At 64.6% G+C, this 53458-nt stretch carries 58 protein-coding genes, 1 tRNA gene and 4 pseudogenes (2 of these 63 running past the window's edge); 22 read left to right on the forward strand and 41 right to left on the reverse strand.

What is annotated here, in order from left to right:
• From nadE to DBY63_RS09980, 4 genes and pseudogenes are all read right to left on the reverse strand, one after another.
• Nucleotides 1-340, reverse strand: the beginning of a protein-coding gene (gene nadE, locus DBY63_RS09970; RefSeq protein WP_108581811.1) for an ammonia-dependent NAD(+) synthetase. 491 nt of this gene lie to the left of the window's left edge; the window shows 340 of its 831 coding nt (coding positions 1-340); the start codon lies at nt 338-340; the stop codon falls past the left edge of the window.
• Nucleotides 337-846, reverse strand: coding sequence for a CinA family protein (locus tag DBY63_RS25200; RefSeq protein WP_027599226.1), 510 nt, complete (start codon nt 844-846; stop codon nt 337-339). Before DBY63_RS25200 ends, nadE begins: the two co-directional genes overlap by 4 nt.
• A gap of 165 nt (nt 847-1011) precedes the next feature.
• Nucleotides 1012-1494 (reverse strand): annotated as a pseudogene (locus DBY63_RS25205) (nucleotidyltransferase family protein); the annotation flags it as partial.
• 2 nt (nt 1495-1496) lie between these two features.
• Nucleotides 1497-2486: an XdhC family protein gene (locus DBY63_RS09980; protein WP_074583618.1), complete on the reverse strand. Its 990-nt coding sequence runs from the start codon at nt 2484-2486 to the stop codon at nt 1497-1499.
• A 143-nt stretch (nt 2487-2629) separates the two neighbouring features.
• Between DBY63_RS09980 and DBY63_RS09985 the strand changes: the two genes are divergently transcribed.
• The 6 genes from DBY63_RS09985 (at nt 2630) to DBY63_RS10010 (ending at nt 9210) form a co-directional block, all read left to right on the forward strand.
• Nucleotides 2630-3505: a Ku protein gene (locus DBY63_RS09985; protein ID WP_108581812.1), complete on the forward strand. Its 876-nt coding sequence runs from the start codon at nt 2630-2632 to the stop codon at nt 3503-3505.
• 11 nt (nt 3506-3516) lie between these two features.
• Entirely contained in the window at nt 3517-6084 is a 2568-nt protein-coding gene (gene ligD / locus DBY63_RS09990) for a DNA ligase D (protein WP_108581813.1), read from the forward strand.
• Between the two features lie 81 nt (nt 6085-6165).
• Nucleotides 6166-7212, forward strand: a complete 1047-nt coding sequence (locus tag DBY63_RS09995) for an acyl-CoA dehydrogenase family protein (RefSeq protein ID WP_007161833.1) — start codon at nt 6166-6168, stop codon at nt 7210-7212.
• Nucleotides 7200-7961, forward strand: a complete 762-nt coding sequence (locus DBY63_RS10000; RefSeq protein ID WP_256594374.1) for a PIG-L family deacetylase — start codon at nt 7200-7202, stop codon at nt 7959-7961. The genes DBY63_RS09995 and DBY63_RS10000 overlap by 13 nt, the downstream gene beginning before the upstream one ends.
• 8 nt (nt 7962-7969) lie before the next feature.
• Nucleotides 7970-8557: a class I SAM-dependent methyltransferase gene (locus DBY63_RS10005; RefSeq protein WP_108581876.1), complete on the forward strand. Its 588-nt coding sequence runs from the start codon at nt 7970-7972 to the stop codon at nt 8555-8557.
• Complete coding sequence (locus tag DBY63_RS10010) at nt 8554-9210, forward strand: glycosyltransferase (RefSeq protein WP_027599219.1); 657 nt, start codon at nt 8554-8556, stop codon at nt 9208-9210. Before DBY63_RS10005 ends, DBY63_RS10010 begins: the two co-directional genes overlap by 4 nt.
• Here DBY63_RS10010 and DBY63_RS10015 read toward each other — a convergent pair whose 3' ends face one another.
• The gene (locus DBY63_RS10015; protein ID WP_108581815.1) at nt 9211-10005 is read right to left on the reverse strand and encodes a helix-turn-helix transcriptional regulator; all 795 of its coding nucleotides are present in this window, start codon (nt 10003-10005) and stop codon (nt 9211-9213) included.
• Nucleotides 10006-10081: 76 nt separating this feature from the next.
• Here DBY63_RS10015 and DBY63_RS10020 point away from each other — a divergent pair, with 76 nt between their 5' ends.
• Nucleotides 10082-11092 (forward strand): bile acid:sodium symporter family protein, encoded by a 1011-nt coding sequence (locus DBY63_RS10020; RefSeq protein WP_108581816.1) that lies wholly within the window; start codon nt 10082-10084, stop codon nt 11090-11092.
• A gap of 24 nt (nt 11093-11116) precedes the next feature.
• Here DBY63_RS10020 and gorA read toward each other — a convergent pair whose 3' ends face one another.
• Together gorA and galU are read right to left on the reverse strand one after the other, a co-directional pair.
• Complete coding sequence (gorA, locus tag DBY63_RS10025) at nt 11117-12490, reverse strand: glutathione-disulfide reductase (protein ID WP_108581817.1); 1374 nt, start codon at nt 12488-12490, stop codon at nt 11117-11119.
• Between the two features lie 125 nt (nt 12491-12615).
• Nucleotides 12616-13446 (reverse strand): UTP--glucose-1-phosphate uridylyltransferase GalU, encoded by an 831-nt coding sequence (galU, locus tag DBY63_RS10030; protein ID WP_007161840.1) that lies wholly within the window; start codon nt 13444-13446, stop codon nt 12616-12618.
• A 239-nt stretch (nt 13447-13685) separates the two neighbouring features.
• Here galU and DBY63_RS10035 point away from each other — a divergent pair, with 239 nt between their 5' ends.
• Nucleotides 13686-14168 (forward strand): hypothetical protein, encoded by a 483-nt coding sequence (locus DBY63_RS10035; protein WP_231501019.1) that lies wholly within the window; start codon nt 13686-13688, stop codon nt 14166-14168.
• A gap of 150 nt (nt 14169-14318) precedes the next feature.
• Nucleotides 14319-14693 carry a hypothetical protein gene (locus DBY63_RS10040; RefSeq protein ID WP_007161842.1) on the forward strand — a complete coding sequence of 125 codons (375 nt, stop codon included), beginning with the start codon at nt 14319-14321 and terminating at the stop codon, nt 14691-14693.
• On the opposite strand, the gene DBY63_RS10045 is transcribed toward DBY63_RS10040, so the two are convergent.
• The 3 genes from DBY63_RS10045 to DBY63_RS10055 form a co-directional block, all read right to left on the reverse strand.
• Complete coding sequence (locus tag DBY63_RS10045; RefSeq protein ID WP_108581818.1) at nt 14659-15015, reverse strand: antibiotic biosynthesis monooxygenase; 357 nt, start codon at nt 15013-15015, stop codon at nt 14659-14661. The genes DBY63_RS10040 and DBY63_RS10045 overlap by 35 nt on opposite strands.
• Nucleotides 15012-15716, reverse strand: coding sequence for a gamma-glutamyl-gamma-aminobutyrate hydrolase family protein (locus tag DBY63_RS10050; protein WP_074583610.1), 705 nt, complete (start codon nt 15714-15716; stop codon nt 15012-15014). The genes DBY63_RS10045 and DBY63_RS10050 overlap by 4 nt, the downstream gene beginning before the upstream one ends.
• A 177-nt stretch (nt 15717-15893) precedes the next feature.
• Nucleotides 15894-16931, reverse strand: coding sequence for an NADP(H)-dependent aldo-keto reductase (locus DBY63_RS10055; RefSeq protein WP_108581819.1), 1038 nt, complete (start codon nt 16929-16931; stop codon nt 15894-15896).
• A 203-nt stretch (nt 16932-17134) separates the two neighbouring features.
• Here DBY63_RS10055 and DBY63_RS10060 point away from each other — a divergent pair.
• The 6 genes and pseudogenes from DBY63_RS10060 (at nt 17135) to tcyN (ending at nt 22501) form a co-directional block, all read left to right on the forward strand.
• Nucleotides 17135-18276: pseudogene (locus DBY63_RS10060) on the forward strand (glutathione-independent formaldehyde dehydrogenase).
• 167 nt (nt 18277-18443) lie between these two features.
• Nucleotides 18444-19097 (forward strand): 7-cyano-7-deazaguanine/7-aminomethyl-7-deazaguanine transporter, encoded by a 654-nt coding sequence (locus tag DBY63_RS10065; protein ID WP_108581820.1) that lies wholly within the window; start codon nt 18444-18446, stop codon nt 19095-19097.
• 69 nt (nt 19098-19166) lie between these two features.
• Entirely contained in the window at nt 19167-20159 is a 993-nt protein-coding gene (locus tag DBY63_RS10070; protein WP_108581821.1) for a D-cysteine desulfhydrase, read from the forward strand.
• A gap of 112 nt (nt 20160-20271) precedes the next feature.
• Nucleotides 20272-21069: a cystine ABC transporter substrate-binding protein gene (gene tcyJ / locus DBY63_RS10075; RefSeq protein ID WP_074583605.1), complete on the forward strand. Its 798-nt coding sequence runs from the start codon at nt 20272-20274 to the stop codon at nt 21067-21069.
• Complete coding sequence (gene tcyL / locus DBY63_RS10080; protein ID WP_027599207.1) at nt 21066-21740, forward strand: cystine ABC transporter permease; 675 nt, start codon at nt 21066-21068, stop codon at nt 21738-21740. Before tcyJ ends, tcyL begins: the two co-directional genes overlap by 4 nt.
• A complete protein-coding gene (gene tcyN, locus DBY63_RS10085; protein WP_108581822.1) occupies nt 21737-22501 on the forward strand; it encodes an L-cystine ABC transporter ATP-binding protein TcyN in 765 nt (254 codons plus the stop codon). Before tcyL ends, tcyN begins: the two co-directional genes overlap by 4 nt.
• Here the strand turns inward: tcyN and epsC are convergent.
• The gene (gene epsC, locus DBY63_RS10090) at nt 22492-23436 is read right to left on the reverse strand and encodes a serine O-acetyltransferase EpsC (protein WP_007161852.1); all 945 of its coding nucleotides are present in this window, start codon (nt 23434-23436) and stop codon (nt 22492-22494) included. The two genes, tcyN and epsC, sit on opposite strands and share 10 nt — an antisense overlap.
• Nucleotides 23437-23552: 116 nt before the next feature.
• Here epsC and sseA point away from each other — a divergent pair, with 116 nt between their 5' ends.
• From sseA to DBY63_RS10120, 6 genes are all read left to right on the forward strand, one after another.
• Nucleotides 23553-24404 (forward strand): 3-mercaptopyruvate sulfurtransferase, encoded by an 852-nt coding sequence (gene sseA, locus DBY63_RS10095; RefSeq protein ID WP_042134375.1) that lies wholly within the window; start codon nt 23553-23555, stop codon nt 24402-24404.
• Between the two features lie 157 nt (nt 24405-24561).
• Nucleotides 24562-25125 (forward strand): alkyl hydroperoxide reductase subunit C, encoded by a 564-nt coding sequence (ahpC, locus tag DBY63_RS10100; RefSeq protein ID WP_007161854.1) that lies wholly within the window; start codon nt 24562-24564, stop codon nt 25123-25125.
• An 83-nt stretch (nt 25126-25208) separates the two neighbouring features.
• Nucleotides 25209-26768 (forward strand): alkyl hydroperoxide reductase subunit F, encoded by a 1560-nt coding sequence (ahpF, locus tag DBY63_RS10105; protein ID WP_108581823.1) that lies wholly within the window; start codon nt 25209-25211, stop codon nt 26766-26768.
• Nucleotides 26769-26981: 213 nt separating this feature from the next.
• Complete coding sequence (locus DBY63_RS10110; protein WP_042134379.1) at nt 26982-27647, forward strand: gamma-glutamylcyclotransferase; 666 nt, start codon at nt 26982-26984, stop codon at nt 27645-27647.
• Nucleotides 27644-27871: a TIGR02450 family Trp-rich protein gene (locus tag DBY63_RS10115; RefSeq protein ID WP_007161857.1), complete on the forward strand. Its 228-nt coding sequence runs from the start codon at nt 27644-27646 to the stop codon at nt 27869-27871. Before DBY63_RS10110 ends, DBY63_RS10115 begins: the two co-directional genes overlap by 4 nt.
• A gap of 126 nt (nt 27872-27997) precedes the next feature.
• Entirely contained in the window at nt 27998-28258 is a 261-nt protein-coding gene (locus DBY63_RS10120) for a hypothetical protein (protein ID WP_007161858.1), read from the forward strand.
• Nucleotides 28259-28300: 42 nt separating this feature from the next.
• Here the strand turns inward: DBY63_RS10120 and DBY63_RS10125 are convergent.
• The 20 genes and pseudogenes from DBY63_RS10125 to DBY63_RS24730 form a co-directional block, all read right to left on the reverse strand.
• Nucleotides 28301-28387: transfer RNA gene (locus DBY63_RS10125), tRNA-Leu, on the reverse strand.
• 437 nt (nt 28388-28824) lie between these two features.
• Nucleotides 28825-29478 carry a hypothetical protein gene (locus tag DBY63_RS10130; protein ID WP_108581824.1) on the reverse strand — a complete coding sequence of 218 codons (654 nt, stop codon included), beginning with the start codon at nt 29476-29478 and terminating at the stop codon, nt 28825-28827.
• Between the two features lie 346 nt (nt 29479-29824).
• Complete coding sequence (locus DBY63_RS10135; protein WP_108581825.1) at nt 29825-30262, reverse strand: hypothetical protein; 438 nt, start codon at nt 30260-30262, stop codon at nt 29825-29827.
• A gap of 22 nt (nt 30263-30284) precedes the next feature.
• Nucleotides 30285-30500, reverse strand: a pseudogene (locus DBY63_RS25210) (hypothetical protein); the annotation flags it as partial.
• A gap of 584 nt (nt 30501-31084) precedes the next feature.
• On the reverse strand, nt 31085-31627 hold the full coding sequence (locus DBY63_RS10150) for a lysis protein (RefSeq protein ID WP_218565010.1): 543 nt from the start codon (nt 31625-31627) through the stop codon (nt 31085-31087).
• Complete coding sequence (locus DBY63_RS10155; RefSeq protein ID WP_108581828.1) at nt 31627-32100, reverse strand: hypothetical protein; 474 nt, start codon at nt 32098-32100, stop codon at nt 31627-31629. The genes DBY63_RS10150 and DBY63_RS10155 overlap by 1 nt, the downstream gene beginning before the upstream one ends.
• 115 nt (nt 32101-32215) lie before the next feature.
• Nucleotides 32216-32575, reverse strand: coding sequence for a DUF1353 domain-containing protein (locus DBY63_RS10160; protein ID WP_108581829.1), 360 nt, complete (start codon nt 32573-32575; stop codon nt 32216-32218).
• On the reverse strand, nt 32572-33261 hold the full coding sequence (locus DBY63_RS10165; protein ID WP_108581830.1) for a DUF4376 domain-containing protein: 690 nt from the start codon (nt 33259-33261) through the stop codon (nt 32572-32574). The genes DBY63_RS10160 and DBY63_RS10165 overlap by 4 nt, the downstream gene beginning before the upstream one ends.
• A 1-nt stretch (nt 33262) precedes the next feature.
• On the reverse strand, nt 33263-34318 hold the full coding sequence (locus tag DBY63_RS10170) for a hypothetical protein (RefSeq protein ID WP_108581831.1): 1056 nt from the start codon (nt 34316-34318) through the stop codon (nt 33263-33265).
• 3 nt (nt 34319-34321) lie between these two features.
• Entirely contained in the window at nt 34322-34810 is a 489-nt protein-coding gene (locus DBY63_RS10175; RefSeq protein ID WP_256594375.1) for a hypothetical protein, read from the reverse strand.
• A gap of 12 nt (nt 34811-34822) precedes the next feature.
• A complete protein-coding gene (locus tag DBY63_RS10180) occupies nt 34823-35077 on the reverse strand; it encodes a hypothetical protein (RefSeq protein WP_108581833.1) in 255 nt (84 codons plus the stop codon).
• A complete protein-coding gene (locus DBY63_RS10185; protein ID WP_108581834.1) occupies nt 35074-35658 on the reverse strand; it encodes a hypothetical protein in 585 nt (194 codons plus the stop codon). Before DBY63_RS10185 ends, DBY63_RS10180 begins: the two co-directional genes overlap by 4 nt.
• 27 nt (nt 35659-35685) lie before the next feature.
• Nucleotides 35686-36402, reverse strand: coding sequence for a hypothetical protein (locus DBY63_RS10190; RefSeq protein WP_108581835.1), 717 nt, complete (start codon nt 36400-36402; stop codon nt 35686-35688).
• Nucleotides 36403-36411: 9 nt separating this feature from the next.
• The gene (locus tag DBY63_RS10195; RefSeq protein WP_108581836.1) at nt 36412-37938 is read right to left on the reverse strand and encodes a hypothetical protein; all 1527 of its coding nucleotides are present in this window, start codon (nt 37936-37938) and stop codon (nt 36412-36414) included.
• Entirely contained in the window at nt 37935-38414 is a 480-nt protein-coding gene (locus DBY63_RS10200) for a hypothetical protein (protein WP_108581837.1), read from the reverse strand. Before DBY63_RS10200 ends, DBY63_RS10195 begins: the two co-directional genes overlap by 4 nt.
• Before the next feature lies 1 nt (nt 38415).
• A complete protein-coding gene (locus tag DBY63_RS10205) occupies nt 38416-40134 on the reverse strand; it encodes a hypothetical protein (RefSeq protein ID WP_108581838.1) in 1719 nt (572 codons plus the stop codon).
• On the reverse strand, nt 40134-40643 hold the full coding sequence (locus DBY63_RS10210; RefSeq protein ID WP_108581839.1) for a hypothetical protein: 510 nt from the start codon (nt 40641-40643) through the stop codon (nt 40134-40136). The genes DBY63_RS10205 and DBY63_RS10210 overlap by 1 nt, the downstream gene beginning before the upstream one ends.
• Nucleotides 40644-40685: 42 nt before the next feature.
• Nucleotides 40686-43544 carry a tape measure protein gene (locus DBY63_RS10215; protein ID WP_108581840.1) on the reverse strand — a complete coding sequence of 953 codons (2859 nt, stop codon included), beginning with the start codon at nt 43542-43544 and terminating at the stop codon, nt 40686-40688.
• Between the two features lie 101 nt (nt 43545-43645).
• Nucleotides 43646-43948: a hypothetical protein gene (locus tag DBY63_RS10220; RefSeq protein WP_108581841.1), complete on the reverse strand. Its 303-nt coding sequence runs from the start codon at nt 43946-43948 to the stop codon at nt 43646-43648.
• 57 nt (nt 43949-44005) lie between these two features.
• Nucleotides 44006-45130 carry a DUF6575 domain-containing protein gene (locus tag DBY63_RS24730; RefSeq protein WP_146750245.1) on the reverse strand — a complete coding sequence of 375 codons (1125 nt, stop codon included), beginning with the start codon at nt 45128-45130 and terminating at the stop codon, nt 44006-44008.
• Nucleotides 45131-45644: 514 nt separating this feature from the next.
• Here DBY63_RS24730 and DBY63_RS10225 point away from each other — a divergent pair.
• Complete coding sequence (locus DBY63_RS10225) at nt 45645-46145, forward strand: hypothetical protein (protein ID WP_108581842.1); 501 nt, start codon at nt 45645-45647, stop codon at nt 46143-46145.
• Nucleotides 46146-46212: 67 nt separating this feature from the next.
• On the opposite strand, the gene DBY63_RS10230 is transcribed toward DBY63_RS10225, so the two are convergent.
• The 10 genes and pseudogenes from DBY63_RS10230 to DBY63_RS10275 all read right to left on the reverse strand — a co-directional run.
• Nucleotides 46213-46755 (reverse strand): DUF4124 domain-containing protein, encoded by a 543-nt coding sequence (locus tag DBY63_RS10230; protein WP_158541723.1) that lies wholly within the window; start codon nt 46753-46755, stop codon nt 46213-46215.
• Between the two features lie 107 nt (nt 46756-46862).
• Nucleotides 46863-47630, reverse strand: a complete 768-nt coding sequence (locus DBY63_RS10235) for a hypothetical protein (RefSeq protein ID WP_108581844.1) — start codon at nt 47628-47630, stop codon at nt 46863-46865.
• 1 nt (nt 47631) lies between these two features.
• Nucleotides 47632-47832 (reverse strand): hypothetical protein, encoded by a 201-nt coding sequence (locus DBY63_RS10240; RefSeq protein WP_108581845.1) that lies wholly within the window; start codon nt 47830-47832, stop codon nt 47632-47634.
• Nucleotides 47829-48296 carry a hypothetical protein gene (locus DBY63_RS10245; protein ID WP_108581846.1) on the reverse strand — a complete coding sequence of 156 codons (468 nt, stop codon included), beginning with the start codon at nt 48294-48296 and terminating at the stop codon, nt 47829-47831. The genes DBY63_RS10240 and DBY63_RS10245 overlap by 4 nt, the downstream gene beginning before the upstream one ends.
• A gap of 3 nt (nt 48297-48299) precedes the next feature.
• On the reverse strand, nt 48300-48623 hold the full coding sequence (locus tag DBY63_RS10250) for a hypothetical protein (protein WP_108581847.1): 324 nt from the start codon (nt 48621-48623) through the stop codon (nt 48300-48302).
• Nucleotides 48624-48625: 2 nt separating this feature from the next.
• A complete protein-coding gene (locus DBY63_RS10255; RefSeq protein ID WP_108581848.1) occupies nt 48626-49630 on the reverse strand; it encodes a major capsid protein in 1005 nt (334 codons plus the stop codon).
• Nucleotides 49631-49694: 64 nt separating this feature from the next.
• Nucleotides 49695-50039, reverse strand: coding sequence for a head decoration protein (locus DBY63_RS10260; RefSeq protein WP_108581849.1), 345 nt, complete (start codon nt 50037-50039; stop codon nt 49695-49697).
• Nucleotides 50036-51256, reverse strand: coding sequence for a S49 family peptidase (locus DBY63_RS10265; protein ID WP_108581850.1), 1221 nt, complete (start codon nt 51254-51256; stop codon nt 50036-50038). The genes DBY63_RS10260 and DBY63_RS10265 overlap by 4 nt, the downstream gene beginning before the upstream one ends.
• 2 nt (nt 51257-51258) lie before the next feature.
• Nucleotides 51259-52860, reverse strand: a complete 1602-nt coding sequence (locus DBY63_RS10270; RefSeq protein WP_108581851.1) for a phage portal protein — start codon at nt 52858-52860, stop codon at nt 51259-51261.
• A 182-nt stretch (nt 52861-53042) separates the two neighbouring features.
• Nucleotides 53043-53458: pseudogene (locus DBY63_RS10275) on the reverse strand (terminase gpA endonuclease subunit); its annotated part runs 1405 nt beyond the window's last position; the annotation flags it as partial.

Consider the following 53458-nt stretch of genomic DNA (forward strand, 5'->3'; position numbering starts at 1 on the left):
GCTTGATGTTGACGGTGTGGGTCTCGTCGGGCTGGATGAATTGCAGGGCGCGCTGGGCATCCGCCTCGTCACGCTGCACGCCATAGGGCAGGCGCATGGCGATGAACCTCAGGCGCGCATTGCCGCTCTCCTCGCGCGCCCGCTCCACCGCCAGCTGGGCCAGGCGACCGGCCGTGGAGGAATCCACGCCGCCACTGATGCCCAGCACATAGCTTTCCTGGCGGCTGTTCAGCAGATAGTCCTTGAGAAACCGGATGCGACGCTCCGCTTCCTCGGCCGGATCGAAATGCTCGGGTACCTGCAGGGCCTGGATGATGTCGCGCTGAAGGGCTTCGGTCATCGGGCGTTCTCCTCTGATTCGCGTTCGAGACGTTGATGATAGGGCACCACGGCGCCGAGGCTGTGCCGGGCCGCTGCCAGCTGCACGGCCTCACGGTCGCCGGAAAAATGCTGGGTTTCAGAATAGAGCACGATGTCGTCACCGACGCGGTAGCCCCAGGCAAAACAGACGGTCCCCTGGGGAATGCCGTCCGCCCCGCCCGGTCCGGCCAGCCCGGTATTGGCGATGGCCACCTGGGCCGGACTGTCGCGCAGGGCGCCAGCAGCCATCTCCCGCGCCACTTCCTCGCTGGTGAGGTTGTGCCGCTCGATGGTTTCCGGCCTGACGCCCAGCAGGCGCTGCTTGGCCTCGGGCGAATAGACGACGTAACCGGATTCGATGCAGCTGCCGCTGCCGGGTATCTCGGACAACAATCCCACCACCTTGCCGGCCGTGCAGGATTCGGCCGTGGTGAGTTGCAGTTCGCGTGTCTTGAGATAGTCCAGCATGGACTCGATTTTGTTCATGAGTGCGTGTCCCCAAAAGCAGTTCTCCTCCGTTGGAAGAACGGCGAAATGGGGAAGTTCTCGGGTCAGTTGCCGGGTATTTTCCAGGTCGGCGGGCGTGTCGATGTCGCGATGGATACCGGCGTCCGCGATCTCCCGCTCTAGTACCGAACCCTCGCGCAGGAGCCGTTTCGCTCCCTCGTCGCCCGTGAGTTCGCCCAGCGCAGCGGCAAAATTCCGACCAAAGAGCACGGGATGGCCGCGCCGGCCCTGGTAAGTAGGGACGACGATGCGCTCGGGATGATGCAGCTCCAGCAGCTGGCGGGCCGTGGCGGGCTGCACGAAGGGCATGTCGCCCAGGGCGACCAGCCAGCCGGACGCCTCGGGCGTCCTTCGCACGGCCGCGGCCAGGCTGTCGCCCATGCCGGTGGTGGGCAGGCTGAGTACCGCCAGGCCTTCCTGCCGCGCCAGCGCGGCGCGCCAGGGGGCGCTGTCCGAGACCACGGCCAGGCACGGCAGACCCAGGCCTCGCCACAGTCGAAAGGTCGCCTGCAACACCGTCAGCTCGGACGGACCGGGCAAGATGGCCTGCAGCTTGTCGCCTCCGCCGGCGGCGCGGAACCGGCTTCCGGCACCCGCCGCGAGGATCAGCACCTGAACGCCGGGCATCCCTAGGCGACCTGCTCCACCGCCACCAGGGCGCGCTTCTTCTGGGTCAGGGCGATGCCGTTCTTGACCGCCACCACCTCCGCCAGCAGCGACAGGGCGATCTCCGGTGGCGTATGGCTGCCGATGTGCAGGCCGATGGGACCGTGCAGGCGATTGATCGCCGCCACCGGCACCTCCAGCTGCAGCAGCCGCTCCCGCCGGCGGTCGTTGTTGCGCAGCGAACCCAGGGCGCCAACGTAGAAGGCGTCGGATTGCAGCGCCGTCAGCAGCGCCAGGTCATCCAGGCGCGGATCGTGGGTCAGGGCCACCACCGCGGTGCGCTCGTCCGGGCGGATCGCCAGCACGGCATCGTCCGGCATGCCCGGGATGAAACGCGCCTGGCGCGTCTCCCAGCCCTGGCGGAATTCCTCGCGGGGATCACAGACCAGCACCTCGAAATCGAGCATGGCGGCCATGTCGGCGACATAGAGCGACAGTTGACCGGCGCCGATCAGCAGCAGCCGCCAACGCGGTCCGTGTACCAGGCGCAGGCAGTGCTCGTCCAGGACGACCGGCTCGTCGCGGGTGGTGCCGGAGATCCGCACCTCGCCGGTGGCCAGGTCCAGCTCGCGCAGGGCCAGTTCGTGGTCGTCACAGCGTTGCAGCAGTTGCTCGACCCAGCGCCAGTCACCGACCTGCTCCTGGACCAGGCGCAGGGTGCCCCCGCAGGGCAGTCCGAAGCGGGCGGCTTCGTCACCCGAGACGCCATAGGTGATGACCTCCGGACGCTCGCCAGCGAACTGGCCAGCGTATAGCCGGGCGATCAGGTCGTCCTCGATGCAGCCACCCGACACGGAGCCGCATACCTGGCCGTCGTCACGCAGGGCCAGCATGGCGCCCGGCGGCCGCGGCGAGCTGCCCCAGGTCTGGACCACGGTGAACAGGCTGACGCCATGCCCTGCCCGTCGCCAGGCCAGGGTCATGCGCAAAACTTCTTGATCGACACTGTCCACGCCCTGCTCCTCTCTACCTTGCACCTGCGACGGCAAAATCGTCGTTCCGGGGGTAGAACCCAACAGCGGAGCGGGGTTCCCCAGGGCGGAACCCGATGGATCGCCGGCCTATCCATAGGGGACAGCCCAAGAGGAGAACGTCCATGCCCCGCTCGATCTGGAAAGGCGCCGTCAGCTTCGGCCTGGTACACATCCCCGTGTCGGTCGTCTCGGCGACCCGGCAATCGGGCATCGACTTCGACTGGCTGGATGAACGCAGCCTCGACCCGGTGGGTTATAAGCGCATCAACAAGACTACCGGCAAGGAGGTCCCCAGCGAACACATCGTCAAGGGCATCGAGCACGGCAAGGGCAAGTACATGGTGCTCAGCGAAGACGAGATCCACAATGCCCTGCCCGAGGCCACCCGCACCATCGTTATCCTCACCTTCGTCGAGGCGCGGGAGATCTCCATCCTGCACTTCGAGAAGCCCTACTACCTGGCGCCGGACAAGAACGGCGAAAAGGTCTATGCCCTGCTTCGCGACACCTTGAGCGCCGCCGGCAAGGTGGGCGTGGCCAACCTGGTGATGCACTCCAAGCAGCACCTGGCGGTGATCATGCCGCTGGGCGATGCCCTGGTGCTCAACACCCTGCGCTGGGCCGACGAAGTGCGGTCCGCAGAAGACGTCGGGCTCGAGGGGCTGGACGCCAAGGTCAGCAAGAAGGAAGTGGACATGGCCCAGCGCCTGGTGGACGACATGACCGAGCAATGGGACCCGGAGCAGTACCACGACACCTTCAAGGACAACGTCATGGCGCTGGTAGAGCGCAAGCTCAAGGACGGCAAGCTCGAAGCCGTCGCCGAGGAGCCCGAAGCCGAGGACAGCGGCGCCGACGTCATCGACCTCACCGAATTGCTGCGCCGCAGCCTGGGTGGCAAGAAGGACAAGGCCAAGGAGGCGCCCAAGTCCAAGAGCTCCGGCCGTTCGACCACCCGGCGTAGCCCTGCCGCCAGCCGCACCCGCAAGGCCAAGTGAGGAGCGCCGCCATGGCCAGCTCGACCAGCGAATACAACCGCAAGCGCAACTTCGACATCACCGCCGAGCCGCGTGACGAGGGCAGCTCCCGCCGGCGCGAGGCCAAGGGGGCCCTGAGCTTCGTCATCCAGAAGCACGACGCGCGCCGCCTGCACTATGACTTCCGCCTGGAGCTGGATGGCACCCTCAAGAGCTGGGCGGTGCCCAAGGGTCCCAGCCTCGATCCCGGCGAAAAGCGCCTGGCGGTGCAGGTGGAGGATCACCCCCTCGCCTACGGCAGCTTCGAAGGCAGCATTCCCGAAGGCCAGTACGGCGCCGGCGATGTCATCGTCTGGGATCGTGGCGAGTGGGAGGCGGATGGCGATGCCGCCGAAGGCTATGCCGCGGGCAAGCTCAAGTTCGAACTCAGGGGTGAAAAGCTGCGCGGTCACTGGACGCTGGTGCGCACCCGGCTGCAGGGCCACAGCGACAAGCCGCAGTGGCTCTTGATCAAGGAGCGCGACGAGCAGGCCCGCGACACCGCCGACTACGAGGTGACCGCTGCCGAACCCGACAGCGTGCTGAGCGACAAGACCCTGCCTCGGCTGGCGCAGTCCAAGGCCCAGGGCAAAACCTCCGCCAAAGCCAAGGCGACCAAAACGCCGACCCGCCAGCCCACGGCCAAGGCGCGCAAGGCCAAGCTGCCCGAGATCCTGGAAGCCCAGCTGGCCACCCTGGTCGACAGTCCCCCGGCCGGCGACTGGCTGTACGAGGTGAAATACGACGGCTATCGGCTGCTCGCCCATATCGAGGGCGGCGAGGTGCGCCTCTTCACCCGCAGCGGCAACGACTGGACCGAGCGCCTGCCAGAGCAGGCCAGGGCCCTGGCCGCGCTGGGCCTGGAAAACGCCTGGCTGGACGGCGAGATCGTGGTCAACGACGCCCAGGGCGTCTCCAGCTTCCAGGCGCTGCAGAATGCCTTCGAGACTGGCAAGGCGACCCGCATCACCTATTACCTGTTCGACCTGCCCTATCTCAATGGCGCGGACCTGCGCGAGGTGCCGGTCGAGCAACGCCGCGAGTTGCTCGGCAAGCTGCTGGAAGAGAGCAACGACAGCGAGCTGCTGCGCTTCTCCGCCGCCTTCGAGGTGCCGGCCGAGCGCATCCTGGCCAGTGCCTGCGAACTCGGGCTCGAAGGGGTCATCGGCAAGCGCCTGGGTAGCCCCTACCGTTCGCGGCGTAACAAGGACTGGATCAAGCTCAAGTGCGCCCACCGTCAGGAATTCATCATCGTCGGCTATACCCCGCCCAAGGGCGGCCGCCAGCACCTGGGTGCGCTGCTGGTGGCACTGCACGATGACCAGGGCCAGCTGCACTATGCCGGCAAGGTCGGTACCGGCTTCACCGCGGCCGTGCTCAAGCAGCTGCACGCCCGCTTCCAGCCGCTGATCGTCGATCAGCCGCCGGTGGTGGATCCGCCCAAGGGCGCCGCCTATCGCGAAGTGACGTGGCTGCGGCCCGAGCAGCTGTGCGAGATCGCCTATGCCGAGCTGACCCAGGACCGCATCGTCCGCCAGGGTGTCTTCCACGGCCTGCGCGACGACAAGCCGGCCGAGGGCATCGGCCTGGAAGAGGCGACACCAGCCCGCGAGGCCGAGGCGCCGCGCCCGTCCGCAGCACGCCGCCCGTCTGCGGGCAAGCAGCAGGACGCCACCGTCGCCGGGGTGCGCATCAGCCATCCCGAACGGGTCATCGACGAGGCCAGCGGCGCACGCAAGCTCGACATCGCGGGCTATTACGCCGCCGTCGCCGACTGGATCCTGCCGCATCTGGCCGACCGACCCGTGGCCCTGGTCCGGACGCCCGAGGGTATCGCCGGCGAGCAGATCTTCCAGAAGCACAAGCAGACCCTGGCGATCCCCCATATCCGCGAACTCGATCCGACACTGGATCCGGGGCATGCGCCGCTGATGGTCATCGACAGTCGCGAGGCCCTCATCGGCGCGGCCCAGATGGGCACGGTGGAACTCCATACCTGGAACGCCACCGCCGACCGCATCGACCGGCCCGACCGCTTCATTCTCGATCTCGACCCTGATCCCGCCCTGCCCTGGTCGCGCATGCTGGAGGCGACGGGGCTGGTGCTGACCCTGCTCGACGAGCTGGAGCTGCAGGCCTTCGTCAAGACCAGCGGCGGTCGCGGCCTGCACCTGGTGGTGCCGCTGGATCGGCGCCAGGACTGGGACACCGTCAAGGCCTTCGCCCAGGCGGCGGCCCAGCACCTGGCCAACACCCTGCCCAAGCTCTTCGCCGCCAAGATGGGCGCCCAGAATCGCCAGGGGAAGATCTTCGTCGACTACCTGCGCAATCGCCATGGCGCCACCACAGTCAGCGCCTTTTCCCTGCGCGCCCGTCCCCACCTCGGCGTTTCGGTACCCATCGCCCGGGATGAGCTGGCGACCCTGGAGGCCAGCGACCAATGGCGCTTCGACTCCCTACTGGAACGCCTCGAAGGGCTCAAGGACGACCCCTGGGCCGGGTATGCCGAGATACGCCAGAGCCTTACCGCAGCGCGGCGCAAGCGGCTCGGCGTAGCGTAGCGATGCGCCTGCCGTCGGCAAGCGTACCGCCTAAGCGAAACCCCTTATCGCTGCCCGTGGTCTGCACTAACGAGCGCTGTCGTGGACAGCGCCGTCGCCAGCCACGGGATGGAGCCGATGTCGATCGATCTGGATAGCCTCCAGGACACCCTGGACGAGTGGGCCTATGACGAGGTCACTCCCGCACTGCTGCAACACCGACTCCAGATTCTCAACCAGCGCGGTCTCGACCGCCTGCCGTTGCCCGGCCAGGGTCAGACCCTGGACCGTTGGCGCGCCCTGGCCCAGGTCGCCCATCATGACCTGGGCCTGGTCAAGCTGTACGAAGGCCACACCGATGCCCTGGCCATCCTGAGCGAACTGGAGGGCTACGCGCCGCCCGAAAGCCTCTGGGGCGTCTGGGCCGCCGAGCCGCCCGATGCCCGCCTGCTGGTGCGCTACAGCGCCGACGGCGTGGTCACCCTGCACGGCCGGAAGTCCTGGTGCTCCGGCGCCTCCCTGGTCAGTCACGCCCTGGTCACCGCCTGGATGGACGATCATCCGATGCTGGTGGCGGTGGAAATGAAGCAACCCGGCGTCGAAGTCACCCAGGACGGCTGGCGGGCCATCGGCATGCAGCACACGGGTAGCGTCGACGTGCTGTTCGACGGGGCCGCCGGCGTGCTGGTCGGGGCGCCCGGTCGCTACCTGCAGCGTCCCGGCTTCTGGCATGGCGGCGGCGGTATCGCCGCCTGCTGGTATGGTTCCGCCACCGCCCTGGCCGACACCCTGCGCGCTCACTGCAAGCGTCATCGCGAACCCCATGCCCTCGCTCACCTGGGCCATGTGGACGCCGCCCTGCTCGGCGCCGCCACTGCACTGCGCCAGGCCGCCGAGTGGCTGGACCTCAACCCCGAAGCGGACGCCCGTTATCCCGTCTGCCAGCTGCGGGCCCTGGTCGAGCAGTGCGCCGAAATCGTCATCCGCCATACCGGCCGCGCCTTTGGCGCCGCGCCGCTGTGCCGCGACGCCTATTGCGCCCGCCACATGGCGGACCTCCCCGTCTATCTGCGCCAGAGCCACGCCGAACGCGACCTGGCGGTGCTGGGTGACCTCAATCTGCTGGAGGGTGCCCCTTGGCAACTGTAGGCGATCGTCAGATTCAAGGAGCCGGCACCGCGCCCGAGGCGTGGCTGCAGTGGTCCGGCTTCGCCGAGATGCCGGCAATCGAGGCCTCGCAACTGGTCCCGCCCGGCCATCGCGCCGTAGTCGTCGCCCCGCACCCGGACGACGAGATCCTCGGCTGCGGCGGCCTGCTCTGCCAGTTGGGTGAGCTGGGGCGTCGTCTGGCACTGGTGGCGGTCACCGACGGCGATGGCAGCCATCCGCAATCCACCCTCTGGCCGGCCACCCGCCTGCGCAACACCCGTCCACTGGAGACCCGCGAAGCCCTGCGCCGCCTGCATCTGGAGCGCGCCACCGTGACCCGCCTGGCGATACCGGATGGCCAGGTGAGCGAGCAGGAAGCCGCCCTGCAGCAGCAGCTGGTGGAAATCCTTACGCCGGAAGACGTGGTCTTCGCCACCTGGCGGCTGGATGGCCATCCCGATCATGAGGCGACCGGCCGCGCCGCCGTGGAAGCCTGCCGCCTGCGCGGGGCCCGCTGCATCGAGGTGCCGGTCTGGACCTGGCACTGGGCCGCCCCGGGCGATCCACGCGTGCCCTGGAAACGGGCGCGGCGCCTGGATCTGGAAGAAGACGTCCTGGCGCTGAAGAAGCGCGCGGTGAACGCCTTCGGCAGCCAGCTGACCGAGGACACGAGCACGGGACAGGGACCCATCCTGCCGCCTGCGGTAGTGGCCCGTCTCACCCGTGCCTGGGAGGTCTATCTGACGTGACCGTCTCCATGAGCTATTTCGAATCGCTGTACGCCAGCAGCGACGATCCCTGGGACTACCGCCATCGCTGGTACGAAGCGCGCAAGCGCGATCTGACCCTGGCCATGTTGCCGCACCGTCGTTACAGCCACGGCTACGAGCCTGGCTGCTCCACCGGTGAGTTGTCCCGGCGGCTGGCCGAGCGCTGCGAGCGGCTGCTGGTCAGCGACGGCAATGCCTCCGCGGTCGCCACCGCTCGCGAGCGCCTTGCCGATCAGGCTCATGTCGAGGTGCATCACCTGCTGCTGCCGGACGCCTGGCCGGCCGGCGCCTTCGATCTTATCGTCATCAGCGAGATCGGCTACTACCTCGGCGAGCCCGGCCTGGCTGCCCTCTTGGATCGCGCCCACAGCGCGCTGCTGCCCGGAGGGGTACTGCTCGGCTGTCACTGGCGCCATCCCATCGAAGGCTGTGCCCTGACCGGCGACCAGGTTCATGAGCGCATGGCCGCCCTGCCCGGCCTGCATCGCCTGAGCCACCTTGAAGAATCCGATTTCCTCCTCACCCTCTGGTCTTCCGACCCCACCTCCGTCGCCCGCCGGGAGCAGCTTCTATGATAGGTGCCGTGATACCCGCCCATAACGAAGAGCAACACGTCGAACGCTGCCTGCAATCGGTCCTGCGCGCCGCGCGGCATCCGGCCTTGCTGGGTGAACCCGTCGAGGTCGTCATCGTGCTGGACAGCTGCACCGACGGCACCGCCGACATCGTTCGCCGGCTGCCGGTCACTGCCCTGGAAGTCTGGGCCTGCAACGTCGGCCTGACCCGGGCGACCGGCGCCGCCCACCTGATCCAGCTCGGCGCCCGCTGGCTGGCCTGCACCGATGCCGACTCAGAGGTGGCGCCGGACTGGTTCGCCGCCCAGCTCGCCTATGGCGCCGATGCCGTCTGTGGCGTGGTGGAGGTGGACGACTGGACCCCGCATTCCCCCGGCCTCAGGGCTCGCTACGAGGCGGCCTATCACGACCGCGAAGGCCATCAGCACATTCACGGCGCCAACTTCGGCATCTCCACGGCAGCCTATCTCCAGGCCGGCGGCTTTCCGTCCATGACGGTGGACGAGGACGTGACCCTGGTTACCGCGCTCCAGACCCAGGGTGCGCGTATCGCCTGGAGCAACAGCGTGCGGGTGCGCACCAGCTCGCGCCTGGACTGCCGGGCCCGCGGCGGTTTCGGCGACTACCTGAGCCTGCTCGGCGCCACTGCCTGACTAAACGCCCAGGGCGAAGGTCCCGGGCGTCGCGCCGAATTGCCGGCGAAAGGCGGCGATGAAGGCCGATGGGGAGTTGTAGCCGCAATCCAGCGCCACCTCCGTCACCGCAGCGCCCTGTTCCAGGCGTTCCAGGGCGCTGATCAGGCGCAACCGCTGGCGCCAGGTTCTGAAGGTCAACTCGGTATCGCGCAGGAACGCCCGGCTCAGGGTCTTTTCCGAGGCGCCCAACACCCCGGACCACTGCGCCAGGGTGCGATCGTCCGACGGATTGGCCGCCAGAGCCTCGCACAGCAAGCGCAGCCGGCCATCCTGGGGCGCCGGCAGCGACAGTCCGACCTCGGGTGCCGCCTGCAGCTGATCCAGCATCACCGACACCAGCCTTCCCTCGGGCCCCGCCTCGTCATATTCCCGGGCGAAGCCGCTGAAGGTCTTGATCAGTTCGCGAATCAGCGGACTCACCGCCACCACCCGACACCGCTCGCCCACATAGGGCGCCGCCTCGGCCCCGACATAGAGGCTGCGCATCTCCGCCCTGGGCGAGGAGCGCACCTGATGCTCGACATCGGCAGCGATCCACACCGCCCGCTGCGGCGGTGCCACATAGCTGCCCTCGGCGGTGGTCACCGTGAGCACCCCCTTGATGGCATAGGACAGCTGGCCCCAGGGATGCCGGTGCCAGGGTGTCCAGGCCGGTTGGGCCAGGGACTCCACCCGGGCATAGAGGCGCCGCGGCAGGTGCGCAAGTTCGGGAACGGGGCGTTCGACCGCAGACTGTCCGTTTGACGACATCATTGGGGCTTTTCGCGTTAGTCGGCTAGGTCAGGAGACGATAGCCTTGGGGCTATCCGCAGACAACCCGAGAGAGACCATGGCTCGTCCCCGCCTGATGCCCGACAATTTCACGCTGCTGCTGGTCGCCACGGTGATCCTGGCCAGCGTGCTGCCCTGCCAGGGCCTCGCCGCCCAGATCGCCAACGTGGTGACCAACATCGCCATCGGCCTGCTGTTCTTCCTGCACGGCGCCAAGCTGTCGCGCCAGGCCCTGGTGGCCGGCATCACCCATTGGCGCCTGCACCTCCTGGTGTTCGCCTTCACCTTCGTTAGCTTTCCGCTGTTGGGCTGGGCGCTGCAACCGCTGCTGGCTCCGCTGGTGACGCCGGAGCTCTATCTCGGCGTGCTGTTCATGTGCGCCCTGCCGGCCACGGTGCAGTCGTCCATCGCCTTCGTCTCCATGGCTCGCGGCAATGTCTCGGCCGCGGTCTGCAGTGCGTCCCTGTCAAGCCTGCTCGGGATCTTCCTCACCCCACTGCTGGTCCGGCTGCTGCTGGACGCCCACGGCGGCTCGGACGGCCAGAGCACCCTGGATGCCATCATCAAGATCTGCGTCCAGCTGCTGCTGCCCTTCGTCGCCGGCCAGCTGCTGCGTCCGGTGATCGGCCACTGGGTGGATCGCCACAAGGGCAAGCTCAAGTTCGTCGACCAGGGGTCCATCCTGCTGGTGGTCTACACCGCCTTCAGCGCCGCGGTCATCGAAGGCCTGTGGCGCGAGACGCCGATCCTGTCGCTGGTGGGCCTGGTATTCATCTGCGCCACCCTGCTGACCCTGGTCCTGCTCGCCACGCGCTACAGCGCCCGGCTGCTGGGCATGAGCAAGGAAGACGAGATCACCGTGGTCTTCTGCGGCTCCAAGAAGAGCCTGGCCACGGGGGTGCCCATGGCCAAGGTGCTGTTCGCCGGCAGCACCATGGGTCCGGTGCTGCTGCCGATCATGCTGTTCCATCAGATCCAGCTGATGGTCTGCGCGGTGCTGGCGCAGCGCTATGCCAGGCGCGAGACGGTAGAGGCCACGCCCGTGGCGGCGGCCCCGGTGGCGAAGTGATCCCTGCGGTGGCGAGGCGTCCGGCTAGCGCGCCTCGTCCTCGCGAACCGGCTTGCGCATGGTGACCCACTCTTCCGCGGCAGTGGGATGGATGCCCAGGGTATCGTCGAAGCAGGCCTTGGTCGCGCCCGCCTTGAGGGCGATGGCCAGGCACTGGACCTGCTCGCCGGCATCGGGGCCCACCATGTGGCAGCCCAGCACCTGGTCGCTGTCGGCATCCACCACCAGCTTCATCAGGGTGCGCTCCTGGACATCGGTCAGGCTGAGCTTGGTCGGCCGGAAGCTGCTCTGGAAGATCTTCAGCCGATGGCCACGCTCACGCGCCTCTTCTTCGCTCAGGCCGATGCTCGCCAGATTGGGCAGGCTGAAGACCGCGCTGGCGATCAGGTCGTAGTTCAGCGGGCGATAGCTGTCGGGATTGAACAGATGGCGCGCCAGGGTCATGCCCTCGGCCAGGGCCACCGGGGTCAGCTGCACCCGGCCGATGACGTCGCCGATGGCGTAGATCGAAGGCTCCGCGGTCTGGAAGGTCTCGCCGACCTTGATGAAGCCCCGGTCGTCCAGGGCGACACCGGTGTTTTCCAGGCCCAGGTCGTCCAGCATCGGCCGGCGGCCGGTGGCATAGAAGACGCAATCGGCGTCCAGCATCCGACCGTCCTTGAGTGTCACCTGCAGGCTGCCATCGGCGGCCTTGTCGATCCGCGCCACATCGGCATTGAATTGCAGGTCATGGCCGCGCTTCTGCATCTCGTCGCGCAGGTGCTCGCGCACGCCCCGGTCGAAGCCGCGCAGGAACAGCTCCCGGCGATACAGCAGGGTCGTCTTGGCGCCGAGCCCCTGGAAGATCGAGGCGAATTCCACGGCAATGTAGCCGCCCCCCACCACCACCACCCGCTTGGGCAGCTCCGGCAGGTAGAAGGCCTCGTTGGAGGTGATGGCATGCTCGCGGCCGGGGAAGTCCGGCACGTCCGGCCAGCCCCCGGTGGCGATGAGGATGCGCTCGCAGCGATAGCGCTGGCCTTCCACCTCGACGGTGTGGGGATCGAGGATGCGGGCATGGGCTTCCAGCAAGGTCACCCCGCTGTTGACCAGCAAGGCCCGATAGATGCCGTTCAGCCGGCGGATCTCGTGGTCTTTGCTGGCGACCAGGGTGTTCCAGTCGAAGGCCGGAACCTCGGCATCCCAGCCATAGCCACGGGCCTGGCGGAATTCATCGCGAAAGGAGGCGCCGTAGATGAAGTATTTCTTGGGCATGCAGCCCACGTTCACACAGGTCCCGCCGAGGTAACGGCTTTCCGCCACCGCCACCCGGGCACCGAAGTCGGCCGCGAAGCGCGCGGCCCGTACCCCGCCCGAACCAGCGCCGATCACGAAGAGGTCGAAATCATAGGTCGTCATGGAGCTCTCTCTTGGCTTCTGCTGGCGTCAGCATAACGCAAGCCGCCGCCGGCTACGGTCGCCGGGGCCAATCGTCAGAAACGACAAGGCCACCCGCAGGTGGCCTTGTCGACTGCACGTCAGGCTTAGAGGGCCTTGTACAGGTTCTCGAAGCAGAAGTTGGTGGCTTCGACGAAGCCTTCCGCGCTGCCGCAGTCGAAACGCTGACCCTTGAATTTGTAGGCCAGAACGCAACCGTCCTGCGCCTGCTTCATCAGGGCGTCGGTGATCTGGATCTCGCCACCCTTGCCCGGCTCGGTCTGCTCGATCAGGTCGAAGATGTCCGGGGTCAGGATGTAGCGGCCGATGATCGCCAGGTTGGAAGGAGCGTCTTCCGGCTTCGGCTTCTCGACCATGTTGTTCACGCGGTAGATGTCGTCGCGGATCATCTCGCCAGCGATCACGCCATACTTGTTGGTCTCGTTGGCCGGGACTTCCTGGATGGCCACGATGGAGCAGCGGAACTGGTTGTACAGCTTGACCATCTGCTTGAGGACGCTGTCGCCTTCCAGGTTCAGGCAGAGGTCGTCCGCCAGGACCACGGCGAAGGGCTCGTCACCGATCAGCGGGCGGCCGGTCAGGATGGCGTGGCCCAGGCCCTTCATCTCCACCTGACGGGTGTAGGAGAAGGTGCAGTTGTCGATCAGCTTGCGAATGCCGACCAGGTACTTTTCCTTGTCGGTGTTCTTGATCTGGCTTTCCAGCTCATAGCTGATGTCGAAGTGGTCTTCCAGCGAGCGCTTGCCACGACCGGTAACGATCCCGATCTGATGCAGGCCAGCCTCCAGAGCTTCCTCCACGGCGTACTGCACCAGCGGCTTGTTCACAATGGGCAGCATTTCCTTGGGCATGGCTTTGGTCGCAGGGAGAAAACGAGTGCCATAGCCGGCTGCCGGAAACAGACATTTGGTGATCATGGGAGTCCTTTGATCTGTACGTGAAGGCAAAACGAACGGCGGTCTATCCAGCCGCTTGTCGCATACAATGCCCGAAGCGCGCGACGCTGGAAATAGCCAGGCATGGGCGCTCTGTGGACGTGCGGATACGACTCCAGGATTGCCTTCCGGTTCTGCGCAAAGCCGCAAAGAACTGCTATCGTCCAAAGTTTGGAACCAGCGTCACGACTCCGCGGATAGATCTCGACATGAAGAAATGGATGCTCCCGTTGCTGTGTGTTTCCCTCGCCGGCTGCTCCCTGGGCGGTCATCACGAGGCGGCGGACACGCGGCCGCTCAGCGCGGAACAGACCACCCTGCTGCGCCAGAACGACCTCTTGCAGGCCAAGCTGCTGGTCCTGGGTGGCAGCGAAGAACAGCTCAAGCTCGCGGATGCCCTGCTGCTGCGCAATGGTGGAACCAGTGCCGATGGCGAAGTGGAGTTCTATCGCGCGGTGATCGCTATCAAGCAGGGCCCGCAGACCGATGACGTCCTGGAATTGCTGAACGCCTCCGCCGATCATCGCTATCCGCTGGCCTATGCCCTGCTCTATCGGATGTATACCGATCCCTTCCTGGTGCCCGAGGCCGACCCGATCCAGGCGCAGACCTACAAGAGCGCCTACGGAGAGCTCGCGGTGGCCAAGAGTGGCTATCCGTCCTTCGACAAGGCCGTGGAAGTCACCCGCCAGCTGGCTCCCTGAACCCGCCTCTCTAGTCGGCCGCTTTGCGGCCGTTCACAGTCTGGCGCTGGCGAATGAGCAGCCGTTGACCTTTCCTGGATGTGAATGATGTCAACTGGCCGCATGACGGTAGCATCGAGCCTCTACCGTCCGCCGCCCAGAGCCATCTCCATGTCCTCGCTTGGCAAGCTGTCACCCGATATCGTTGCCGTCCGGACCGTGACGCAGCGGCTCGTCCTGCTGCTGATCGGGTTCTTCGCGCTGGCCATCCTGCTGACGCGGCTGCCGACCTTCATCAACGCCGCCAGCGGCGAGACCTGGCAGATTCGCGGCGGCCAGATTCCGCTGATGCAGTATCCCGCCATGCCGGAGCGCAGCGTGGTCGCCAACCGCCAGCTGATCGCCATGCTCAAACCGGGCGATCGCATCCTGGTTCTGGACAGCGCCCCCTTTCGCCCCTGGAAGAAGGTCATGCTGATCGGCGAAGACAGCCGCATCGGCTGGATCCGTGTCACCCCGGCCCTGGGCGCGATCCGCCTGGAGTGACGCCAGGGCCGGAGCGGGTCGACAGCAGGCGCATGACCCGGGTGTCATGCCAGCGATACCAATGCGCCTGACCCAGCCGCTGCGCCTGCCGATGTTCCGGATGGGCGCCCCAGGCCGCGACGGCGGCCTCATCGGTCCAGTAGGACAGGGTAATGCCGAGGCCATCGGTGTCCCGCACCGATTCCATGCCCAGAAAGCCTGGCTGCGCCTGCGCCAGCTCCACCATGCGCGCCGCCATGGCCTCATAGTCGGGATCGTCGTCGGCGCGTTGCGAGACGAAGGCGATCACCACACAGTCCTCGGGCAATTCCGGCCGCTTCATGGCAGCACGCTCCGAGCGGCGATCATCGCCTCCAGCCAGGCGCGCACCACCGCGGGAACCCGGCCGGCCAGCGCCTCGCGCTCCGGCTGATAGAGGGTGCCGAAATAACAGGGATGGGTTGTCAGTTCGAAGGCAGCGGGTAGTCCTTCTTCATCCCAGGCGAGTACGCGCCAGCCGGCGTCGAGCAAAGCCGGCAGATAGGCGGGATTCACCCCGAAGCGACAGCGATAGGTGGCCTCGACCCGTTTGGCGCCGGCCGCCTCCGCCAGGCGCGACCCTGGCAGCAGTCGGAGTTGATTCTGCACCTCGATGCGGGCGCAGCTCAGGGGCGTGAGCACCGCGCGGCTGGCCGACGGATCGTCTTCACCGTGGGCGGCGTCCGTCCAGCCCAGCACGGACTGGACGTACTCCAGCAACGCGTACTGCAGCCCGCCACAGGTCCCGAGAAAGGGAATCCGCTGTTCGCGCGCCGTGCGTAGAGTCGCCAGCACCCCTTCGCGATGGCGATAGGGACTCCCGGGGACGCACCAGAGGCCGTCGCAGTCGGCAAGGGCGCCATTGGCCTCGACCGTCGGCAGCCAGCGTGTCCGCAGCGTGACACCCAGCGCCGTGGCGGTCAGCGCCAGGGCCTGGGGTATTGCCTGGTGGGCCACGATGGAAGGGTCCTGGTCACCCAGGAGCACGATTTCGTACGACGTCATGACGGACACCTGCAGGCGTGAAAGGTCCGACCGACTCTAGGCCCTTGGGGCGGCGGTTTTAATAGGCGTCGCGGACAGCAGCCCTTGCGTCCCTGCCCTGTCGGTCACGGCCGCCTTTCGCCAGGCGCAAGGAAACGCCCGGTACAGCGGCTGTACCGGGCGCCGGATACCAGACGATCAGGGTGCCGGGTTGGGCTGGCCGACGTGGATGGCTTCGATGGCGGCCAGGGTTTCCTGGTCCAGCACCAGCTCGCTGCTCGCCAGATTGCTTTCCAGCTGGGCGAGCGAGGTGGCGCCGATGATGTTGCTGGTGACGAAGGGCCGACTGGTGACGAAGGCCAGGGCCATCTGCGCCGGATCCAGACCGCGCTCCCGGGCCAGTTCGACGTAGGCCTGGGCAGCCCGTTGCGTCTGCGGATTGCTGTAGCGCTGGAAGCGTTCGAACAGGGTCAGTCGCGCCCCTTCCGGACGGGCGCCGTTCAGGTACTTGCCCGCGAGCACACCGAAGGCCAGCGGCGAATAGGCCAGCAGCCCCACCTGCTCGCGGATGGCCTGCTCGGCCAGGCCCACTTCGAAGCTGCGGTTGAGCAGATTATAGGGATTCTGGATCGACACCACCCGCGGCCAGCCACGGGTCTCGCTCAGGTGCAGGAAGCGCTGCACGCCCCAGGGCGTTTCGTTGGACAGGCCGACATGGCGGACCTTGCCTGCCTTCACCAGATCGTCGAGGGCCTCCAGGGTCTCCTCGATGGGCGTGAAGTCGGCATCGTTGTGCACATAGCCCAGCTGACCGAAGTAATTGGTCCGCCGATCCGGCCAGTGCAGCTGGTAGAGATCCAGGTAGTCGGTGTTGAGTCGCTTGAGACTGGCCTCCAGCGCGGCGGTGAGATTGGCCTTGGTAAAGGCCAGGCCACCGTCGCGGATGTAGTCCATGTCGCGGCCAGGGCCGGCCGCCTTGCTGGCCAGTACCCAGTCGGCGCGATCGCCGTGCTGGCGGAAATAGTTGCCGATGATGGTCTCGGTGCGGGTATAGGTCTCGGCGCGCGGCGGCACCGGGTACATCTCGGCGGTATCCAGCAGGTTGACGCCGGCCGCCTTGGCGACCCGGATCTGCTCGAAGGCTTCTGCCTCGGTGTTCTGCTCGCCCCAGGTCATGGTACCCAGGGAAATGGCGCTCACCTTCAGCTCGGTACGGCCCAAGGATCGATAGTGCATGGCAAGCCTCTTTCGCGGTTGAAACCGCAACGTTAGCAGGACTCCCAAGCGCAGCCCAACTCGTCTGACGATTTGAACTATCGTCCGCCTGCCGATGCCCTCCCCTTGAGGCGACAGCCCAGGCTGCTCGCTGCTAGGGAAGACGCCCATCTACCCAAGCGGGTGCCCGTAGAGGACCGACGCGACACTCCGGAGTGCACATCATGAAAGCTGTGGTTTACCAGGGCCCACGCGACGTCGCGGTCAAGAACGTAGCCGATGCCCGCATCGAAAAACCCACCGACGTCCTCGTCAGGATCACCACCACCAACATCTGCGGTTCCGACCTGCACATGTACGAAGGCCGCACCAGCTTCGAAAGTGGCCGGGTCTTCGGCCATGAGAATCTCGGCGAGGTGGTCGAGGTCGGTCTCGGCGTCGATCGCATCAAGGTTGGCGACCGGGTCTGCCTGCCCTTCAACATCGGCTGCGGATTCTGCGAGAACTGCGAGCGCGGGCTGACCGGTTTCTGTCTCACCGCCAACCCGGGCGTCGCCGGTGCGGCCTACGGCTTCGCCGACATGGGCCCCTACCAGGGTGGCCAGGCGGAGTTGCTGCGGGTGCCCTACGCCGACTTCAACTGCCTGGTACTGCCCGAAGATGCCGCGGAACGCGAAGACGACTACGTGATGCTGTCCGACATCTTTCCCACCGGCTGGCATGCCACCGAGCTGGCCGGTCTGCGCCCGGGCGAATCCATCGCCATCTATGGCGCGGGTCCGGTCGGCCTCATGGCTGCCCACTCCGCCATGATCCTTGGCGCCTCCGAGGTCTATGTGGTCGACGACCAGCCGGATCGCCTGGGACTGGCGGAAAAGCTCGGCGCCAAGGCCATCCACGCCAAGGAAGGCGATGCCGTGGAGCAACTGCTCAACCTCACCCAGGGGGGCGCGGGACCGATCGCGGCTGCGAGTGCGTCGGCTACCAGTGCTGCGATCACCACGGGCACGAAGCCAATCACCTCACCATGAACAACCTGGTGGCCTCGACCCGCGCCACCGGTGGTATCGGGGTGGTCGGGGTGTTCGTGCCCCAGGACCCGGGTGGCCGGAACGACCTGGCCAAGCAAGGCAAGATGGCCTTCGACTTCGGCAACTTCTGGTTCAAGGGCCAGCAGATCCGCACCGGCCAGGCCAACGTCAAGAACTACAACCGCGAGCTGGCGCGGCTGATCCATGCGGGCAAGGCGCGACCCTCGCAGATCATCTCCCATCGCCTGAGCCTGGCCGAGGCGCCGGACGCCTATCGCCATTTCGATGCGCGGGATGATGGCTGGACCAAGGTGGTACTCAAGCCGGCCGCTTGAGGCGGTTCACCTTCCCAGGGAGCGCTCAGGAAGAGCCGCTCCCACCCGCCGGGCGCCGCCTGCAGCCAATCACTGGTGATAGGCCTCGGCTTTGGGCTAGGATGGCGCCGCCCCGGATCCCGGGGCCTGGGTTCCCTCACCCCAGGTACCTTCAAAAAGGCCCACTCATGCTCGCACGTCTCGATTCCGCGCGCCGCACGGCGGTCGCCGCGCTGGTCGCTTTCCACGTCCTCATCATCATCGCCAGCAACTACCTGGTGCAGTTACCGCTGCAACTGTTCGGCTGGCACACCACCTGGGGCGCCTTCAGCTTCCCCTTCATCTTTCTCGCCACCGACCTCACCGTGCGGCTGATGGGCAAGGCGCCCGCCCGCCAGGTGATCGCCCGGGTGATGATTCCGGCCCTGGCGGTTTCCTATGGGGTCTCGGTGCTGTTCCAGGACGGCAGTTTCCAGGGCTGGGCGGCGCTGGCCGCGGTCAACGTCTTCGTGCTGCGCATCTCCCTCGCCAGCTTCTGCGCCTATGTGCTCGGGCAGCTGCTCGACATCCAGGTGTTCGACCGCCTGCGGCGCTCGCGCCACTGGTGGCTGGCGCCCACGGTCTCGACCCTGTTCGGCAACGCCCTGGACACCCTGGCCTTCTTTTCCATCGCCTTCTGGCGCAGCGACAACCCCTTCATGGCCAGTCACTGGCCGGAGATCGCCCTGGTCGACTACGGCGTCAAGCTGACGGTCAGCCTGCTGCTCTTCGTTCCGCTCTATGGCGTGCTGCTGCGTTCGCTGGTGCCCCAGGCCTGGGCGCGGCGTCCGGACCTCGCCTGAGGGCAGGATTGCCGCCAGGCGCGGCTTGGCCCTAGAGTGATGCCCCCTTCAATTGCCTTGGGTTCCGCCATGCTCGCCGCCGCCCTCGCCCGCTTTCCGCGCCTGACGCTGCAACCCTCGGTGACCCCGCTGGAGGTCCTGCCGCGGCTGTCGGCGGAGCTGGGCCGGCCGGTCTACTGCAAGCGCGACGACACCACCAGCCTGGCCCTGGGCGGCAACAAGGTGCGCAAGCTGGAATACCTGGTCGCCGCGGCGCTGGCCGCCGGCGCCGACACCCTGGTGACCGCCGGCGCCATCCAGTCCAACCATGTGCGCCAGACCGCCGCCGTCGCCGCGCAACAGGGCCTGGCCTGCGTCGCCCTGCTGGAAAACCCCATCGCCACCGCGGACCCCGGCTACCTGCACGGCGGCAACCGCCTCCTGCTCGAACTCTTCGGCGCCGAGATCAGAGCCGTCGCGGCGCTCGATGATCCGTTGCGGCAGCTGGAAGCCGAAGCCGAGCGCCTACGCCAGCAAGGGCGCAAGCCCTGGGTGATCCCCATTGGCGGCTCCAGCGCCCTGGGCGCCCTCGGCTACGTCCGTGCGGCCTTGGAACTTGACGCTCAGCTGCACGAACTACAGTTGCAACCCGCAGCCGTCATCCTCGCCTCCGGCAGTGCCGGCACCCAGGCCGGGCTGGACCTGGCCCTTCATCATCTGCGGCCAGAGCTGCCGGTAGTCGGCGTCACCGTTTCCCGCACCCAGGCCGAGCAGCTGCCCAGGGTCGCCCTGCTGCGGCAGCAGTTGGCCGAGTTGCTGGGCGTCGCTCTACCCGAGAATCCTCCGCTCCTGCGTGACGGCTACTTCGGCCCGCGCTATGGCGAGCCCAATCCCGCCACCCTGGCCGCCATCCGCCGCCTGGGCCGGCTCGAAGGCCTGGTGCTGGACCCGGTCTACACCGGCAAGGCCATGGCGGGCCTGCTGGATATGGTCGCCAGCGGGGACCTCCCACCCGGCCCCCTGGTATTCCTGCACACCGGCGGCGCCCCGGGCACCTTCGCCTATGGCGACTGGTTGGCGTGATCGGCTAGCCAAGCCACAGGACGATGGCATAACGTCAGCAGTTTTCGGACTTGGGATGTCAGAACAGACACCCTCATAGTGGCGCACCCTCATAACCACAAGGATCTCTTCCATGCGCAAACCCCTCCCCCAGCGTCTGCTCCGTAGCGCCGCCCTGTTGCTCGCCCTGGGCCTGGCCCACCAGGCCACCGCCCAGGCCGAAGACCTCCTGCAGACCGTCAAGCAGCGCGGCGAACTGATCGTCGGCCTGGAGGGCACCTATCCGCCCTTCAGCTTCCAGAACGAACAGGGCCAGCTGACCGGCTTCGAAGTGGACTTCGCCAAGGCCCTGGCCAAGGAACTGGGTGTCGACGCCAAGATCCAGCCCGGCAAATGGGATGGCCTGCTCGCCGCCCTGGAATCCCGGCGTCTGGACGTGGTGATCAACCAGGTCACCATCAGCGACGAGCGCAAGAAGAAATACGATTTCTCCACCCCCTACACCGTCTCCGGCATCCAGGCCCTGGTGCGCAAGGACGACGTCGACAGCATCAAGACCGCCGCCGACCTCGCCGGCAAGAAGGTCGGCGTCGGCCTGGGCACCAACTACGAGCAATGGCTGCGCCAGAACGTACCCAAGGCGGACGTGCGCACCTACGAAGACGATCCCACCAAGTACCAGGATCTGCGCGTCGGCCGCATCGACGCCATCCTCGTCGACCGCCTGGCCGCCCTGGAACTGCTGTCCAAGACCAAGGACAAGCTGGCCCTGGCCGGTGAGCCCTTCAGCCGCCAGGAGTCGGGCATCGCCGAACGCAAGGGTGATCCGCAATTCCATGCCGCGGTCGACCAGGCCATCGCCAAGCTGCGCGCCGATGGCACCCTGGCCAAGATCTCCGAGAAGTGGTTCAAGGCCGACGTCACCCAATGAGCGACACGCTACAGCTCCTGCTCGATTCGCTGCCCTTCCTGCTGAAGGGCGCGATCTGGACCGTGGTCCTGAGCCTCGGCGGCATGTTCTTCGGCCTGCTGCTGGGCTTCGGCCTGGCCCTGCTGCGCCGCTCGCCGAGCCTGCCGCTGCGTAGCCTGGCGCGGCTGTACATCTCGTTCTTCCGGGGTACGCCGCTGCTGGTGCAGCTGTTCGTCATCTACTACGGCCTGCCCGAACTGGGCCTGCAGCTCGATCCGCTGCCGGCCGCCCTGATCGGCTTTTCGCTGAACATGGCCGCCTACACCGCGGAGATCATCCGCTCGGCCATCGGCGCCATCGACCGCGGTCAGTGGGAAGCCGCCGCCAGCATCGGCATGACGCCGCTGCAGACCCTGAGGCGCGCCATCCTGCCCCAGGCGCTGCGCATCGCCCTGCCGCCACTGGGCAACAGCTTCATCTCGCTGGTCAAGGACACCTCGCTGGCGGCCACCATCCAGGTGCCGGAGCTGTTCCGCCAGGCCCAGCTGATCACCGCCCGCACCTTCGAGATCTTCAGCCTCTACCTGGCCGCGGCACTGCTCTACTGGGTCCTGGCCAGCCTGCTGTCCACCCTGCAGAACCGCCTCGAACGGCACTACGGGCGCCACATCAACGAACGAGGTCAGTCATGATCGAGGTGCAGGGGCTGTCCAAGTCCTTCCGGCAGCAGACAGTGCTGCAGTCCATCGACCTCGAGGTGGCCCAGGGCGAGGTGGTCGCGATCATCGGCCCCAGCGGTTCGGGCAAGACCACCCTGCTGCGCTGCCTCAATCTGCTGGAGACCCCGGAGGCCGGCAGCATCCGCCTGGGCGACCTGCGCATCGACGCCAGCCGACCGCTCAAGGGCCAGCAGCACGCCATCCGCCAGCTGCGCCAGCGCATGGGCTTCGTCTTCCAGAACTTCAATCTGTTTCCCCATCGCACCGCGCTGGAGAACGTGATCGAGGGCCCCATCATCGTCCAGGGCGAGGCGCGCGACACGGCCATCGCCCAGGGCCGTGAATGGCTGGCCAAGGTCGGCTTGGCCGACAAGGCCGATAGCTATCCCGGACAGCTATCGGGCGGCCAGCAGCAGCGGGTCGCCATCGCCCGGGCACTGGCCATGCGTCCCCAGGCCATCCTCTTCGACGAACCCACCTCGGCGCTGGATCCCGAGCGGGTCGGCGAGGTGCTGGAGACCATTCGCGGGCTGGCCCAGGAGGGTCGTACCCTGGTCATCGTCACCCACGAGATGGCCTTCGCGCGTGACGTCGCCCACCGGGTGCTGTTCATGGACGGCGGCCGCATCGTCGAACAGGGTCCGGCGGCCGAGTTGTTCAATCGGCCGCGTGAAGAACGCACCCGGCGCTTCCTGGCCAAGTTCGTCCGTGACAGCGCCGCCGACTACTCCTGAGCCAGACCGGCGCAGCCCTGCAGGCTGGCCTGGCTGACGTTGCTGTTGGCCGGCACGCCATGGGTCAGCCAGACGTTGCCGCCTATGGTCGAGCCCTGGCCGATGGTGATGCGCCCGAGGATGGTCGCCCCGGCATAGATCACCACATCGTCCTCGACGATCGGATGGCGCGGGTGGCCCTTCTTGAGGTTGCCCTCGGCATCGGCCGGGAAGCGCTTGGCGCCCAGGGTCACCGCCTGGTAGATGCGTACCCGGTCGCCGATGATGCAGGTCTCGCCGATCACCACACCGGTGCCATGGTCGATGAAGAAGCCCTCGCCGATCTGGGCACCCGGGTGGATGTCGATCCCGGTCGCCGAGTGCGCCCGCTCGCTGACCATCCGCGCCAGCAACGGCAGGCCGCTGCGATAGAAGTGATGGGCGATGCGGTGATGGATCATGGCGTAGATGCCCGGGTAGCAGAGCAGCACCTCGTCCACGCTGCGCGCGGCGGGATCGCCCTGGTAGGCGGCGATCACGTCGGTATCCAGCAGCCGCCGCAGATCCGGCAGCGCCAGGGCGAAGGCCTGCACCAGCCGACGGGCCTCGTCGGCACGATTGACGCCGTTCTCGCCACGCTGCTTGGCGAAATAGTCCAGTTCCAGCTTCGCCTGGATCACCAGGGCATTGAGCGCCCGCTCCAGTTCGAAACCGACATAGAAGTCCTCGCTTTCCTGGCGCAGCTGATCCGGCCCCAGGCGCAGCGGAAAGAGCGCGCCGCTGAGGGATTCGATCACGCTGGCCATGACGCTGCGCGAGGGCAGCTCGCGGCCGCTGAACTCGCGGAAACGCCCATGGGTCTCGCGCCATTGGCTGCGCGCCTCATGCAGTTCCCCGACGATGCGCCCGAGTTGCCAGTCGTTGCCGCCCGTGGATTGCCCGTTAAGTTCGCTCATAAGTCATCTATCCAGTTGCCAGGCTGACGAGGATAAAGTATCCGCCGATCCCTGACAGCCCACGTCGCGCCGGGCGCGGTAAGCTGTCGTCCTTTGCCCATCAAGGAGCGCCACCCATGATCGCCTCCCCGCTGGTCACCGCTGCCTGGCTGCAGGAGCAACTCGGCCGTCCGGATCTGCTGATCCTCGATGCCAGTCTCTACCTGCCCAACGAACCCCAGATCGCCGACGAGACCTATCGGCAGCAGCACATCCCCGGCGCCCTGCGCTTCGATATCGAACACTTCTCCGATCCGGACACCGCGCTGCCGCACATGGTCCCCAGCGCGGGACGCTTCGCCCGCCTGGCTGGCGAACTGGGCGTCACCCCGGAGACCACCCTGGTCGTCTACGACCAGAAGGGCCTGTTCTCCGCCGCCCGGGCCTGGTGGCTGTTCCGCCTGTTCGGCCATGACCAGGTGATGGTGCTCGATGGCGGCCTGCCGCTCTGGCGTGAACAGGGCCTGCCGCTGGAGACCGGTGAAAACCTGCCCAACCCGCAGCCGCCCTACCCCGTCATCTTCAACAATCGCCTGCTCTGCGGCCTGGGCGATGTGCAGACCGCGCTCAGCGTGGGCCAGACCCAGGTGCTCGACGCGCGTGGCGCCAAGCGCTTCACCGGCGAGGTAGCGGAGCCGCGCCCGGGCGTCGCCTCAGGTCATATGCCCGGCAGCCAGAATCTGCCCTACGACAGCCTGCTGACAGAAGATGGCACCCTGCTGCCACCCCAGGAGTTGCGCCAGCGCTTCCAGGCCCTGGGCATCGACGGCCTACATCCGGTGATCACCAGTTGCGGCAGTGGCGTCACCGCCGCGGTCCTGCTGCTCGCCTTGAGCGTCGCCGGCCTGCCGGATGGTCGGCTCTACGACGGCTCCTGGAGCGAATGGGGTCAGCATCCGGCCACGACCAAGGCGCTGGGCCCGGCCTGAGCCGAGCTAAGCCGCTGATTTTATTAAATACCTGTAGTATCCGATAGAGACGCCCAATCGCCGACATCGCCTTTAACAATGAGGTGAATCGTCAAAATGCGATTAGTATGCGTCCTATCGATTTCAACCCTGACTTAAACCCATCAAGGAGTCATCAATGTCCCTGATCAACACCGAAGTGAAGCCTTTCACCGCGACCGCCTACCACAACGGCAAATTCGTCCAGGTGACCGAGGCCGATCTGAAGGGCAAGTGGTCCGCCATCGTGTTCTACCCGGCCGACTTCACCTTCGTGTGCCCCACCGAGCTGGAAGACCTTGCTGACCTGTACCCCGAGTTCCAGAAGCTGGGCGTGGAGATCTACGGCGTGTCCTGCGACACCCACTTCGCGCACAAGGCCTGGCACGACACCTCGGAAGCCATCAAGAAGGTCAACTACCCGCTGGTAGGCGATCCCACTGCTCGCCTGGCACGCAACTTCGAAGTGCTGATCGAAGAAGAAGGCCTGGCCCTGCGCGGCACCTTCCTGATCAACCCGGAAGGCCAGATCAAGCTGTGCGAAATCCACGACAACGGCATCGGCCGTGACGCCAGCGAACTGCTGCGCAAGGTCCGCGCCGCCCAGTACGTCGCCAACCACCCGGGCGAAGTCTGCCCCGCCAAGTGGAAAGAAGGCGAAGCGACCCTGACCCCCTCGCTGGACCTGGTCGGCAAGATCTAACACCCGCCTGATCTAGCCCGAGCGCCCGGGCGCCTTGCCCGCGCGCTCTTTTTTTGCCCATTTTTTACGGAAGCCACGTCGCCATGTTGGACGCCAATCTGAAAGCCCAGCTCAAGACCTACCTCGAACGCGTCACGCGCCCCATCGAGATCGTCGCGTCCCTCGACGATGGCGCGAAGTCCCGTGAAATGCACAGCCTGCTGCAGGATATCGCCAGCCTGTCCGATCAGGTCAGCCTCAGCACCGACGGCACCGATGCCCGTCGCCCCTCCTTCGCCCTGCTGACCCCCGGTCAGAACATCGACCTGCGCTTCGCCGGTCTGCCCATGGGCCACGAATTCACCTCCCTGGTACTGGCCCTGCTGCAGGTGGGCGGTCATCCGTCCAAGGCCAGCCAGGACGTCATCGAGCAGGTCAAGGCGCTCGACGGCGACTACCAGTTCGAAACCTATTTCTCCCTCTCCTGCCAGAACTGCCCGGACGTGGTGCAGGCCCTGAACCTCATGGCCGTGCTCAATCCCCGGGTCAAGCACGTCGCCGTCGACGGCGCCCTGTTCCAGGACGAGGTCGAGCGCCGCCAGATCATGGCCGTGCCCAGCGTCTACCTGAACGGCGAACCCTTCGGCCAAGGCCGCATGGGTCTGGAAGAGATCGTCGCCAAGCTCGACACCGGCGCCGCCGCTCGCTCCGCCGACAAGCTCAATGCCAAGGACGCCTTCGACGTCCTGGTCATCGGGGGTGGCCCGGCTGGCGCGGCCGCTGCCGTCTATGCCGCACGCAAGGGCATCCGTACCGGCGTCGCCGCCGAGCGTTTCGGCGGCCAGGTACTGGACACCCTGGCCATCGAGAACTTCATCTCCATCAAGGAGACCGAAGGGCCGAAGCTGGCCATGGCGCTGGAAGAGCACGTCAAGCAGTACGAAGTCGACATCATGAACCTGCAGCGCGCCGAGCAGCTGATTCCGGCCCACGAAGCCGGCGGCCTGCACGAAGTCCGCTTCACCGATGGCGGCTCGCTCAAGGCCAAGACGCTGATCCTGGCCACCGGCGCTCGCTGGCGCGAGATGAACGTCCCCGGTGAGCGGGAATACCGCAACCGCGGCGTGGCCTACTGCCCGCACTGCGATGGCCCCCTGTTCAAGGGCAAGCGCGTCGCCGTGATTGGTGGCGGCAACTCGGGTGTCGAGGCGGCCATCGACCTCGCCGGCATCGTCGCCCAGGTCACCCTGATCGAGTACGACGGCCAGCTGCGTGCCGACGCCGTGCTGCAGCGCAAGCTGTTCAGCCTGCCCAACGTGACCGTCATCACCAGCGCCCTCACCAGCGAAGTCAAGGGCGACGGCCAGAAGGTCAACGGCCTGGTCTACAAGGATCGCAACTCCAGCGAGTTCCACCACCTCGAACTGGAAGGCGTCTTCGTGCAGATCGGCCTGGTGCCCAATACCGACTGGCTCAAGGGTACCGTCGAGCTGTCGCCGCGCGGCGAAATCGAAGTGGACGCCCGCTGCCAGACCTCCCTGCCCGGCGTTTTCGCCGCAGGCGACGTCACCACCGTGCCCTACAAGCAGATCGTCATCGCCCTGGGCGAAGGCGCCAAGGCCTCCCTGGCCGCCTTCGATCACCTGATCCGCACCAGCGCCTGATCGATCTCACGCCCCCTTTCCCGCCCGGCATCTGCCGGGCTTTTTTTCGTCCGCCGTTTTCTGCGTCCACCTTGGCATGTTTCTCGCTGTGACCTAACCAGGCGTCATAAAGATGGGCACGAACGGTCTAGGAGTTCATCCCGGACTTTCGTTAGGATCTTAGGGCCGGGTTCCTGAACCTGGCAGCTACAGCGGTAGAGGACCAGGCGGCATATGCACAGACAGATTCCTTCCAGCATCCACGATTCCTATCCCCCCAAGCTCGCGCCCGCCACGCCGCTCACCCCTCCCGAGCTGGTGGCCTCCCTGGAAGCCACCCTGGCTCAACGCCAACCCGGCCCGGTCTGGCTGTTCGCCTACGGCTCGCTGATCTGGCGCCCCGAGTGCCCCGCCGTCGCCGTGCGCCGGGCGCGGGTGCACGGCTATCACCGCGGTCTCTATCTCTGGTCCCAGCTGCATCGCGGCACCCCCGAGCAACCCGGCCTGGTACTGGGCCTGGATCGCGGCGGCTCCTGCTCGGGCTTCGCCTACCAGCTGCCGGATGACCAACTGGACGATCACCTGCTGGCCCTCTGGAAGCGCGAGATGCCGGATGGGTCCTACCGCCCCCGCTGGCTGCAATGCCACCTGGAAGACGGCAGCAAGGTGCAGGCGCTCGGCTTCGTGCTGAAGCGCAATCTGCCCTGCTACGCCGGCAGCCTGCCCGATGACATCCTCAATCGCGTCCTGACCGAGGCCTGCGGCCATTTCGGCACCACCCTGGAATACGTCGAGCGCACCATCACGGCGCTCAGGGCCCACGCCATGCCCGATCGCAACCTGGAAGCCCTGCTGCAGCGCTATCGCAGCGCACCCCTGCTGGAGGCCATGCAGGGATGAAGCAACGTCAGATCAACCCCCACAAGCTGCTGCTCAGCAAATGGACGGCCGTCCAGCCACGCGAACGGCAAAAGCACTTCATCGTCACCCGGGTCCATACCCCGGAAGTCGAGACCGACCCCATCTCGCAGATAGATCTGCAAGCCGTTCTCACTCGTCGTACCTGGACGCTGGACTGGCACGAGTTGCAGGATGCAGAATGCTGGCTGCAAGGCTGGCAATGAAACTCCGAAAGCAGGGCCGGGATTTTGCGACTAGCATCGCGATATGACGGCACTTTTCTGCAAAGGTGAAACCCTGTAGCAGCCAATGCTGTCACAGTGCCACCTTTGAACAGGAAGCTTTTCCGGATGACCCTCTATGTCGAACTCGCCAGCGCCTTCAACACCCTCAAAGGCGGATTCGAGCCGTTGCGCTGCGTGATCTCCACGCGTGATCAGCGCGCCTACGATGTCGAGGTCTTTTCCCGCAGCGGTCAGTCGGTACTGAACCGCCCTATCGCCCGCACCGAGTTGCTCGACGCGGCCATGCTCGAAGCCTTCATCCTCGACAGCCGCTCACGTATCGAGCGCGATGCGGATGAAACGCCCTACTGGACGATTCCCTCCTAAACGAAAAAGGCCACTCGAACAGGAGTGGCCTTTTCATTTGGATGGTGCCCGAGGCCGGAATCGAACCGGCACGACGGTTAAGTCGAGGGATTTTAAGTCCCTTGTGTCTACCAGTTTCACCACTCGGGCAGAACCGAACCCTCAGACAAGCGGATTCGTAAAACCTGATCCAGTATTCATACATCCCTGGATGATGAAAAGCCCCGTAGACCTGGGATCTACGGGGCTCTCAATAGTGGAGGCCGAGGTCGGAATCGAACCGGCGTACACGGATTTGCAATCCGCCACTAAAACCCTGTCGAATCATTGTCTTACAGACGAATCGTTTCCGCAAGCTTTGCAGCTTTGACCTCACCAAACCCAGTGATGGCGCGGGGTCGAGAAGTTGATGCGGAAACGATTTTAGGCCTACCGACGGTGCTCAGAACGGCCCGTTCTAGCTAAGGCATGCTGGTCGTCTCGGCGGAAGCAGGTCTCACAGCTGCAGGATCGTAATGGCCTGCCTTCGTTTCCAAAGGCGGCCAGAAGATATCGATATCCAGGCAAATATCCCTGCCTATAGATATTTAAAACGATTCTGCAGGCTTCTGTGCTGCGTCTCGAACCAGCTGAGCCTCACGTTTCGGCAAAGCAAATTTGAGAACAATGACAGAGTCCGCTCCTTGGCCGACGACCATTAACTCTGCGCTTCGCACCGTGTCTGGCTGTAGTGCAAGAGCGCTAATAAGGCTATCCGCCTTATCCATCACAGCGGCCTTCTCCAACATAACATAGGTGAAAGATCCGCCGTTTATCCCACCCCCTTCGAAGTTAGTAATGGTTTGCTTCGCCGAGCGGTCATTTCGAAGGGTGTGCAGAATGTCTAGTTGAGTCTTACCATCATTAAGAGCGACAAGAGTAAAGGTCTGTGAAAGTGTACCGAAAAGCCTGGCAAAGATTGCTTGGTCTTGCTCAGTCATCAGCGAAATTTGGTGTAGCTTTCCAGCCGAGAAAACCAATGCTGCGGTGAAGGAATGGTCCATGAAGCGGACATCGTCCTTGCATAGAGCATCGCTACCCACCTCAGCCGAACAATCGTAGTAGCCTTGTTGGTTCACATACGAATCACGCGCTGATAGATAAGTATAGTCTTTGAACAACTTTGCTTCGTTCCCCGCTCCGTTGGCTAGGGCACAGAAAAGAACGCTAATACCGGCGGCGATTTGGCGATAGGGATTCATCTTCTCATCCTTGTGGAGTCTTCCGCGCGCAATTATGAGGAGATTCACATTTGTGCCGAGCCCTTATATACCGACGGTAGTAGCAAACCGATAAGCGGCGACCATCAAATAGCGGCTCGACCATCTAGTCTTGAGATGCCAGTTGCGCTCCTGTTGTCAGGTATCAAGGCCTGGAATGCGTTGGTAAATCAGGCAAAACCCAGCTAGCGCAACGGTTTCAGACCGAAAACGGCCTATTCCGACAGGTCGTTTTACTGCTCGATACTTTCCTTTGCTGACGCATACTTACGCGCCAGTTTTGGGGAAGGCTTTACCCCTCCTCCGGCGTTCTGCCGACACCTAACCCCTACCGTTTTCCCTGCAGCCAACTGACTTGGCTGCGAAGCCGATCGGCGTCCATCTTTTCGTCTATGGCCATCGCCCTGGCCGTGGCCAGCTCCTGGCGGAGATGCTCGCTTTCCTTCTGGCAGATGTTCACCGCTAGCAGCAGCTCGTGATACTTCACGTCGATCTCTTCCAACTGCGGCGCGGGTGCTCCATCGCCGCCCCCGGCCATCCAATTCTGCACGCTGAGCTGGTTGAAGCCCCGGACGATCCGGACCTCAGCCCACAGCTGGTCGCGCTCGGTCAGCACCGTCAGCAGGTTCTGCCGCAGGCGGCTCATGATCCCGCGCATTATCGCGATCTCCTCGACGTAGAGATCGCGCTGGTTCCTGATCATCTCCAGGCAGTCCGGGTCGAAGTCGTCCCCCCCGAAGCTGCCGAACTCGTCGACTTGTTCCATGGCATAGCCCGATACTGGTTTTTCATACAGTAGTCAGGCGGGACTGGACCAGCAAGCTTGACAGCGACGAACGGCAGTCAATGGCAGCTGGCTCCTGCCGCCACCAGCTCCTCTCATAGCTGGTCTGCTGCCGGTGCTCCGGCAGCAGGGCCCTAACCCTCACCTCCAGGCCGTCTTCCTTACACAGCCCCTTCGCCGCCCAGGCCGGCAAGGCCAGCGCCTTCACCCGGCATGGCACCATTCACTTCTGTCACTTCACCCGGGAGGATACCAGCCGCATGACTGCCCAGGACAAACGTCTATACCGGCTGGCCGGCGCATTCGAGGCTGAAAGTATGGTGCGCATAGCCGGAAGGCTGCACTGGCTCAGCTCGATCTAAGAACCTCCTAAAGAACCAACAAGCACGACCGATAGCTTGGCTGTTACCAATCTCGTACAGGACCACCAAGATGACCCGTGCATGCCCCATTTGTAAAAGTACCAAAGTCTCACCGCGAAATTACGGCAAGAAAACAGGAGCAGCAGCAGGAATGGCCGCAGGTGGCATTGCTAGCTATATGGCCGCGGTAAGCGGCGCTACGACTGGTGCTGCAACCGGCGCGAAGGTTGGTGCACGGGGCGGTCCAGTCGGAGCAGTAGCTGGGGCTGCTGTAGGGGCAGTGGCAGGTGGCATTCTCGCAGCTTTGGCCGGAGGCGCGGCAGGCGGTGCGGTCGGAGCTAAGGCCGGAGAAATTGTAGATGAAAACATCTTGGACAACTTTCAATGTCATGACTGCCAGGGAACGTTTAGCTAACTCGTTTAGGTGATGTAGGACGCCTGGCTATTGGCTTGCTAGGCATACTTCTCGAACGTAAGCCTGGAGCGCTCTCAATGCTGCTTGGTCGGCGATGATCCCAGCTCGGATGTCGAGAACGTTGCGTCCAGCTTCTGGAGAGAGTTCGACGGTTCCTGCATGGTCCACGCTGGTGGTGCCGGCGGCTGTGGGCATACTGACGGGATTGGCTGGACAGTTGCCTGCGACCCGCACCCGGCCGCCAGCATCAAGGCGAGCACGCAGGCGATCATTCTCAGCTTTCGCATCATTCCTTTCCTTCGTGGCTTTCTTGTCCAGCTCGGCTACGGCATGCTGGGCTTCTTGCTGCTTGGCCAGGGCCTGGGTGACCTGCTGCACCGCGGCGTTCGAGATGGCGGCCAGGTCAGCTTGATGCTCCTTGCTCTCTCGCTCGGTCGCGCCTTCAGCCCGTGCCACCCTGCCCTCCAAACGCCAGCCATTGAGGACCCAGCCGAAGCCAGTCCCCATGGCAAGCAGCACGACAACGGCGCCAGCGATAAGCCAGGCCCTGTACTGCTCAAGGGCGCCCATCACTGCACCGCGGCCAGAGCCTGGGCGTAGATCGCCTCCCAGGTCTGCGGGTGCGGCTTGCCCGGGCGCCAGACACGGGCGTAGAGGTCCCAGGCTTCCTGCACTTGGCCCAGAGCCGGCAGCGGCCTGGGGTCGGTCCACAGCAGCAGGCGGGCGAAGGCAGCGGCCAGGACGTCGTCGCGCTCCAAGGCCTCATAGACCGCCGGTGCGGTGGGTTCCACGTCACGGGCAGCGCAGACCTCGAGCGCGTGCGGCCTGCTGGCGGGATGGGTTAGCACGCCGCGGACGCCGCCGGCCTGCTCGAACTGCCACAGCCCCCGGGCCGGGCCGCCGATCTGGCGCCGGAACTGGAGACGCGATTCCTGCAGGCCGATGCCCAGCAGCATGACGGTGGCGCGCTTACCGGCCATCTTGGTAGGCAGCAGCGCGAAGGCCGGGGCAATGGCGCCGGTCTGGATGATGTCGAGAGCCATGGCTTTCTCCAGGCGAAAAAATACCCGCGCTGGGCGGGTTTGTTGTCCTCATGATCGTGAGGAATCAGGCGTCGGTCCGTATTAGGCGGCTCGATTCCGCACGGACGTGAGAATTTCAGCCGGCACCATAGCGGCTGGCACCACCGACACGGACTCCGCCCCACATCAGCCAGGCACGCCAACGAGCGATGCCGCTGGACCGAAGGGCATTAAAGAAGACCCGGTCGGCATCCTCGCGCGGCAGCAGACAGGTTCTGTAGAGCCAGTCGTGGAGCGCCGCGGCGGCGTGGCCATAGGCGCCTACCAGGTCGAAGATCACCGGCAGGCGCGGCACGCTGGCGAAGTCGGTCTCGAAGCCGGGCGGTACCGTCAGGCGGCCTTGCTCGGGGTCCAGGTACGAAAATGGCGCCAGGAGGCGCCATGTCTTGCGGTCGGTCTGCAGTTCGGCCTGCAGTGGCTCGGGGAATCGGTTCACGCCGGCCAGCCCTCTTGCAGCATCGCCTCGCTGAACGTTCCATCGGCAACCGCCGTCAGAAGTTCGGCCTCACGGTCGTAGCAGGCCTGGATGTGATCGCGCACGGCAGAGGCCACAGCTATGATCATCTTGGCGTCCAGCTCGACCCGAGTGCTATCGGCCATCTTCCAGCGGCAGACGTAGTTGCTGTCGAGCACAGCGGCTAGGGCAGCACCGGTGATCAGCGCCTGGCTGTCGGTGCTGGTGTCGACCGGCATGCCCTCCAGCGTGGTACCAGCAATCTGGGCCTGGTACCGCCGCGCGGCAATGCGCTGTTGGGCGGTGGACTCAGCAGGCTGAGTCAGATCGGCAATCTGGTCCTTCAGCAAGGCTATGGCGGCCTGGGCCTCGGTCAGCGCCGCCTCGCTTGCAGCAGCCTTGGTCTGGGCTTCATCCAAGGCAGAAGATAGATCTGCGTTATGCGCTATTGCCGTGGCCGTGGTCTCGCCGAGCACCCCAGCCAACAATGCCCTCACGCCGTCATCGACGAGCGCGAGCGGTACCACGTCGTTCTCGCGCTCCTGATCTACGGTGCCATCTGGCAGAAGCCACTGGCGCAGCGTCTGATACTGCGCCCCTCGGATGCCATCGGCGTCGAGGCGGATCTTGATTTCGTACGGGATGTCCCGCGCGGTAAGGGTCGTCATGTCAGGACACCGTGGTGGTCGTGTTGAGGATGATCCAGTTTGTGCCGTTGCTGCGGCACCGCTTGGGGCCTCCACTCGCGTCGGTCACATCGATTTCCGCTCCGGAATTGCTCGATGCGGATGGCAATGTCGCCAGCGTGTACTGGCCGGGCCGGATAGGGCCGGTCGCATAGATACCGCCCAGCACCTGGAGCCGGTAAGCGCTATTGAGCTGATCACTCTGGCCGACCACCATGCTCACCGCTCGGAAGATCACGCGGTCCATCGTGTGGTCTGCAGCGGTAGAGCGATAGGCGATCATGAATTCATGAGCAGCGGTGTAAGCGTCGTTGATCGTGCGGAACGTCAGGCGGCCGTTTTCCGACGTAGAGGAAAGGATCTCGAATGAACGCTTATCTGCTGGCGCGGAGGGCAGATTGAGCGTCATCCCGGTCTGGTTTCCGGAGGGAGTACCGCGGGCGGTGAAAGTGCCCTTATCGCCGACCGATACGGCATCCGTGAACTGGGGCGAAGTCTTCGGTGCCCTGGCGTCCAGTGCGCTCTGCATGGCGGTGCTGACCGGCTTACTGGCGTCGCTGGTGTTGTCGACGTTGCTCAGCCCAACATCCCCTTTAGCCAAGCCAAGATCGCCTTTGGCAGATGCTGCAGTAGCACGCTCATAACCAATGCACGCCCAGTTGCCACTACCCAGGCTGACGAAGTCAGCAACATCGCCGGCGACAGTCGTGATGTTGGCTGCTCGGGGCAAGATCAGCTTGGTGGCGTCATAAGTCAGGGTCAGTGCCCCGGAGAAGCGGAGAGTACGGCGGGCGCCAGCGGCGATCGTATCGAAGGCGCCGATGGTAGTCGTGCCGGTGATGTTGATGGTATTAGCAGTCGCAGCGCCGATATTGACCGTGGCAGCCGATGCCAGCGTGACCGGCGCAGCCTCGTTGATCGCGCCCGACAAACTGCCGCCGGTAAGCGGCAAGCGCGCAGCCACCGCAGCGGTGAGGGCCTTCACGTCGGCGGCCACCGCCTGGGAAAGCGCGGTCACCCGCGCAGCTAGGGTGGCCATGGCTTAGGCCTTGGCCGTGGCGTAGGCGGCGGCGAAGTCGGTGTCGGGGTCGCCTATCCCGATGTTGGCGCAGGCCTGGGCCTTCTGGGCTTGGGTCAGGGTCTGGGCATCGTCGAAGCGAAGGCGGTTATTGACGGCAGTGGCCAGGGCCGCAGCGGTAGTCTCGTCCGCCTTGATGATGTCCTGCAGTTCCTTCAGGGTGTCGTAGGCCGCGTCTGCGCCGCCGAGGATGTCCGACTTCACGGCAGCCTTTGCCGCCTCGATCGTGTCGTAGATCTTGTCGGCAGACCAGGTGAAGCCGGTATCGCCATTCCCCTTGGTGTCGTCGATCACTGCCGTGTTGGCTGTGATCATGCCGCGCAGTTCATTGATCGCTGCCACCAGGTTGCTCTTGGCCGTGGTGCTCAGACCGGTCAGGTCGCCGACAGAGGCCTTGAGCGATTTCACGTCGGCAGCAATGGCCTGCGCCAACAGGGTAATGCGCTGGTTCATGTTCATTCGTGGTCAGCCTCTGGCCAGGTAGTAGAGCGCCAGGTAGTCGGCGCCGGTAGGTTCGGGAACGTAGAGGCCCTCGTCGGAGCCTTCGATAAGCTGGTTATCCGGATCAGTGCTGATCATCGCGGAGCCGCTTCCAGACTTGCCCGGCGGCCCGGGTGGGCCCTGGTCACCGAAAGCAACCACCAGCACCTCGGGCTCCGGCTCCACGACGATGCAGTGCTCGTCCTCGACGACGATCAGGCCAGGAGAATCGCAGCTCATGGGCAGCCCTCCAGTCCGACCTCCACCTCGCCCTGGGCGAAGCGCGTCACCGTGCCGTCGGCGAAGGTGAGCTCCAGATCCCAGGTGGCGCGGGTCCAGCCGAGGATGGCGGTAGCTGCGGCGCTGAGGTGGATGCGCAGCAGGCCCAGGCCATCGACGACCAGGCCACCGTTCACAGTCGTGAGCTCCAGCACTGACGCGGCGCCAATCTCAGGGCGCACCAGCAGGCGGCCGGTGACACCGGTGAGGTCCAGCGGCGGCAGGTAGATCAGGCGGCCGGCAGAGGGCTTGGCACAGCTCGCGTCGATGACGTTGACCTCCAGGGCGTCCTGGTCGATGACCTTGACCATGTGCGGCCGGGCGCCGGCTGGATCGCGGTTCAGGTTCGGCAGCCCCACAACGCCGGCGAACCAGGCCGGCCAAGTACCAATGAGGCCGTGACCGGGAGCGGTGATGCGCACCGGCGCCGTGGCGGCGATGCTGGTGATGTCGCGGTAGATCCGGCCCGGCTGCATCAGCCGCAGGACCTTGTTGAGCGTCGTTCCCTGGATGATGCGCAGGGGAATGCAGGCCGGCGTCATGGCTGGCTACTCCAGAACTGAGTGGGGTTAGCTGAAGCTGATCTTGTGGGTGCCCTCGGGGAGAGGGTTATCCAAGACCTTCACGAAGCACGAGACCGCGCCATTCAGCTGGTTGAGATTGCCGAAGCTGGAGATGTTGTACTGCTGGGCGCCGATCTTGAAGGAGGCGAACGGCAGGTCGGCCTTGGAGGCGTAGCTGCCGCGGATGGTGATGATCAGGTTCTGGAACTGGCTGTTCCAGATGAGCCCCATCAGCTCGCCGTCGGCGCCAGGCGCAGCAGCGGCGCCCGGGATGGTGGACGCACCGCTCGGGCTGATGGCGCCCGCCGGATAGGCATAGTCGTTGGGATTGATGGTGAAGCCGTAGAACTCGCCGTTCTTGAACTCCGAGGTCAGGGCAATGCCGCCTTCCAGCGCATTCACGCGCCCTTCCAGGTCGGCTACCCTGCCCAGCAGCTTCGTCACGTTCCCAGCGGCCGCAAACAGAGTGTCGAGCATCCCGGCTGTGATCGAGCAGTAGATGATGCTCCCCGTCTTCCACTCGCGTGCGGTCGTACCCTCCTGGGCGCGGGCCAGGGTTGCAGTGCCTTCGAACACCGAGGCGCTGACGATCTCCCAGGCCGTCGGCTTGCTGGCCGAGTCCGCGAGGGTGAGCCGATAGTCCCCATCCGGGATACTGAGCGCGCACGAGGTATCGCCGGCGGCCAGCGTCACCGCCTGGCTCCAATTGTTCACGAAGTTCATGGTGTGTCCTTAGATGTAGCAGACCTGCTTGTAGGAGCGGGTTGCAGCGAAGGTGACAGGGCACCAGCTGCCATAGAGCTTGCCGCCTTCGCGGAAGAAGCTGGCGTCGGAATCAATGGCAGGCAGCTGCAGCAGGCCAGAAGGTGTGGCCACATCGGGATGCCAGTGGGTCTCGCCCTGATCAGTCGACCCGTAGGCCAGAGCCGCGCCGAACATCTGGTAGGAGATCCGGTGGGGGATCATGCGCACCACCACCGACTGACCATCCTTCAACCAGCTGCTGGCGTTGTTGCTGATGCAGTAGGGGATACCGCCCGGGACCGCTGCGACCTCGCTGGGAGATGCGGCGACGATGCCACCCATAATTATCGGTCGGTCAGCTGGATTTAGCGTGGCTGAGTCATTGATCGTCTGCGACTCGCCGGTGGAGTAGTTCGCCTGCCCCTTACTTGAGCTCTGGTACGTCCTGGTGCTGTCGCCAGTGAACTCGGTCGTCTCTTCCAGCTGCTGGGCAGTGGAAACGCTCCAGCCAACCACCTCTGAGCCATCCAACGACACCGCAGCCCGCAGGCTATCCGAAACCGAATACTTGAGCGTCCACTTGCCCACGAGCGGCGCGCCATTCGGGAAGCTGGTTGGCCCCTCGTGCTCCAGAGCGGGGATGTTCAGCACCCGCTGATAGAGCATCGATAGCTTCCAGATCCGGCGGGTACCGTCCGGGTCGTAGTAGATGCCCACTACCCACCCTGAGAAGCCGCGCGATTCGGTGCCCTGGCGGATCAGGTGATCGATCAGGTACTTGTCGGCAGGCCGCTTGCCGTTGATGAGCTGGTCGTTGTCGAGGTACCAGTCGCTCGCCTGGCCGGCCACCAGGGTTTCGCTGGCGACGCCCAACGTCTGGGCTTGCGTATAGATCGTCGTCAGGGCAGCCTGGCACTCAGCCCCCTTCCCTTTCAGGCTCACTTCAAGCCAGCCGACCGGGCGATAGCGCCAGGGCTGCTCGGCGCCGAAATCCATCGCTAGCTCAATCGCCGCCCGGTCGCCGGTCACCGTCGCGTGGTGCAGGAGCTTCGCGTAGCCAGCGTCGGTGCCAGGGGGTTGGGTGACCGCCGGCGTGTCTTGGTCAAGGTTGGGCTGGGCGACCGGGTAGGTGTAGGACTCTGGCTTGCCAGAAAGCACGCCGAACCTGTCGAGCTTGATGCTCCAGTCAGCGCTCACGAAGTTGAACGTGACCCGCCAGCAGGCGCCGTCCGGATCGATGTAGATCCAGCCGTACAGCTGGCCGCCATGAAGTTGGCCACCGCCAATGATCGCCCTATCCCACCACTGCCAGCCACGCTGTGCATCGTCTGCGGCTTCCTCCTCGCTCCGCTGCACCGCCTTTGCCAGCGGGTGCTTGACCAGCATGGTCGAGCCGGTAAAGGGATAGCTGTCGACGTACTTGTGCGGGTGGCTGAGCGTCTTGCCGTTGGAGAGCTTGAGCTTTCCGCCCTCGACCAGGCCGTGATAGGGGCAACCCCAGACGGGCGAGGTCATGTCGGCACCTCGGTGGCCACCGTACCGTTCGGGTCGGCGTACTGGAACTGGACTGCAGCGCCATTGGCGTCCGTCATGTTTATGGTCTTGACGGCCGGCAGGATGAACAGGCCATCGCTGCTGGTGAGGCCGCCGGCGTAATACTCCCGGTCTGGCACGGTCTTCCCGTCGACCGACTTGGTCTTCTCGGTCAGCGGGCTTGCGATACCCCCGCCAGTGTTGGTCGCCGCCCGGGGCTTGAACTCGCCGGTACCGCTGGCAGCGGGCACGCCGCCGCGCGCCTGCACCTCGGGTAGCGCCTTGTTCGCCCGGGGCGCCGCCACTACGGCGTTGATGTCGTCCACCGTGGTGCCGCGCCGGGAGGCCTCCATAGCCGCGCCGATCCCGCGACGCTCCGCCTCATTCGATGTCCCAATGGCGCGCCGTGCGGCTTCCATCGCCTTGCCACTAGCGCGCCGGGCGTCTCCAAGTGCCATATCAGAGCTCCAGGGTGTCGTTCGGTATGACCACCCGGTACTCCGCGGTGGTTGTGTAGGCCTGCTCATCTCGCAAGGCGGCTGGAATTTCCGGCGCCGTGACCTTCATGCGGCGGGGAAACTTCTCCAGGGTGGTGTCCTGCACATTGCTGTACATCCCCGAGAAGCCGTCACGGTCAGGGTCATAGTCGCCGCTGTCGTAGTGCCCATCGAGCTGGGTGTCGAGCGCGTAGCCCCTGCTGCCACTGCTCGGGCTGCTGGTGGTCTCCGGCGGAGCGCTGAGGGCGTCCGCATCGGTACCACCGCCACGCATGACCGCAATGGTGGTAGTGATCAGGGCGCTGCCTGACTCCAGGTCGTAGGCCTCCTCAAGCCGCCGGCATTTCCCAACGGCTTTCACGCCCTGATCAGCCAGGCTGAGTGTCTGGTCGAGATCTGCGCCCAGGCACATGCTGGCGGGAAAGTCCCAGCTGACGGTGGTATCGCGGTGGCTGCTAAGGATGGTGGTCTGCGCTTGGTGGAGTAGCACCTCGATGGCCGCAGCGCGCCGGGTGAAATTTCCAAGGTCGGTGAAGCCGTCAGTGCCGCCGGTGACCTCATCGCTTTCCCAGGCGTCGGCCCGATCATCCTCGATCTGGACTGCCAGGCGATCGCGGGACACCTGCTCCCCGGCCTGGGCGACGCTGGAGGGCGCATAGACCTTGAGCGTCAAGCTCTCGGTGACCTGTTGGGTCCAGCGGCGGGCACCGGTGAAGCTGGCCGACAGCAGAAGGCCCTCATAGACGTTGATCCACGGGATCCCATCGCCGCACGGGTTCGGCATGCTCAGCGGGATGGTGTAGTAGCTGCCGGCCACCAGAGTCTGGCCGCTACCACTCACCGCAGACTCGATCATCTCGACATCAGGTGTGTCCGATGACTCCTTTCGCCATTGGCAGAAGCCGCCCAGGCCGCTTGCCCCGTTGGTCTCAGGATGCACCCAGGTGTAGCCGTTGCTCTGCTGCCAGAGCCGGGCGTAGCGATAGCCACCCTCGATCTGGATGACGTTGGTCAGTCGGTCCAGCTGCGCGAGCTCGACGCGGATGCTCTGGTAGACGGTAGTGCCGGCGCCGAACTCGAAGGCCGGGGCCTTGGCGAACCAAGGCGTGACCCGCAGCGCGCCGGCGGCCGAGGCATTTAGGCTCGAAGGGATGGTGCCCAGGCGTTCGCCCGCATAGTCCCAGCGGCTACGGCCCTCGGTGGGCTCGAACACGTCGTCCGACCAGTAGCCGCCGACCAGTGCGTCGATGTCGGTGATGGCCATAGCCTCGACCCGCTTCTGGAGCTGGTCGCTACAGTTCAGGGTCAGCAGGCGCTGGGTGGCGTCGTAGGACGGGTCAGAGACCTGGCCGGTGTAGCGCCGGGACTGCGTGACCACGACACCCTGCTCGCTCACATAGTCGAGCGTCACCGGGCGGCCGATCCAGTCGGTGGGCACAATCGGCCCGGGCGGCAGGAAGATGATGACGGTGGCCAGGCCAGCGGCGCCCTCCTCCCGGCCCACCAATACCGAGCCGGTCAGCTGCGCGGAGTAGTCCACGCCACCGATCATCAGCACCAGCCGCCAGGTGAAGGAAAGCGCCGGCGCCACCGGTACCGGAGGATTGGGCCCAGGACCATCGCCCTGGCCTAACCCTCCGGCATTCAGCGGCTGGGCATTCAGCGGGTAGGCGTTGAGCATCACGCCTCCTCGGCGGTCAAGGTCCAGTCGAAGGTTGCGGCGCTGGCGTCCATCGCCTCCTCGCGGTCGACGTAGACGCTGAACATGGGCATCCACTGCACCTGGTAGAGCGTGGCGCCATCGACCGGGGTCACGGTAGCCACCTGGTCGGCCACACTGGCCGGAGTCGTGACCCACTCGGTGTCTACAAGGGCCAGCGCCCAGGGCGCGACGTCGGGCCGCGGGGTGCTGGTCAGGGTGAAGCTGGTTCCGGTACCCCGGATGGAACGCGGCTGAGTGCAGCGCAGTTCCAGGGGCTGGTCGAAGTTCAGGCCGTCCAGGCCTGGGCCCATCCACCCGCTTCCGCTGACGGTGATGGCGGTCTTGGCCCAGTGACGCATGTTCACCAGCGCGCCCTGGCTCAAACGAACCCGGGCGCGGCCTTCGGCGCCGACCTTGTACTGCTGGCTTGGCGGCCCATCATGGGCAACCAGCGGGATTCCGCCGAGCATCACGCGCGCAACGGCCATAGCGACTCCAGTCAAGAAAAAGCCCGCGCGAGGCGGGCCGGGTTATCCACGTGTCCGGGGTCGGCCGAACTTCTTCCGGGCGATCTCCAGTTCACTGCGCTGGCTGGCCGGCACCGACACGGTCAGGCTGTCACCGCCGGGCAGCGCCAGATCCATGGTGCCAAGGAAGGCCTGGTCGCTACCTTGCAGCAGCGCCGCAGCCACCGGGGGGATTGCCGGCACCCGACCTACCGCCCCGCCGGTGGCGAAACGTGGCAGGCGCCGGGCGTTCAGCTGTTCCAGCAGATCGGGACCGTAGTGCCGAACTGCGGCCGCACGCATGACGAACTCCCCATTGGAGAGGCGCGCCAGGATGCTGTCCGAGGTGCCTGTGCCAGGACCGGAGATCTGCCCGCCAGTGGCGAAGCCAGGAACTGCTGCTGCGTCCGCAGTGCCCGCCTGACCTACCGCAACCGTCAGCGGGATCACCGCCTGTTGCTTGAGCTGCTCGATGAGCGCCTGCACCTGGGAGGTGGCAGCAGCTGCCGCCTGTTGATCCAGCGACGGCTGTATAGGCACCTGCAGGGTCTGGAGCGCACCCGGGAAGTTGATCTGGCCGCCGCCTTCCAGCCCACCAGCCTTCATGGCATCCGATGGAGCAATGGGATTGACCATCAGCGTCACCGTCGCCTCGGTGCCGATCTGTTTGGCCAGTGCCTTCATCTTCTCGACGAGGTCCGCAGCTGCTGCATCGTCCAGAGTCGGCGTGACCTGCAGGTTCTCCAATTCGGAGGCCTTGCTCTTCAGATCGGCCAGCTTGGTGCTGATCGCGTCCAGCTTCTTTTCGGCGTCGGTCTTCTCCAGATCGTTGGCCGCCAGCTCAATCGCCTGCAGCTGCTTGGCGAAGCCTTCCAGGCCATAGGTGCTCTGGCCGGCCTGCTGCATCTCCAGCAGCATCTGGCGAGCCTGCTCGGCCTGCTCCATTGCGGTCTTGAAATCGCCCTGGCGCAGCGCCGACTGGGCAGAGGCTTTGAGGTCCTGCGCAGCGCCGTAGCTTGGCTCTGCGGTGCCGTTGCGCAGCTGGGAAACAGTCGAGGTGAACCGCTTCTGGATCTCCTTTCTTTCGGCCAGGATGTCATCGATCTTGCCCTGCTGCGCCTGCTCCAGCTTCTCCTGCTCGCTGATCGCCGCCTTGGCGTCCGATACGATCTGGTCGCGGGTGGACTTGAGCTTGTTGCGGTGCTGCGTCAGCTGGCGCTGATAGGCTTCCTGCGATGCTCGGGCCTCGCTGTTGGTCTGGCTGTTGATCTTGCCGGACTCGACGGCAGCGGCGCGCTGCTCATCAACAATGGCCTTCAGTTGCGCTTGAAGCTGGGCGAGATAGGCTTTCTGACCGCCCGCGGCAGCATCAGGGATGCTCTCAAGACGGCCTTTTACCAGCTCGATTTCCTTGATGAGTTCCTGAGCGTGGGCGGCTGCTTGAGGATCAAGATCGAAGCCGGCTTCGATCTTCCCCCGAGAGTTCAAGGTCTTGATCGCAGCAGTGATCTGGTTGATCCCAGCCACCACGCCTGCGGAAGCGCCTGTGACGTTGTCCAGCTCCTTGACCATCTGCTGCGATGCAGTGGACAGGTTCTGAAGCGCACCCGCATAAGTGTTTCCGAAGCCCTCGGCTTCCTGGCGCAGCGATGGCAGCTGCTTTGTCAGAGCATCAACGATGATGTCAGCGGTTAGCTTGCCCTGTGCGGCCAGATCGCGAAGGGTCGACACTGGCACCTTCATGCCTTCAGCCAGAGCGCGCATCAGGCGCGGCGACTGCTCGGCTACGCTGTTGAACTCGTCGCCACGGAGCACCCCAGAGCCCAGGGCCTGGGAGAACTGGAGAATGGCGCCGGCAGATTCCTCAGCGCTGGCGCCACTGATCTTCAGTGTCAGGCCGACCGCCTCGATTACGCCCAGGGCCTCAGTCTGACTTCTGCCGGCCTCTTTGAGCGCCGGGGACATCCGGGCATAGAGCCCAACGTTCGTCGCCAAGGGGGTCTGGGTTTCCTCGGCGATCCGCAGCAGCTCTGTCTGGGCGCGGTTGTACTCCTCGGTGCTTCCGGTCGCATTCTTCAGCTGGGCATCGATCTGCTTGATCGGGTCGGTTGCCCTTCCGATGACATCGGCGAGCTTGGCAGTAGCCGCCACCGCGGCGCCTAGTCCGGCAGCCACCAAAGCGGCGGACCCCAATGCGCTCCGAGCAGCGAGCAAGGCGGCCCCGCTGCCAGCGCCAGCGCTCTGGTCCTTATCACCACGCATCCGCGCCATGGCGGCCTGGGTCTTTTCGAGCTGAGCGCGATAGGTCTGCTCCGCTACTGCACGTTCAGTGGCGGAGAGGGTGCCCTCTTTGGTCAGCCGCTGGTAGTCAGCAGTCAGCCGGGCCAGCTCCTGCCGCAGCGCCTGATACTGATCCAAGCCAAGATTGCTGCGGGAGCTCGCCAGGCTGCTGGCCAGCACGCCGTTTTGGACGCGCTGGTTGTATTCCCGGCGAAGCCGCGCCTGCTCGGCGGCCAGGTCCTGGGTATCCACGCCGGCGGCCTTCAGCTCACGCCGCATCGCGGTCAGGCGAGTGACGTAGGTTGCCCCCTGGCGCTCCAGCCGCTGCAGGTCCGAGACGGCATCTCGATAGCTCTGCTGAAGAGCCTTGCCTGGCACGGCTGCGGCCGCCATCTGGTTGCCGAGGTCACGGACCCGCTCGCGGGCGTTCTTGGCGCCGCGCTGGGCGCTCTCCAACGCCGTTTCCAGATCGCGAAAAGCATTCACCTGCCGCAGAGGCTTTTCCACCTCACGCACCAGGGCACCGTATTCCTTGCGGAAGCCAGCGATATTCCGCTGCGCGTCGGTCAGGTCGGCCTGCAGCCGGAGTTCAACGTCTGCCATTGGTCAGGCCTTAAGGGATCGCAGGAACAGGCGCCATGGGTATTCCAGCACTCGGTGATGGCCGTGGCGAATCAAGGAACAGATGGTCGCTTCGAGGTGTACTAGCGCTTCCCCTGGATGCTGGCCAGACGAGCCAGCATCGCGAAAAAATCGCGGTTCATTTCCCGGCAGGCATCCAGCACTTGGCGCAGCTGGCTCGGCCTCAGCGACTCGACGTCTTCAGTGCTGAGGGACGTCATTCGCTGCAAATCGACCAGTCGCACCTCTTCGAAGAGAGCAGCGCCGACAACATCGTCTGTGGCGTCAGGCATCAGCATCTGGCGGACGCCGGCTACGGTCAGCTCGCGCACGATTATCTCCCGACCGTCCAGGTTCAGGACGCGGGAGCTGGATAGGTCGGACATGGCTTTCTCCTGGGCAATTAAAAAACCCGCCGAAGCGGGTTTTTATCTCTACAACAATCATCTTGCTTCGAGGCTAATCAAACTTAACTTTCTAGACTCTCGCCCACTACCCAAGGAAATTTCTATTTTCTCTTCACACCGGAAGACATACCGACCGTGAAGAGTAATCCCTGCGAGATTTATACCTGAACCTTCTTTTACACCACCACTGTAAGGCACCCCATCCACCAGTATCTTCCACGTACCAGCGGAGACATCCGCAGAGTCTACTATCCCTAAAAGCTCCAAACTTTCGACGCCTAAGTCCTCGCGCAACCGGCAGCGCTGAATTATGTTTTGCGCGCTTGCCGCTCTAATTCGGCTTTTATTGGAAGACGCCATGCCCGGTGTAGACCAACTATTAATAAACTGACAGTTGTTTTCCGAAACAAACGAGAGAAGGCTTATCAATGAAGAGGCAGCGTGCCCTTTTAAAGAAGACAAAAATTCCATAGCCGAATCAGGCTGGCCAGCCACATCTAGAAATTCATTCAGCAATTGGAATGCCGAAACTAGAGCTTTGTTTTCTCCTAAAATATCGCAAGGATCCGCACTACGAATCTGAACCGTGAAAGAGCCATAACTAAAGCCAAAAACATCCGACTCATATGGCTCCTCATTTTTGGGAATAGGCTTACCAGAACTCTTAGCAGAGGACCTGGCTAGATTCTTGAGAACTGATTGATAGATGCTCAAAAAAGCTGACAGCTTGCGCGATCTTATCCTTGGCTCACCTGTAGCTTCAGGCACAGATAAAGATGCATAAGCGACTGTAGAATTCAATTCTTGAGCCTTAAGCAAAACCTCATCAAAATCAAAAGTAAGACCAGGCTCTGGAAGCCAGTTCAAAGGTAAGGCATCCATTACTTGATGGCGAGCTTGGAATTCAACATTAAGATTATCTGGCTCTGCCAAATAATACTCCCGAACCTCTGGCTCATCATAAACAATTCTAAGATCAACCTTACCCTTTAGCAGAGCATCACATCTCTTACTGGAAATCGGCATGCAAACAAAGACCGGGCCTTTCGCTGTCTCCTCACAAACCATGCAGATATAGCGAACACCGATAATATCCCGAGCAACGAAGACCTGAGGATAATCATAATCAAGCAACACATGTACAAGGCTCAAGGACTTCATGAGACCCCCATACAAGCAGCCTTGGCGTTAAAAGTCTTCGAGCGCCACCATGAATAATGGCTGTCCCTACCCGACTTCATAGCCAGACCGTCAGCCCCGCAAAGATTTAATTTAACCTTCGCCTTGCCCTTGTGAATGGAAAGCTTAAGCAAATTATCTAGGTCATTGGGATTCGTAAATACTGAAATAGCACGCGCCCTGCATTCAGGCGCATTGAAAACTCTCGCCGGAAATAGTTTTCGGTGAGAGTGAAAATCTTCATCTTCTACAACGGCTGCCTTACATAGCCGATAGCAGACGAAACCCTCCACGCTGAATGCGGTAGACGGGGGACATTGTTCAGGAAGCTCCTCATACCACTCAAAATGCACATCCATGCTGCACCTAGAATCGACCAAAGCTCTCATCCTAGCCATGCCGCTGGCTGGAGTCACGTCTGTCTTTACGAACGGCACGACCTCAAGAAATTCGTCTAATTGCCGATGATCAGTTATCCAATCAGACGGAATGGCTTGTGCAATCCATCCTCGCCCACCTTACCGAGCACGCCTGGCTGTGGGAGGAACCTCGCAACACGGTATGGAGCACTCTAGCCGTTGGTGTACTGGGCTATCTCGCCGAGAAAGCCCTGCGCCTGACTATTCGCCTAGCCAAGAAGCTTCACAGTCAAGCTAGCCAGAATCAGTGGGGAATCAGGGCCATCGCCCGAGGGTTCGCCCGACGCGAGCTTATGTGGACTCGCAAGCATCGCCGTGATGAAGTCTGGATCAGCAGGGAAGTAAGCCGTGGACACGCATCGCTCATCATCTTCCTACTCTGGTTCGGCTTCTGGGCGATTGCCGTTGGCATGAAGGAGTCGCTGTACCTCACCAAGGGCCCGCTGATTACCTCACCCATGGTCACCATCGTAATTGCCTTGCCGATGTACCTATTCGAGGTGCTTTGGATTCGCCACTCCGGCCGGGCAGCCAAGATTATCAAGTACCGCAAGGTCCGAATCTGGCGCTGGCACTGATAGCTAGCGCCAGAACGGTGCACCCACTCTGATATGAGTGCTCATCTATCTACCTCGCATGAACACTCTATCGCCGCTGCCAAGTACTCACACTACCTGCGCAACCGTTGCGGTCGTAGCTGACTGCAGTCGCGGTTTTATAGTCATGGCTGACCTTCACATCAGTGCCAGCACCGCCACGAGATCTGCGCGGGTCATCGCCCTGCACGCTCGCGACCTGTCCACGGGTCATGCCCGGGACGATTTCGCCGCGTACCTTGGCGGTGCGCAAGTCTTGGTCATTCAGGCCGGTATCACAATCAGGTCGGATTCTACTTGCACCTACTACCGTTACGCCGTCGGTAGCAGCAACCGATGGCGGTGGTGCACCGTAGTAGGTGCGGTTTGGTGATCGATAGATCCGGCGCTGCGCCATTACCGTCTCCTCGCCTTCTGAACTGATCGTCGGATTCCTCGCGGTCACGACGTCGTCTAGCGAGTGGTTATCAGGACAGTTCGCCTGCGCCGTGAAGGTGATCTTGCCTTTGGCGTCAACGCACTTAAAGACGTTTGCCGCCTGTGAAGTGTCAGCGGCTAGCAGAAGCGCAATAGCGGTCAGAACGACTCTCATGGGCATCCCTCCCCAAAATGTGATGAATGTATCATTCTTTCGGCCATCCAAGACCCAGCTTGAGCAGGGCCTGGATGAGTGGCATCAGCCAGTCACCGAGCAGCTCGTTACACCTCCTTGCGGATTCGGCAGTACTTCGACAGGCCGGCGCCGACCTTTGAGGAATCCAGCAGCACCTTGGCGGTGGTCTCGGCGCCCATGAAGTCCTCAGTGTTGATCCAGTCGAAGCTGGAAGCCGGGTTCAGGCGGACGCGGAAGTAGCGGGCCTCGATGCGCTTCTGGGTGCCGGCAGCGTTCTCACCCTCGAACAGGAATTCGAAGGTCTTGCCGCTGTTGGTCAGCGCCTGGACGACGTCCACGGTTGCCGAGGTGTAGCTGACCTTCACGCTGTAGGGCGTGGTGCCGGCTGCCTTGATGGCCGCTTCCAGGGCGCCGCCCGGTACCGGCTCGATGCCGCTTCCGGTCATGACCCAGTCGTCGTCTTCCTTGAAGGTGGTGGAGCCGGTATCGGCCGCCACACTGGCGATGGTCAGCGGCATCTGCGCCAGGGCGATGGTGCCATCGACGCCGGCCAGGTGGGTCTCGTCGGTGATAGTCGCCGAGGGCACGCTGGTGGTGTCACCCCAGACCAGGGCGCCCAGCACCCAGGTGTAGAGCTCGCGGAAGTTGACCGACAGACCCACGCTGGTGACACGCGACACCGAGTCGTACTCGCCGCCCTGCGGGGTGGTGGTGTCGGCCAGGGTGATATCGTTGGTTTCAATGGTGTGCTGGATGGTCGAGACCAGACCGCACTTCTGGAACGGCAGGTTGGTACCGGCCTCGCGGGCCTTCAGCCAACCGCCGATGACGAATGTCTCTTTCTTCAACGGCATCTTATTTCTCCTTCGAGATGTCGGCGGTGGATTTGGGCTCTTCGATCACTTCAGACTCGCGCAGCCAGGCGCGCTGGTCGGCCGTCACCCGGATCTTCTCGCCGGGCTGCAGCTCTTTGCCGGCGTGGGTGTGCGGCTTGATGAGCGTGACCTCGAAGCGCTGGGGCTCGCGGTCGGTGGTTTCTTGGGTCTTGTCAGTCATGGGATGCGGCCCTCGATGACGGTGTGAAGGTAAACAGGGATCAGAACAGCGGCAGGACTCATCCCGTCGCCAGGCGGATGGCGCTCCGGCGCACCAACGGTGATACCGGCCAGATGAGGGCGCCCCCATTGCGGGAACTGGCCCTCGATCGGCATCAGCACCTCGAGGACATCAAGCTCGATCTCGTCGAGCTCATCCTCGTAGTCGTTGAGCTGGCTGGAAACGGCCAGGATGACGTGGAAGCCCCTAGCCATCCGCAGCGCAGCAGGGCCCTTGCCGGGCGCCTGGTCCTTGGCTGGCTGTACGACGATCAGGGGGTAGGAAATGCCCTCCTGAGCGATCAGCTCATTCAGCCAGCCGGACTGGACGTTGGCGCCCGCTTCCGTACGGTAGCCATTGGCCGGGGTGATGGTGCCAAGACGCGCCAGCAGGGCACGGCGAATCAGCGACAGCTTGTTGGGCATGGCTTACCTCTGGATGAGCAGTGAGAAGCGATTGACGAAGCCGTCGCCGCCATAGTGCTGCTCGAGCACGTAGCGCTTGCAGCCGACCACCAACAGATCGCCGCGACGGGGAGCAGCCACTTCCGCCTGGCGCAGATCGGCCATCAACTGCACGTTGACGAACATCCCGTCCGGCCCAGCGACGGCGACGTTGCGCTGGATGACCGCAGACACCTGGATCTCTGGCCCGCCATTCTGGGGGCGGAAGACCGTGTGCTCCTGCTCGGCGAACGCCGAAAACAACTCGGCGTCCATCTCGGTGGCGAGCTGATCGAACTCGCTGCCCATGATTAGCTCTTGGTCAGCTTGACGATGGCGCGGGGCATGGTGTTGATGCTGAGCAGGTTGCTCTGCGCCTCCAGGTCCACTCCCTTGTTGTGCGGCAGCAGCTCTTGGCTTGCGTAGTACGGCAGGCCCTCGGTGTTGACGGTTTCCATGTAGTTACCCGGAGCGAAGCGGGTAATGAACATGCCGTCGATGCCCAGCGGGATCAGGTAGGCCACGTTGGAGTCGATGAAGGTGACATCGCCGACCTTGCCATAGAACTCTTCCCAGTTCACACCGCCGTAGCGGAAGGCGTTCCAGCCGCCGCCACGCAGGAATTGACCGTCGTTGAAGCGGTCGTAGGCCTTCTCGACCACCGGGTGGGTGACCAGGGCATCGAAGAAGCCGCGGCCAGCCAGGCCCAGCCAGCCGGTGATGATGCCGCTGCCGCCGACCACATCTTCGGCCTTGCGCTTCGCATCGTTGATCGCCAGCAGCAGCTTGGTCTCATTGACGCTGAACTTGAGATCCGAGGTGTTTTCGTCGATGCCGAAAGCCTTATGCAGGTCCAGCAAGAGCTTGGTGCCGTTGGCGTCGTACACCTTGCCGGTGATGGCTCCCACTCGCTGGAAGCGAATGGTGGCGTCCAGGCGCTTGCGCATCTTGTCCAAGCGCTTCTGCACGCGGGCCTGGACGGTCTCCAGCTCGGACTCGGAACCGAAGGCCCGCACGCCCTGTACCTCGTCGGCCATGATGGTGGCGCGGGTGGGCAGGTGGATGGTGCTGAACGGGATCATGTCGCGCTGATTACCCGAAGTTGGATCGGCCGGCCCGTTGCGGTCCTTGGCCGGTACCAGGGTCAGGGTGTCGTGTTCGCGCTCGATGAAGACGGAGGTGGTGGTAACACCCTCTTCCTCGAACAGTGCGTCGATACGGGTGGGTTGCTGCTGGCCTTCCTGGGGCTGGTTGATCGCCGCGGTCAGGCCGGTGACGCTGAAGGCGTTGTCGTTGAATACGTCGAGCGAAGCCATGGTGTTTCTCCAGAAACGACGAAGCCCGCGCAGTGGCGGGCTTCAGAATGGGTAAGGACAGGGATCAGCGGACGATGATGCCCTGACTGGTAAGGGCGCTGGCCACCGCGCTGTTCAGGCCGAACAGCACTTCGCCGTCGACCTCGGCATCGCGGATGATGACCGCAGCATCCTGGGTCTCGGTGCTGGCCGGCTTGTTGTTGAACAGGATGGCCACCTGCTTGGTGATCGCCACCACTGGGTTGGGCGCGACATACGGCTTGTAGCCGTTGGTGTCGAGCACGACCACGGTGCCCGCGGGAGCAGCATCGGTCATCGCCAGCAGCGTGATCTGTTCGCGGGAGCGTTGACCGGCAGCCTCGCTCAGCAGGAAATCACCGGCGCGAGCGCCTTCGTTGAGAATGGTCATGCCTTCGCTCCTTTACGGCCGGCCCAGATGGCCGAAGTGGAAATGACTGCAGCGCCGTTGCCTTCCGACGGGGCAGCGGTCTTGGTTTTGGTGGCATCGCCCTTGATGCCGGCGAGGGTGATGCCCCGGTCTTGAGCTGCCTTGAACAGCGACATGCCGGCGGCTTCGACGGTCACGCCCTGGCCGATGGCGGTCGAAACCTCCTGCTCGAACCCGGGCGCTGCCAGCGCCTGGATACCGAGGATGCGCTCGCGCTCGGCGGTGGCACCGGCCTGGGTAGCCTCGGCCTTCAAGGCGTCGGTATCGACGGCGATTACTTCGATGGTCTGCGGGTCGGTGCCGGCGGCGAGTGCTGCCTGCAGCTCCGCGGTGGTGCTGACTTTCATGGTGCGGTTCCTCTGGATGGTGGCTGCTGGTCTCGCCAGCTCAGTGATCAGGCCCTCGAGGGAGCCCAAACGGTGGGCGAGGCCGGCGTCCACCGCCGCAGCCCCTACACGAAGGCCGCCGTGGTCACCCATGGCGGGAACGGTGTCGGCGTCGACCCCCAGGTTGCGGGCGACCTTGCCGATGAACACCTCTTCTAGGGCATTCACGGTCTCACCGACCTTGGCGCGCCCCTCTTCGGTGCCGATGTCCGGACGCTTGTTCGGCGCTCGGCTACTGACGATCTGCCAGCGCTTGCGCCCGGTCGCGGCTTCGGCCTCGGTCACGGCCTCGACGACCACGCCGATGCTGCCGACGACGGCGGTCTCATCGATGACGATCTCGCTGGCGGCGGAGGCGGCCCAGTAGGCGCCGCTGGCGCCGGTGCCGCCGATGTAGGCGACGATGCGCTTCTGCGCCCGACCGTGGTGGATCATCTCGGCCAGTTCGTTGATGCCGGAGGCGACGCCCCCGGGGCTGTCGACGTTGAGCACGATGGCCTTGATGGCCGGGTCGTCCAGGGCGGTGCGGATGTCGGTGGCCAGCACCTGAGTACTGGTGGCACCGCTGATCTCGGTGAATAGGTTAGCGTAGCGGAAGATCGGTCCCACCATGGGGATGACCGCCACCCCGTCCCGGACGGTCACGGTGCGGCTGTTCTCCAGGCGCCGGCCCAACCGGGTCTCCAGCGCCACCGGGTCGCCCATGCCGTCAGCGACGGTCAGCAGGCTGTCGAGCGCTTCCGGCAGCATTAGCCAGGGCTGAGCGGCGGCCAGTTCGAATGCCCTTGGCATCGTCATTCCTCCTCTGGTTGTTTGGGTTCAGCTGGCACCGTGGCCGCGGCGGGTGCTGCATCCAGCTCCATGCCGTCTGCGCGCCGCTGCATGACCTCGCGGCGGCGCTGGCGGTAGATCTGGTGCCAGTTCTCGCCGGTCATGGCCGCGGCCTCGATGGTCTCGGTGCTGACGCCGATCTCGATGCGACGGCCGGCGGCGTTGGCTTCCTTGAGTTCGTCGATGGCGCCCTTCGCCGGGCCGATCCAGACGGTGCGGGTGTAGGCCCGGCGCCGGGCCGGGTCGGCGTAGCCCGGCAAGCGGACCCGGCCGCGCGCCACGGCTTCGTCGATCAGCAGCTCGTAACTGGGCTGGCAGAAGTCGCAGACCAGCCACCAGCGCCGGGTCAGGTACATGCGCCAGGCTTGGAGCATGGCGGCCCGGGCCGCGCTGTAGCTGCTGTTGTAGTGCAGCATCAGCTCGTCGAGCGGGATCTCCAGGGCCGCGCCGATCTCCTTGGCCACCGCCGTGAAGAACGGATCGAACTGGGCATTCGGGCGCGCGGGGTTGGCCACCATGGGCTCTTCGCCCGGCGCTAGGTCCACGACCGCGCCTTCGCCCAACTGCACCGGCGGCAGGTCCGGGGACTGCCCCTGTGGGTTGCCTTGGTCGTCGTTGCCGAAGGCCGTCAGCGGCAGCGTGCCGCCATTGAAGGTGTCCGACTTCTTCAGGAAGACGGTGAACATGGCCGAGATCACCGCGGCCATCAGCTCGGCGCTGCTGTAGCGCTCCAGCTTCTGCAGCGGCTCCAGCACCGGTGCGAGGTACGGCGCGCCGCGCTTTTGCCCTGGCCGCTCCTTATCGCACCAGACCTGCAGCACGCGACGCCTGCCCGTGGCCTCGCCGAACACGCGCAAACGCTCCCAGGTCAGCGGCTTGCTCAGTCGTTTCTCGTTGGGATAGCCGCTGCAGACGTGGACGTAGACCGGGGCACCCGCATCGTCAAACTCCACACCCTCTACCAGGTTGTCGGTATCGGGCGCACCGTTGGGATTGCAGACGCGGTCGGTTTCGACCAGCTGCAGGCGGGTGCTGAACAGCGTGCCCTGGCGCTCGATGTCCGGGGTGGTCACGAAGACGTCGCCGCCGGTGAGCGCCGAGATCAAGGCGATGCCCTGGAGCTGGTAATGGGTGCTGCTGGCCTCGGCATCGCATTCGCGCGGGTCCTCGGCGTACAGCCCCCATTCCCGTTCGAGCAGGGTGTTGATCCGCTCGCCCTCCTCCTCGGAGATGCCCAGGGCCTCGAAGTCCACCTGCGGCCGGCAGATAAGGCCGGTGCCGACGACATTGGTCCGGAGCCGGACGACCGCCGCGCGGCCCAGCAGGTGATTGCGCATCGCATCGCGCGAGCGGGCCACCAGAGTCTTGCGCTCGACCGTGGACAGGTCTTTCGACGGACTGCCCAGGAAAGGAATCCAGCTCGCCATGCTCCGCAGCACGCGCGACGCACCGCGCCAGCGGGTCTCGCTGCCACCGCCCCCGCCCTGGGCCTTGGGCCGGCTCTGGACGAGCGCGAGCGCCGCGCGGAGGGCTTTCTCCTCCGGCGTTCGGTTGAACCAGGCCATATCAGATACTCAGGTAGGAGATGCGGTTACGGCCTCGGCCGCGGCTCTGCTGCTCGGCGGCAACCTCCTGGGCATATTGAACTTCGAGCTGACGAAGCTGGCCAAGGTCGGCGCGGGTCACCTGGCGCTCGCCATAGCGAACCGACTGGGCGCCGGTAAGGATGCTGCTGATGGCAGCAGTGCTGCTGCGCGATGCGAGCCATCGCCAGAGCGCCCACCAGGCAGTCGAGCGCTTCGTTGCGGCGCCCGCCGGCTTCCCACCTCGCCACCCGCTTACCCTTCTCGAACCTGAACACCTTCTTCTCGGCAGTGATCTGTCGCAGTTCCGCTTCGTCGCAGATGTCATCATTGAGCGGCAGATGGATGCAGCCCGGCACAGCCTCGCCGGGTTGCGGCTGCACCTTGAGCCGGCTGTAGATCAGCTCCTTGGCGTTGTCTGTGCCGATCATTGTCAGGTAGGTGCCCGACTTGTGCTTCTTGCGCGGGAAGTCGGCTATCGGTTTGCCGGTCTGCCAGTGGCCCTTCGTGGGGATCACCCACTGGATGCCGTGGCGGATGCTCTCCTTGTAGACCTCGTCGGTGTAGTGGCCACCGGAGT

The sequence above is a fragment of the Pseudomonas sp. RIT411 genome (assembly GCF_003057735.2).
GTDB classification, from domain to species: Bacteria; Pseudomonadota; Gammaproteobacteria; order Pseudomonadales; family Pseudomonadaceae; genus Chryseomonas; species Chryseomonas oryzihabitans.

Excerpts from the sequence above, each read along its gene's own strand:
- DBY63_RS25200 (WP_027599226.1), bottom strand. The coding sequence starts at position 846 with ATGAACAAAATCGAGTCCATGCTGGACTATCTCAAGACACGCGAACTG.
- DBY63_RS09985 (WP_108581812.1), top strand. The coding sequence starts at position 2,630 with ATGCCCCGCTCGATCTGGAAAGGCGCCGTCAGCTTCGGCCTGGTACAC.
- ligD (WP_108581813.1), top strand. The coding sequence starts at position 3,517 with ATGGCCAGCTCGACCAGCGAATACAACCGCAAGCGCAACTTCGACATC.
- DBY63_RS10005 (WP_108581876.1), top strand. The coding sequence starts at position 7,970 with ATGAGCTATTTCGAATCGCTGTACGCCAGCAGCGACGATCCCTGGGAC.
- DBY63_RS10010 (WP_027599219.1), top strand. The coding sequence starts at position 8,554 with ATGATAGGTGCCGTGATACCCGCCCATAACGAAGAGCAACACGTCGAA.
- DBY63_RS10015 (WP_108581815.1), bottom strand. The coding sequence starts at position 10,005 with ATGATGTCGTCAAACGGACAGTCTGCGGTCGAACGCCCCGTTCCCGAA.
- DBY63_RS10020 (WP_108581816.1), top strand. The coding sequence starts at position 10,082 with ATGGCTCGTCCCCGCCTGATGCCCGACAATTTCACGCTGCTGCTGGTC.
- gorA (WP_108581817.1), bottom strand. The coding sequence starts at position 12,490 with ATGACGACCTATGATTTCGACCTCTTCGTGATCGGCGCTGGTTCGGGC.
- galU (WP_007161840.1), bottom strand. The coding sequence starts at position 13,446 with ATGATCACCAAATGTCTGTTTCCGGCAGCCGGCTATGGCACTCGTTTT.
- DBY63_RS10035 (WP_231501019.1), top strand. The coding sequence starts at position 13,686 with ATGCTCCCGTTGCTGTGTGTTTCCCTCGCCGGCTGCTCCCTGGGCGGT.
- DBY63_RS10040 (WP_007161842.1), top strand. The coding sequence starts at position 14,319 with ATGTCCTCGCTTGGCAAGCTGTCACCCGATATCGTTGCCGTCCGGACC.
- DBY63_RS10045 (WP_108581818.1), bottom strand. The coding sequence starts at position 15,015 with ATGAAGCGGCCGGAATTGCCCGAGGACTGTGTGGTGATCGCCTTCGTC.
- DBY63_RS10050 (WP_074583610.1), bottom strand. The coding sequence starts at position 15,716 with ATGACGTCGTACGAAATCGTGCTCCTGGGTGACCAGGACCCTTCCATC.
- DBY63_RS10055 (WP_108581819.1), bottom strand. The coding sequence starts at position 16,931 with ATGCACTATCGATCCTTGGGCCGTACCGAGCTGAAGGTGAGCGCCATT.
- DBY63_RS10065 (WP_108581820.1), top strand. The coding sequence starts at position 18,444 with ATGCTCGCACGTCTCGATTCCGCGCGCCGCACGGCGGTCGCCGCGCTG.
- DBY63_RS10070 (WP_108581821.1), top strand. The coding sequence starts at position 19,167 with ATGCTCGCCGCCGCCCTCGCCCGCTTTCCGCGCCTGACGCTGCAACCC.
- tcyJ (WP_074583605.1), top strand. The coding sequence starts at position 20,272 with ATGCGCAAACCCCTCCCCCAGCGTCTGCTCCGTAGCGCCGCCCTGTTG.
- tcyL (WP_027599207.1), top strand. The coding sequence starts at position 21,066 with ATGAGCGACACGCTACAGCTCCTGCTCGATTCGCTGCCCTTCCTGCTG.
- tcyN (WP_108581822.1), top strand. The coding sequence starts at position 21,737 with ATGATCGAGGTGCAGGGGCTGTCCAAGTCCTTCCGGCAGCAGACAGTG.
- epsC (WP_007161852.1), bottom strand. The coding sequence starts at position 23,436 with ATGAGCGAACTTAACGGGCAATCCACGGGCGGCAACGACTGGCAACTC.
- sseA (WP_042134375.1), top strand. The coding sequence starts at position 23,553 with ATGATCGCCTCCCCGCTGGTCACCGCTGCCTGGCTGCAGGAGCAACTC.
- ahpC (WP_007161854.1), top strand. The coding sequence starts at position 24,562 with ATGTCCCTGATCAACACCGAAGTGAAGCCTTTCACCGCGACCGCCTAC.
- ahpF (WP_108581823.1), top strand. The coding sequence starts at position 25,209 with ATGTTGGACGCCAATCTGAAAGCCCAGCTCAAGACCTACCTCGAACGC.
- DBY63_RS10110 (WP_042134379.1), top strand. The coding sequence starts at position 26,982 with ATGCACAGACAGATTCCTTCCAGCATCCACGATTCCTATCCCCCCAAG.
- DBY63_RS10115 (WP_007161857.1), top strand. The coding sequence starts at position 27,644 with ATGAAGCAACGTCAGATCAACCCCCACAAGCTGCTGCTCAGCAAATGG.
- DBY63_RS10120 (WP_007161858.1), top strand. The coding sequence starts at position 27,998 with ATGACCCTCTATGTCGAACTCGCCAGCGCCTTCAACACCCTCAAAGGC.
- DBY63_RS10130 (WP_108581824.1), bottom strand. The coding sequence starts at position 29,478 with ATGAATCCCTATCGCCAAATCGCCGCCGGTATTAGCGTTCTTTTCTGT.
- DBY63_RS10135 (WP_108581825.1), bottom strand. The coding sequence starts at position 30,262 with ATGGAACAAGTCGACGAGTTCGGCAGCTTCGGGGGGGACGACTTCGAC.
- DBY63_RS10150 (WP_218565010.1), bottom strand. The coding sequence starts at position 31,627 with ATGGGCGCCCTTGAGCAGTACAGGGCCTGGCTTATCGCTGGCGCCGTT.
- DBY63_RS10155 (WP_108581828.1), bottom strand. The coding sequence starts at position 32,100 with ATGGCTCTCGACATCATCCAGACCGGCGCCATTGCCCCGGCCTTCGCG.
- DBY63_RS10165 (WP_108581830.1), bottom strand. The coding sequence starts at position 33,261 with ATGACGACCCTTACCGCGCGGGACATCCCGTACGAAATCAAGATCCGC.
- DBY63_RS10170 (WP_108581831.1), bottom strand. The coding sequence starts at position 34,318 with ATGGCCACCCTAGCTGCGCGGGTGACCGCGCTTTCCCAGGCGGTGGCC.
- DBY63_RS10175 (WP_256594375.1), bottom strand. The coding sequence starts at position 34,810 with ATGAACCAGCGCATTACCCTGTTGGCGCAGGCCATTGCTGCCGACGTG.
- DBY63_RS10180 (WP_108581833.1), bottom strand. The coding sequence starts at position 35,077 with ATGAGCTGCGATTCTCCTGGCCTGATCGTCGTCGAGGACGAGCACTGC.
- DBY63_RS10185 (WP_108581834.1), bottom strand. The coding sequence starts at position 35,658 with ATGACGCCGGCCTGCATTCCCCTGCGCATCATCCAGGGAACGACGCTC.
- DBY63_RS10190 (WP_108581835.1), bottom strand. The coding sequence starts at position 36,402 with ATGAACTTCGTGAACAATTGGAGCCAGGCGGTGACGCTGGCCGCCGGC.
- DBY63_RS10195 (WP_108581836.1), bottom strand. The coding sequence starts at position 37,938 with ATGACCTCGCCCGTCTGGGGTTGCCCCTATCACGGCCTGGTCGAGGGC.
- DBY63_RS10200 (WP_108581837.1), bottom strand. The coding sequence starts at position 38,414 with ATGGCACTTGGAGACGCCCGGCGCGCTAGTGGCAAGGCGATGGAAGCC.
- DBY63_RS10205 (WP_108581838.1), bottom strand. The coding sequence starts at position 40,134 with ATGCTCAACGCCTACCCGCTGAATGCCCAGCCGCTGAATGCCGGAGGG.
- DBY63_RS10210 (WP_108581839.1), bottom strand. The coding sequence starts at position 40,643 with ATGGCCGTTGCGCGCGTGATGCTCGGCGGAATCCCGCTGGTTGCCCAT.
- DBY63_RS10215 (WP_108581840.1), bottom strand. The coding sequence starts at position 43,544 with ATGGCAGACGTTGAACTCCGGCTGCAGGCCGACCTGACCGACGCGCAG.
- DBY63_RS10220 (WP_108581841.1), bottom strand. The coding sequence starts at position 43,948 with ATGTCCGACCTATCCAGCTCCCGCGTCCTGAACCTGGACGGTCGGGAG.
- DBY63_RS24730 (WP_146750245.1), bottom strand. The coding sequence starts at position 45,130 with ATGAAGTCCTTGAGCCTTGTACATGTGTTGCTTGATTATGATTATCCT.
- DBY63_RS10230 (WP_158541723.1), bottom strand. The coding sequence starts at position 46,755 with ATGAGAGTCGTTCTGACCGCTATTGCGCTTCTGCTAGCCGCTGACACT.
- DBY63_RS10235 (WP_108581844.1), bottom strand. The coding sequence starts at position 47,630 with ATGCCGTTGAAGAAAGAGACATTCGTCATCGGCGGTTGGCTGAAGGCC.
- DBY63_RS10240 (WP_108581845.1), bottom strand. The coding sequence starts at position 47,832 with ATGACTGACAAGACCCAAGAAACCACCGACCGCGAGCCCCAGCGCTTC.
- DBY63_RS10245 (WP_108581846.1), bottom strand. The coding sequence starts at position 48,296 with ATGCCCAACAAGCTGTCGCTGATTCGCCGTGCCCTGCTGGCGCGTCTT.
- DBY63_RS10250 (WP_108581847.1), bottom strand. The coding sequence starts at position 48,623 with ATGGGCAGCGAGTTCGATCAGCTCGCCACCGAGATGGACGCCGAGTTG.
- DBY63_RS10255 (WP_108581848.1), bottom strand. The coding sequence starts at position 49,630 with ATGGCTTCGCTCGACGTATTCAACGACAACGCCTTCAGCGTCACCGGC.
- DBY63_RS10260 (WP_108581849.1), bottom strand. The coding sequence starts at position 50,039 with ATGACCATTCTCAACGAAGGCGCTCGCGCCGGTGATTTCCTGCTGAGC.
- DBY63_RS10265 (WP_108581850.1), bottom strand. The coding sequence starts at position 51,256 with ATGCCAAGGGCATTCGAACTGGCCGCCGCTCAGCCCTGGCTAATGCTG.
- DBY63_RS10270 (WP_108581851.1), bottom strand. The coding sequence starts at position 52,860 with ATGGCCTGGTTCAACCGAACGCCGGAGGAGAAAGCCCTCCGCGCGGCG.